This is a genomic window from Sulfitobacter aquimarinus (genome assembly GCF_040149565.1).
Lineage (GTDB): Bacteria > Pseudomonadota > Alphaproteobacteria > Rhodobacterales > Rhodobacteraceae > Sulfitobacter > Sulfitobacter aquimarinus.
The window spans coordinates 113,368-171,038 of sequence record NZ_JBEFLO010000006.1 but is presented as its reverse complement, the minus strand read 5'-3'; the positions used below and the strand labels follow the sequence as shown (position 1 = coordinate 171,038).

The 57,671-nt window shown below is 58.0% G+C and carries 49 protein-coding genes, 1 tRNA gene and 1 pseudogene (2 of these 51 only partly in view); 32 read left to right on the top strand and 19 right to left on the bottom strand.

Translation table 11 applies throughout. The annotated features are described in order from the left end of the window. On the top strand, positions 1-253 hold the 3' end of the coding sequence (locus ABMC88_RS12855; RefSeq protein WP_349577297.1) for an HD domain-containing protein. The gene continues 335 nt to the left of window position 1, outside the view; 253 of the gene's 588 nt are visible here — the last part of the coding sequence; its start codon lies off the left edge, out of view; its stop codon occupies positions 251-253. 81 nt (positions 254-334) lie between these two features. Further along, the gene (locus ABMC88_RS12850) at positions 335-1,549 is read left to right on the top strand and encodes an NADP-dependent isocitrate dehydrogenase (RefSeq protein ID WP_349577296.1); all 1,215 of its coding nucleotides are present in this window, start codon (positions 335-337) and stop codon (positions 1,547-1,549) included. 44 nt (positions 1,550-1,593) lie between these two features. Here ABMC88_RS12850 and ABMC88_RS12845 read toward each other — a convergent pair whose 3' ends face one another. Continuing rightward, positions 1,594-1,800 carry a DUF6356 family protein gene (locus ABMC88_RS12845; RefSeq protein ID WP_349577295.1) on the bottom strand — a complete coding sequence of 69 codons (207 nt, stop codon included), beginning with the start codon at positions 1,798-1,800 and terminating at the stop codon, positions 1,594-1,596. Between the two features lie 114 nt (positions 1,801-1,914). Between ABMC88_RS12845 and ABMC88_RS12840 the strand changes: the two genes are divergently transcribed. The 3 genes from ABMC88_RS12840 to typA all read left to right on the top strand — a co-directional run bounded on the left by ABMC88_RS12840 (position 1,915) and on the right by typA (position 4,653). Then, the gene (locus ABMC88_RS12840; RefSeq protein WP_349577294.1) at positions 1,915-2,373 is read left to right on the top strand and encodes an Lrp/AsnC family transcriptional regulator; all 459 of its coding nucleotides are present in this window, start codon (positions 1,915-1,917) and stop codon (positions 2,371-2,373) included. Positions 2,374-2,398: 25 nt separating this feature from the next. Then, a complete protein-coding gene (locus tag ABMC88_RS12835; protein ID WP_349577293.1) occupies positions 2,399-2,731 on the top strand; it encodes a DMT family transporter in 333 nt (110 codons plus the stop codon). A 104-nt stretch (positions 2,732-2,835) separates the two neighbouring features. Then, positions 2,836-4,653, top strand: coding sequence for a translational GTPase TypA (typA, locus tag ABMC88_RS12830; protein ID WP_349577292.1), 1,818 nt, complete (start codon positions 2,836-2,838; stop codon positions 4,651-4,653). A 133-nt stretch (positions 4,654-4,786) separates the two neighbouring features. Here typA and ABMC88_RS12825 read toward each other — a convergent pair whose 3' ends face one another. The 3 genes from ABMC88_RS12825 to recA all read right to left on the bottom strand — a co-directional run bounded on the left by ABMC88_RS12825 (position 4,787) and on the right by recA (position 8,932). Then, positions 4,787-5,074, bottom strand: coding sequence for a DUF1330 domain-containing protein (locus tag ABMC88_RS12825; RefSeq protein ID WP_349577291.1), 288 nt, complete (start codon positions 5,072-5,074; stop codon positions 4,787-4,789). A 3-nt stretch (positions 5,075-5,077) separates the two neighbouring features. Next, positions 5,078-7,732: an alanine--tRNA ligase gene (gene alaS, locus ABMC88_RS12820; protein ID WP_349577290.1), complete on the bottom strand. Its 2,655-nt coding sequence runs from the start codon at positions 7,730-7,732 to the stop codon at positions 5,078-5,080. A 138-nt stretch (positions 7,733-7,870) separates the two neighbouring features. Then, entirely contained in the window at positions 7,871-8,932 is a 1,062-nt protein-coding gene (gene recA, locus ABMC88_RS12815) for a recombinase RecA (protein ID WP_349577289.1), read from the bottom strand. 202 nt (positions 8,933-9,134) lie between these two features. Between recA and ABMC88_RS12810 the strand changes: the two genes are divergently transcribed. Further along, positions 9,135-9,734, top strand: coding sequence for a gamma-glutamyl kinase (locus tag ABMC88_RS12810; RefSeq protein ID WP_349577288.1), 600 nt, complete (start codon positions 9,135-9,137; stop codon positions 9,732-9,734). Here ABMC88_RS12810 and ABMC88_RS12805 read toward each other — a convergent pair. The 3 genes from ABMC88_RS12805 to guaB form a co-directional block, all read right to left on the bottom strand. Continuing rightward, the gene (locus tag ABMC88_RS12805) at positions 9,731-12,055 is read right to left on the bottom strand and encodes an ATP-binding protein (protein WP_349577287.1); all 2,325 of its coding nucleotides are present in this window, start codon (positions 12,053-12,055) and stop codon (positions 9,731-9,733) included. The genes ABMC88_RS12810 and ABMC88_RS12805 overlap by 4 nt on opposite strands. Before the next feature lie 130 nt (positions 12,056-12,185). Continuing rightward, entirely contained in the window at positions 12,186-13,349 is a 1,164-nt protein-coding gene (locus tag ABMC88_RS12800; protein WP_349577286.1) for an RsmB/NOP family class I SAM-dependent RNA methyltransferase, read from the bottom strand. A 3-nt stretch (positions 13,350-13,352) separates the two neighbouring features. Continuing rightward, positions 13,353-14,801, bottom strand: a complete 1,449-nt coding sequence (gene guaB, locus ABMC88_RS12795) for an IMP dehydrogenase (protein ID WP_349577285.1) — start codon at positions 14,799-14,801, stop codon at positions 13,353-13,355. A 127-nt stretch (positions 14,802-14,928) separates the two neighbouring features. Between guaB and speB the strand changes: the two genes are divergently transcribed. From speB to ABMC88_RS12770, 5 genes are all read left to right on the top strand, one after another. Further along, entirely contained in the window at positions 14,929-15,888 is a 960-nt protein-coding gene (gene speB, locus ABMC88_RS12790; RefSeq protein ID WP_349577284.1) for an agmatinase, read from the top strand. Positions 15,889-16,141: 253 nt separating this feature from the next. Beyond that, positions 16,142-16,540 (top strand): hypothetical protein, encoded by a 399-nt coding sequence (locus ABMC88_RS12785; protein WP_349577283.1) that lies wholly within the window; start codon positions 16,142-16,144, stop codon positions 16,538-16,540. Then, a complete protein-coding gene (locus ABMC88_RS12780; protein ID WP_349577282.1) occupies positions 16,534-17,040 on the top strand; it encodes a hypothetical protein in 507 nt (168 codons plus the stop codon). The genes ABMC88_RS12785 and ABMC88_RS12780 overlap by 7 nt, the downstream gene beginning before the upstream one ends. Positions 17,041-17,133: 93 nt before the next feature. Further along, positions 17,134-19,176, top strand: a complete 2,043-nt coding sequence (locus ABMC88_RS12775) for an ASKHA domain-containing protein (RefSeq protein ID WP_349577281.1) — start codon at positions 17,134-17,136, stop codon at positions 19,174-19,176. Positions 19,177-19,290: 114 nt separating this feature from the next. Beyond that, a tRNA-Gly gene (locus tag ABMC88_RS12770) sits at positions 19,291-19,364 on the top strand. 424 nt (positions 19,365-19,788) lie between these two features. Here ABMC88_RS12770 and ABMC88_RS12765 read toward each other — a convergent pair. The 4 genes and pseudogenes from ABMC88_RS12765 to ABMC88_RS12755 form a co-directional block, all read right to left on the bottom strand. Continuing rightward, positions 19,789-20,040: a hypothetical protein gene (locus ABMC88_RS12765; RefSeq protein ID WP_349577280.1), complete on the bottom strand. Its 252-nt coding sequence runs from the start codon at positions 20,038-20,040 to the stop codon at positions 19,789-19,791. Beyond that, positions 20,037-20,327: a hypothetical protein gene (locus ABMC88_RS12760; RefSeq protein WP_349577279.1), complete on the bottom strand. Its 291-nt coding sequence runs from the start codon at positions 20,325-20,327 to the stop codon at positions 20,037-20,039. Before ABMC88_RS12760 ends, ABMC88_RS12765 begins: the two co-directional genes overlap by 4 nt. Positions 20,328-20,766: 439 nt before the next feature. Next, positions 20,767-21,120 (bottom strand): annotated as a pseudogene (locus ABMC88_RS18545) (relaxase/mobilization nuclease domain-containing protein); the annotation flags it as partial. A 41-nt stretch (positions 21,121-21,161) separates the two neighbouring features. Beyond that, entirely contained in the window at positions 21,162-21,464 is a 303-nt protein-coding gene (locus ABMC88_RS12755) for a hypothetical protein (protein ID WP_349577278.1), read from the bottom strand. Positions 21,465-21,915: 451 nt separating this feature from the next. On the opposite strand from ABMC88_RS12755, the gene ABMC88_RS12750 reads away from it, so the two are divergent. The 5 genes from ABMC88_RS12750 to ABMC88_RS12730 all read left to right on the top strand — a co-directional run bounded on the left by ABMC88_RS12750 (position 21,916) and on the right by ABMC88_RS12730 (position 31,300). Beyond that, a complete protein-coding gene (locus ABMC88_RS12750; protein WP_349577277.1) occupies positions 21,916-24,309 on the top strand; it encodes a type I restriction-modification system subunit M in 2,394 nt (797 codons plus the stop codon). Beyond that, positions 24,306-25,631 carry a restriction endonuclease subunit S gene (locus ABMC88_RS12745; protein ID WP_349577276.1) on the top strand — a complete coding sequence of 442 codons (1,326 nt, stop codon included), beginning with the start codon at positions 24,306-24,308 and terminating at the stop codon, positions 25,629-25,631. Before ABMC88_RS12750 ends, ABMC88_RS12745 begins: the two co-directional genes overlap by 4 nt. A gap of 10 nt (positions 25,632-25,641) precedes the next feature. Further along, the gene (locus ABMC88_RS12740; protein ID WP_349577275.1) at positions 25,642-28,650 is read left to right on the top strand and encodes a type I restriction endonuclease subunit R; all 3,009 of its coding nucleotides are present in this window, start codon (positions 25,642-25,644) and stop codon (positions 28,648-28,650) included. A gap of 272 nt (positions 28,651-28,922) precedes the next feature. After that, entirely contained in the window at positions 28,923-30,458 is a 1,536-nt protein-coding gene (locus ABMC88_RS12735; RefSeq protein WP_349577274.1) for an AAA family ATPase, read from the top strand. Beyond that, positions 30,458-31,300 (top strand): HNH endonuclease, encoded by an 843-nt coding sequence (locus ABMC88_RS12730; protein ID WP_349577273.1) that lies wholly within the window; start codon positions 30,458-30,460, stop codon positions 31,298-31,300. The genes ABMC88_RS12735 and ABMC88_RS12730 overlap by 1 nt, the downstream gene beginning before the upstream one ends. Positions 31,301-31,641: 341 nt before the next feature. Here ABMC88_RS12730 and ABMC88_RS12725 read toward each other — a convergent pair whose 3' ends face one another. Then, positions 31,642-31,833: a ribbon-helix-helix protein, CopG family gene (locus ABMC88_RS12725; protein WP_349577272.1), complete on the bottom strand. Its 192-nt coding sequence runs from the start codon at positions 31,831-31,833 to the stop codon at positions 31,642-31,644. 105 nt (positions 31,834-31,938) lie between these two features. Between ABMC88_RS12725 and ABMC88_RS12720 the strand changes: the two genes are divergently transcribed. The 8 genes from ABMC88_RS12720 (at position 31,939) to ABMC88_RS12690 (ending at position 39,516) form a co-directional block, all read left to right on the top strand. Continuing rightward, the gene (locus ABMC88_RS12720) at positions 31,939-32,415 is read left to right on the top strand and encodes a hypothetical protein (protein ID WP_349577271.1); all 477 of its coding nucleotides are present in this window, start codon (positions 31,939-31,941) and stop codon (positions 32,413-32,415) included. A 74-nt stretch (positions 32,416-32,489) separates the two neighbouring features. Beyond that, positions 32,490-33,506, top strand: coding sequence for a hypothetical protein (locus tag ABMC88_RS12715; protein ID WP_349577270.1), 1,017 nt, complete (start codon positions 32,490-32,492; stop codon positions 33,504-33,506). 44 nt (positions 33,507-33,550) lie between these two features. Then, entirely contained in the window at positions 33,551-35,779 is a 2,229-nt protein-coding gene (locus ABMC88_RS12710; protein WP_349577269.1) for an AAA family ATPase, read from the top strand. A 365-nt stretch (positions 35,780-36,144) separates the two neighbouring features. Continuing rightward, positions 36,145-36,462, top strand: a complete 318-nt coding sequence (locus ABMC88_RS18540) for a helix-turn-helix transcriptional regulator (RefSeq protein ID WP_439655600.1) — start codon at positions 36,145-36,147, stop codon at positions 36,460-36,462. Continuing rightward, positions 36,351-36,905 carry a hypothetical protein gene (locus ABMC88_RS12705; RefSeq protein ID WP_349577268.1) on the top strand — a complete coding sequence of 185 codons (555 nt, stop codon included), beginning with the start codon at positions 36,351-36,353 and terminating at the stop codon, positions 36,903-36,905. Before ABMC88_RS18540 ends, ABMC88_RS12705 begins: the two co-directional genes overlap by 112 nt. After that, positions 36,905-37,417 carry a tyrosine-type recombinase/integrase gene (locus ABMC88_RS12700; RefSeq protein WP_349577267.1) on the top strand — a complete coding sequence of 171 codons (513 nt, stop codon included), beginning with the start codon at positions 36,905-36,907 and terminating at the stop codon, positions 37,415-37,417. The genes ABMC88_RS12705 and ABMC88_RS12700 overlap by 1 nt, the downstream gene beginning before the upstream one ends. A 233-nt stretch (positions 37,418-37,650) precedes the next feature. Further along, positions 37,651-38,142 (top strand): hypothetical protein, encoded by a 492-nt coding sequence (locus ABMC88_RS12695; RefSeq protein WP_349577266.1) that lies wholly within the window; start codon positions 37,651-37,653, stop codon positions 38,140-38,142. Between the two features lie 117 nt (positions 38,143-38,259). After that, the gene (locus ABMC88_RS12690; protein ID WP_349577265.1) at positions 38,260-39,516 is read left to right on the top strand and encodes a cation:proton antiporter; all 1,257 of its coding nucleotides are present in this window, start codon (positions 38,260-38,262) and stop codon (positions 39,514-39,516) included. Positions 39,517-39,605: 89 nt separating this feature from the next. On the opposite strand, the gene pgi is transcribed toward ABMC88_RS12690, so the two are convergent. Further along, positions 39,606-41,195 (bottom strand): glucose-6-phosphate isomerase, encoded by a 1,590-nt coding sequence (gene pgi, locus ABMC88_RS12685; protein WP_349577264.1) that lies wholly within the window; start codon positions 41,193-41,195, stop codon positions 39,606-39,608. Positions 41,196-41,214: 19 nt separating this feature from the next. Continuing rightward, on the bottom strand, positions 41,215-42,681 hold the full coding sequence (gene zwf / locus ABMC88_RS12680; protein ID WP_349577263.1) for a glucose-6-phosphate dehydrogenase: 1,467 nt from the start codon (positions 42,679-42,681) through the stop codon (positions 41,215-41,217). 234 nt (positions 42,682-42,915) lie between these two features. On the opposite strand from zwf, the gene ABMC88_RS12675 reads away from it, so the two are divergent. Continuing rightward, entirely contained in the window at positions 42,916-43,863 is a 948-nt protein-coding gene (locus tag ABMC88_RS12675; RefSeq protein WP_349577262.1) for a radical SAM protein, read from the top strand. A gap of 17 nt (positions 43,864-43,880) precedes the next feature. On the opposite strand, the gene ABMC88_RS12670 is transcribed toward ABMC88_RS12675, so the two are convergent. Then, positions 43,881-44,948, bottom strand: coding sequence for a DUF2855 family protein (locus ABMC88_RS12670; protein ID WP_349577261.1), 1,068 nt, complete (start codon positions 44,946-44,948; stop codon positions 43,881-43,883). 188 nt (positions 44,949-45,136) lie between these two features. Between ABMC88_RS12670 and gyrA the strand changes: the two genes are divergently transcribed. The 3 genes from gyrA to ABMC88_RS12655 all read left to right on the top strand — a co-directional run bounded on the left by gyrA (position 45,137) and on the right by ABMC88_RS12655 (position 50,202). After that, positions 45,137-47,893, top strand: coding sequence for a DNA gyrase subunit A (gyrA, locus tag ABMC88_RS12665; RefSeq protein ID WP_349577260.1), 2,757 nt, complete (start codon positions 45,137-45,139; stop codon positions 47,891-47,893). Positions 47,894-48,524: 631 nt separating this feature from the next. Then, the gene (locus ABMC88_RS12660) at positions 48,525-48,875 is read left to right on the top strand and encodes a DUF6614 family protein (RefSeq protein WP_349577344.1); all 351 of its coding nucleotides are present in this window, start codon (positions 48,525-48,527) and stop codon (positions 48,873-48,875) included. Positions 48,876-49,347: 472 nt separating this feature from the next. Then, on the top strand, positions 49,348-50,202 hold the full coding sequence (locus ABMC88_RS12655; protein ID WP_349577259.1) for a hypothetical protein: 855 nt from the start codon (positions 49,348-49,350) through the stop codon (positions 50,200-50,202). An 81-nt stretch (positions 50,203-50,283) separates the two neighbouring features. On the opposite strand, the gene ABMC88_RS12650 is transcribed toward ABMC88_RS12655, so the two are convergent. The 3 genes from ABMC88_RS12650 to ABMC88_RS12640 are packed head-to-tail and all read right to left on the bottom strand — an operon-like array spanning position 50,284 to position 53,708. Beyond that, complete coding sequence (locus ABMC88_RS12650) at positions 50,284-51,759, bottom strand: carboxypeptidase M32 (protein ID WP_349577258.1); 1,476 nt, start codon at positions 51,757-51,759, stop codon at positions 50,284-50,286. Further along, on the bottom strand, positions 51,756-52,907 hold the full coding sequence (gene ctaA / locus ABMC88_RS12645; RefSeq protein WP_349577257.1) for a heme A synthase: 1,152 nt from the start codon (positions 52,905-52,907) through the stop codon (positions 51,756-51,758). The genes ABMC88_RS12650 and ctaA overlap by 4 nt, the downstream gene beginning before the upstream one ends. A gap of 54 nt (positions 52,908-52,961) precedes the next feature. Continuing rightward, complete coding sequence (locus ABMC88_RS12640) at positions 52,962-53,708, bottom strand: RNA methyltransferase (protein WP_349577256.1); 747 nt, start codon at positions 53,706-53,708, stop codon at positions 52,962-52,964. A gap of 120 nt (positions 53,709-53,828) precedes the next feature. On the opposite strand from ABMC88_RS12640, the gene ABMC88_RS12635 reads away from it, so the two are divergent. Next, positions 53,829-54,452, top strand: coding sequence for a thiamine phosphate synthase (locus ABMC88_RS12635; RefSeq protein WP_349577255.1), 624 nt, complete (start codon positions 53,829-53,831; stop codon positions 54,450-54,452). Positions 54,453-54,455: 3 nt separating this feature from the next. Here the strand turns inward: ABMC88_RS12635 and ABMC88_RS12630 are convergent, their stop codons facing one another. Next, positions 54,456-55,625: a HupE/UreJ family protein gene (locus ABMC88_RS12630; protein WP_349577254.1), complete on the bottom strand. Its 1,170-nt coding sequence runs from the start codon at positions 55,623-55,625 to the stop codon at positions 54,456-54,458. On the opposite strand from ABMC88_RS12630, the gene ABMC88_RS12625 reads away from it, so the two are divergent. The 3 genes in view from ABMC88_RS12625 to ABMC88_RS12615 are tightly spaced (at most 50 nt apart) and all read left to right on the top strand, a layout consistent with a single transcriptional unit that may run on beyond the window. Beyond that, complete coding sequence (locus ABMC88_RS12625) at positions 55,624-56,439, top strand: DUF4198 domain-containing protein (protein WP_349577253.1); 816 nt, start codon at positions 55,624-55,626, stop codon at positions 56,437-56,439. The two genes, ABMC88_RS12630 and ABMC88_RS12625, sit on opposite strands and share 2 nt — an antisense overlap. Positions 56,440-56,489: 50 nt before the next feature. Then, positions 56,490-57,359, top strand: a complete 870-nt coding sequence (locus tag ABMC88_RS12620; protein WP_349577343.1) for a PfkB family carbohydrate kinase — start codon at positions 56,490-56,492, stop codon at positions 57,357-57,359. Then, positions 57,356-57,671: the 5' portion of a pseudouridine-5'-phosphate glycosidase gene (locus ABMC88_RS12615; protein WP_349577252.1), read on the top strand. The gene runs 602 nt beyond the window's last position; only the first 316 of its 918 coding nucleotides appear in the window; it begins with the start codon at positions 57,356-57,358; the stop codon falls past the right edge of the window. Before ABMC88_RS12620 ends, ABMC88_RS12615 begins: the two co-directional genes overlap by 4 nt.

The window sequence follows — 57,671 nt, the reverse complement described above, 5'->3', positions numbered from 1 at the left end:
CGACCTTCGCGCAATCTGGGAGGAGTTCGAAGCCGCGCAATCGCCCTCTGCCCGGTTCGCAAAATCGCTGGATCGCTTTCAGCCGCCGATGCAAAACCTGATGTCGGGCGGCGGCAGCTGGACCGACTATAACGTGAGCGAGGAAATGGTGGCCCAAAAAGTAGGCTCAAAAATCGCCATCGGCGCGCCCGCCCTGTGGGAATTTGCCCGCGCGAAAATCGCCGCCTTCTTCGCGACCATTCCCAAAGCATAAAACTGCGCAGGCATACTTCTTTTCCTGTAGGCACAAACAGGCTACACCACGCGCAACAACGCGTAGCCAAAAGGACGCCCCATGACCAAGATCAAGGTAGAAAACCCCATTGTCGAACTCGACGGTGACGAGATGACCCGCATCATGTGGGACTTCATCAAGAAAAAGCTGATCCTGCCCTATCTGGACGTAGACCTGAAATACTATGACCTTGGCATTCAGGCACGCGACGAGACAGACGACCAGATCACTATTGATTCCGCCGAAGCGATCAAGAAATACGGCGTGGGCGTGAAATGTGCCACCATCACACCCGATGAAGCGCGGGTTGAGGAATTCGGCCTGAAGAAAATGTGGCGCAGCCCCAACGGGACGATCCGCAACATTCTGGGCGGTGTGATTTTCCGCCAGCCCATTATTTGCAAAAACGTGCCGCGGCTTGTGCCGGGCTGGACCCAGCCGATCGTCGTGGGCCGTCACGCATTTGGCGACCAATACCGCGCCACCGATTTCAAATTCCCGGGTGCGGGCAAACTGACCATTAAATTCGTCGGCGAAGACGGCACCGAGATCGAGCATGAGGTCTTTGACGCGCCTGATTCCGGCGTGGTGATGGCGATGTATAACCTTGATAAGTCGATCATCGACTTCGCCCGCGCCTCGCTCAACTACGGGCTCAACATGGGCTGGCCTGTGTATCTGAGCACAAAGAACACGATCCTCAAACAATATGACGGGCGCTTCCTCGAAATCTTCCAGGAAATCTATGACACCGAATTCAAAGAGCAATTCGAGAAGGCAGGCATCACCTATCAGCACCGCTTGATCGACGATATGGTCGCCTGCGCGATGAAGTGGAACGGCGGTTATGTCTGGGCCTGCAAGAACTACGACGGCGATGTGCAGTCCGACACTGTGGCGCAGGGCTTTGGCTCGCTTGGCCTGATGACATCCGTTCTGATGACGCCCGATGGCAAAACCGTTGAGGCCGAGGCCGCGCATGGCACCGTCACGCGCCACTACCGCCAGCATCAGGCGGGCGAGGAAACCTCGACCAACTCCATCGCGTCGATCTATGCGTGGACAGGCGCGCTGAAACACCGCGGCAAGCTGGACGAGAACGCAAAGCTGACCGAATTCGCCGAAACGCTGGAGAAGGTTGTTGTGGGCACAGTCGAGGCGGGTCACATGACCAAAGACCTCGCGCTGTTGGTCGGGCCCGATCAGGGGTGGCTCACCACGATGGGCTTCCTTGAAAAAGTGGACGAGAACCTGAACAAGGCGCTCAAAGGATAAGGCAAAGGCCGCTCGGACACCCGAGCGGCCTTTTTTCTGCGGCGTCAGTGGCTGCGGTTGTGCATCCGTGCATGCAGATCGTTGATGATCGTGCTCGCTGTCTTTTCAAACAGGCACGGGATAACAGCGTGCACCAGTGCCGCGCCGCCCGCCAAAAACAGCTTGGCCGAAAACGCCCCCGCAAAACGCATATGCTGGAAAAATGTCTCGTCTACGGTGGCGGGATGGGCGAAAAAGATGCGGTTGATCATGGTGGCTCCGGTAAGGGGGATTTCCACGACTATGCCAGCCCCGCCCCGAGCAGACGTCCCAAATATCGGTAAATTCAGGTTGATGTCGGGACAATTTCCCGCGAAATTAGAGATATGGTAGAAATTGACACACTAGATCACAAAATCCTCGACCACTTGCAACGCGACGCGAGCCTGTCGCTGGACGCGCTTGGGGCGCAGGTGGGGCTGTCGCGCAATGCCTGCTGGCGCCGGATCAAGGCGTTGGAGGATGCGGGCATTATTACGGGCCGTGTCGCCACGCTGGATGCCGCACAGCTCGGCTTTGGGCTGACTGTGTTTATGCAACTGCGAACCAGCAGCCATACGGCCGACTGGCTGGCGAAATTCTCGGCCGCGACCAAGGCATTGCCGGAAATTCAGGGCGTCTACAGGATGAGCGGTGATTTGGACTATTTGATCCGCGCACGGGTTGCGGATATGGCGGGGTATGACGCACTCTATCAACGGCTGATCGCGCGGGTGCCGCTGTCCGACGTCTCTGCCAGCTTTGTTATGGAAGAAATCAAAGACACCCAGCGCCTGCCCCTTTGACCCCCACTATGAAAGGCCCTGCCCCATGCCCGTCTATCTGATCCTCGCCTTTGCGGTCGTGTTTGAAACCATCGGCACCTCTGCCCTCAAGGCAAGCGAGCAGTTCACCCGTCTGGGCCCGTCGATTGTTGTGGTGCTGGCCTACGGGGTCTCGTTTTACATGCTGTCGATCACCTTGCGCACGATCCCTGTGGGCATTGTCTACGCGCTGTGGAGCGGGCTTGGCATTATCAGCATCTCGGTCATTGGCTTTCTCGTCTTTGGCCAGCGGCTCGATTTGCCCGCCATTGCAGGGCTTTCGCTGATTGTTTGCGGGATTGCGGTAATCCATCTATTTTCGTCCGCTTCGCCGCATTAAGGGCAACATTACCGCCTGTGTTTACCGCTGTGGGGTTTTTCGCTGGCCTTTGCTGCAGATGCACGGTAGAGCGCGATCAACTCCCTGAGACAAGGTAATCCCACATGGAACTGCGCAATATCGCAATCATCGCCCACGTTGACCACGGCAAGACGACGCTGGTGGACGAACTTTTGAAACAATCCGGTACATACCGCGAAAACCAGGCCACCACTGAGCGCGCCATGGACAGCAACGATCTGGAGCGCGAGCGGGGCATCACGATCTTTGCCAAGCCGACCTCCGTTGAGTGGAAAGGCACCCGCATCAACATCGTGGACACGCCGGGCCACGCCGATTTCGGCGGCGAGGTAGAGCGTATCCTGTCGATGGTCGACGGTGTTGTGCTGCTGGTAGACGCGGCCGAAGGCCCGATGCCCCAAACCAAATTTGTGACCTCCAAGGCGCTTGGCCTTGGTCTGCGTCCCATCGTTGTTGTGAACAAGGTCGACAAACCGGATGGGGAGCCTGACCGCGCGCTCGACGAATGTTTCGATCTGTTTGCGAACCTCGACGCCACGGACGAACAGCTTGATTTCCCAACCATGTATGCCTCCGGCCGCTCTGGCTGGGCCGATCATACGCTGGACGGCAAACGTGACGGTCTGGACGCGCTGTTTGACCTGATCCTTGACCACGTGCCTGCGCCTGCGCAGATCGAAAACAAGGACCAGCCGTTTTCCATGCTGGCCACGACATTGGGCGGTGACCCCTTCCTTGGCCGTCTTCTCACAGGCCGTGTTGAATCCGGCACACTGAAAGCGGGCCAGACGATCAAAGCCATGTCGCGTGACGGCACATTGATCGAAAACTTCCGCTGCACCAAAATTCTCGCCTTCCGCGGGTTGGAGCAAACGGCGATTGATATGGCCGAAGCGGGCGACATCGTCTCGATCGCGGGCATGACCAAAGCGACCGTGGCCGACACGCTGGCAGATCCATCCGTGACGGATGCGATCCCTGCCCAGCCAATTGACCCGCCCACGATCACCGTGACCTTTGGTATTAACGACAGCCCGCTGGCGGGCCGTGACGGTAAAAAAGTACAAAGCCGCGTCATCCGTGAGCGTCTGCACAAAGAAGCCGAATCCAACGTGGCGATCAAAATCTCGGACACGCCCGGCGGCGATGCGTTCGAGGTTGCAGGCCGCGGCGAATTGCAGATGGGTGTTTTGATCGAAAACATGCGCCGTGAGGGTTTCGAGCTGTCGATCTCGCGCCCGCAGGTTCTGTTTCAGGAAATCGACGGTGTGCGTTGTGAGCCCATCGAAGAAGCCACCATTGACGTGGACGATGAATACTCGGGCGCTGTGATCGAAAAGCTGACCGGCGTGCGCAAGGGTGAGCTGGTCGAGATGAAGCCGGCAGGTGCTGGCAAGACCCGCATCGTGGCCCATGTGCCGTCGCGCGGTCTGATCGGTTATCACGGTGAATTCCTGACCGACACACGCGGCACAGGCGTTATCAACCGTGTGTTCCACGAATGGGCACCGCATAAAGGCAAGATCCCGGGCCGTCGCGCAGGTGTGCTGATCTCGATGGAGAATGGCACATCGGTGGCCTTCGCCCTATGGAACCTCGAAGAGCGTGGCAAGATGATGATTGGCGCGCAGGCAGATGTCTACACCGGCATGATCATCGGTGAGCACAGCCGCGAGAACGATCTGGAAGTGAACCCGTTGAAGGGTAAGAAGCTGACCAACGTGCGGGCCTCGGGCACGGATGAAGCGGTCCGCCTGACCACGCCGATCACGCTGAGCCTTGAAGAAGCGATTGCCTATATCGACGACGACGAATTGGTGGAAGTGACGCCAAATGCGATCCGTCTGCGCAAGCGCTATCTGGACCCGCATGAGCGTAAGCGGATGGCCAAATCTGCGTGATCTTATATCGGCATAAATGAAAAAGGCGCTCCGGATCGGGGCGCCTTTTTTGGTTGGAGGGGGTGTTTAGGGCTTTGCCCCCCTTGGCGCTAGCGCCAAATCTCCCTGAGGATTTAGAGCCAGAAAAAATTGGCTATTCGGTGGTTTCCACAATCATCAGTTCACGCTCGGACGCGTCTTTGGCGAATGCGAGGGCGGCTTGGTAGGCCTCGGAGCGGTAGCAGGCCTCTGCTGTCTCGACATCGGGGAAGCGGGCAACGACATTGCGAGGGCGCTCTTTGCCCTCAAGTTGCACAAAACGGCCGCCGCGGGCGATGAAGGTGCCGCCGTGTTCCGCGATGGCGGTTGTCGCCCCTGCTGCGTATTTTTTATAGGCTTCTTCGTCGGTTACCGTGACATGGGCGATCCAGAGTGCGGGCATGGGTTATCCTTTCAGGACAGTTGTTGCAGCAGCGATTGCGGCTTCGGCGTTGTCTGCAGAGGGACTGCCGCCTTGGGCCATGTCGGGGCGGCCACCGCCGCCTTTGCCGCCAAGCTCGGCCACGGCGGCGCGCAGGATGTCGACCGCCGACAGATTGGCGATGAGATCATCGGTAACGCCTGCGGCGACTGCCGCTTTGCCACCAGTATCGGCGATAAGCAGGACCGCGCCTGATTTGAGGCGGGTCTTATGTTCGTCGATCAACGCGGGCAGGTCTTTGCCGGTGATCCCTGTCAGGACTTGGGCGTGGAAGGCGATGCCGTTGATCTCTTGTGCTTCGGGGGCGTTGCTACCGCCTGACATGGCCAACTCGCGGCGCAACTGTGCGACTTCGTTGGCGAGGCTGCGCCGTTCGTCCAGCAGGGCACGCACGCGCTCGGGGACCGACGTGGCGGGGCTTTTGAGCTCGGTCGCGGTTTTCGTCAGCAAGGCATCTTGGGCCCGCAGGTGGGACAGGGCCGCCTCACCGGTGAGTGCCTCGATCCGGCGCACGCCCGCGCTGCTGGCGCTGTCGCCGAGCATGACAAACGCGCCGATGTCGCCCGTGCGGGCCACATGGGTGCCGCCGCAAAGCTCTAACGAATAGGTGGTGCCATCTGTGCCTTTGCCCGACCCGTCTTGGGTGCCCATCGAGACGACGCGCACCTCGTCGCCGTATTTCTCGCCGAACAGTGCCTGTGCGCCCAAAGCGCGAGCGTCATCGGGGGTCATGATACGTGTCTCGACTGTGCTGTTCTGGCGGACGTAGGCGTTCACCTCCGCTTCGACGCGGGCCATGTCCTGCGCGCTGATCGCCTCGTTGTGGCTGAAATCAAAGCGCAGGCGGTCTGCCGCGTTGAGCGAGCCGCGCTGCGCGACGTGATCGCCAAGCGCGTGGCGCAGTGCCTCGTGCAACAAGTGCGTGGCCGAGTGGTTGGCCCGAATGGCAGAGCGGCGCGTGGCATCAACCTCAAGAACCGCGTCTTGGCCATTGTAAATGCTGCCTTTTTCCACTTCGGCGAAGTGGATGAATACGCCAGCGGCCTTGCGGGTGTCTGTGACCCGAGCGGTGCCTGTGGTCGTGGTGATCACGCCAGTGTCGCCCAACTGCCCGCCGCTTTCTGCATAGAATGGCGTTTGGTTCAGCGCGATTTGCACAGTTTGACCAGCCTCTGCGGTATCAGTGGTTTTCCCGTCCTGTACCAATGCGGCGATCTTGCCCTCGGCTGTCTCCGTCTCGTAGCCGAGGAAATCTGTCACGCCCGCCTTGTCCGCCACGTCGAACCAGACGGTCGCATCCGCAGCCTCGCCCGAGCCGGACCACGCCGCGCGGGCCTTGGCTTTTTGCGCGGCCATCGCATCATCAAAGCCGTCGGTGTCTACCGCACGGCCTTTTTCGCGAAGCGCGTCCTGCGTCAGGTCGAGCGGGAAGCCGTATGTGTCGTAAAGTTTGAACGCCGACGCACCCGACAGGTTTGCGCCTTCGGGCAGGCCGCTCAGCTCATCGTCAAGCAGTTTCAAGCCGCGATCAAGGGTCTGGCGAAAGCGTGTTTCCTCTTGCAGCAGTGTTTGCTCGATCATTGTCTGCGCCTGCCCCAGTTCAGGATAGGCTTGGCCCATCTGGGCGACCAAAGCCGGCACAAGGCGGTGCATCAACGGGTCGGCAGCGCCAAGCAAATGCGCATGACGCATGGCGCGGCGCATGATCCGGCGCAGGACGTACCCGCGGCCATCGTTGCTGGGCATCACGCCATCCGCCATCAAGAACGAGGTCGAGCGCAGGTGGTCCGCGATCACGCGGTGGTGCGTCTTGCCGGGGCCATCGGGGTCGCTGCTGGTTGCATTGGCCGACGCCTCGATCAGGCTGCGCATGAGGTCGGTCGAGTAATTGTCGTTGGTGCCTTGCAGCAAGGCGGCGACGCGTTCGATCCCCATGCCCGTGTCGATAGATTTGTTCGGCAGGTCGCGGCGGGTGCCGTCCTCGAACTGCTCGTATTGCATGAACACAAGGTTCCAGATCTCGACAAAACGGTCGCCGTCTTCCTCGGGCGAGCCGGGAGGGCCGCCCCAGATGTGATCGCCGTGGTCATAAAAAATCTCGGTGCAGGGGCCGCACGGGCCAGTGGGACCAGCGGACCAAAAGTTATCATCCGTGGCGATACGGATGATCCGGTCATCGCTGAGGCCTGCGTGTTTTTTCCAGATTTCAACCGCTTCATCGTCGGTATGATAGACCGTGACCAACAGCTTTGAGGCATCAATGCCAAAGCCTTTGGTCAGCAAATCCCACGCCAGCGGAATGGCTTCTTCTTTGAAATAATCACCAAAACTGAAGTTGCCCAACATTTCGAAAAACGTGTGGTGGCGGGCGGTGTAGCCTACGTTATCCAGATCGTTGTGCTTGCCCCCTGCCCGCACGCATTTCTGCGCGGTGGTCGCACGGGAATAATCACGCGTTTCGACGCCCGTAAACAGGTTCTTGAACTGGACCATCCCCGCCGCTGTGAACATCAGCGTCGGATCATTGCGCGGTACCAGCGGGCTGGACGGAACGATCGCGTGACCGTGATCTCCATAATAATTCAGGAAGGTCGAGCGTATTTCGTTGAGCGTTTGCATGATGTCCGTCCTTTAGCCACGCAGATTGGTATCATGTGAGATAACGCTGGCATGGGGGCCTGTCCACAGCCGCCATTGAAAAAAGGGCGCGGGCCTTGCGGCGCGCACCCTTTTCATTCTGTTTTCCGCGATCCGGGCTTAGTCGTCGAGAATATCTTCGTTCTCGGAGCCATCGAAATCAAGGCCGTTGGCGGCACGGATTTTATCTTCGATATCTCTCGCCATGGCTTCGTTTTCGCGCAGGTAGTTCTTGGCATTCTCACGCCCCTGCCCGATCCGCTCGTCCCCGTAAGAGAACCAGCTACCGGATTTATCGACGATGCCCGCCTTCACGCCCATGTCCAACAGCTCCCCCATCTTGGAGATGCCTTCGCCGTACATGATGTCAAACTCGACCACTTTGAACGGGGCCGCGACCTTGTTCTTGACGATCTTGACCTTGGTTTGGTTGCCCACAACCTCGTCACGGTCCTTGAGCGACCCGATGCGGCGGATATCCAGACGCACAGAGGAATAGAATTTCAGCGCGTTACCGCCGGTCGTCGTCTCGGGAGAGCCGAACATAACGCCGATCTTCATGCGGATCTGGTTGATGAAGATGACCATACAGTTGGATTTCGAAATGGAGCCGGTCAGCTTGCGCATCGCTTTGCTCATCAACCGCGCCTGAACACCGACCGAGCTGTCGCCCATCTCGCCCTCTAGCTCTGATTTCGGGGTCAGTGCGGCAACCGAGTCCACGATCACCATGTTCACAGCACCCGACCGCACCAGCGTGTCCGTGATTTCCAGCGCCTGCTCGCCCGTGTCCGGCTGCGAGATCAGCAGCTCGTCAATGTCAACGCCCAGCTTGCGGGCGTATTGCGGATCAAGCGCGTGCTCGGCATCGACAAACGCACAGACGCCACCGGCCTTTTGCTGCTCTGCCACACAGTGCAGCGTCAGCGTGGTTTTACCCGAGGATTCAGGGCCGTAAATCTCGATGATGCGGCCCATTGGCAAGCCGCCAATTCCCAGCGCGATGTCCAGACCAAGCGACCCTGTCGAAGAGGCTTTGATATCTTGTATCGCCCCTTCCGAGCCCAGCTTCATAATCGAGCCTTTGCCAAACTGCCGCTCGATCTGCGCCAGTGCGCTATCAAGCGCTTTTTGTTTGTCTGCTGATTTCTTATCCATAGTCAAAAGATCTGCCGTTGCCATTTGGGTTCGTCCCTTACTGTCACAGGCGGGCGGTGGCGGCAATCGCCCCCGTTCCCGATGTTTCATGTTCTATTAATGTTCTTATGCGGACAAAAGTGGAACATTTCAATCAAATTATTCTTATCCCATCTTTGCGCCTGAAAGGTTAAGAAGTTGTTTATGATCGGGACAGTCGGTAAGATACCCGTAACAGGAGGCCTATATGCTTGTTTTCTTTAAAGAACGTCTTGCGTTTTTGTCGATGCCGAAGACCGGCACGACGGCCTATCAAACGGCATTGGCGCCGCGCGCCGATTTGGTCATCACCGATCCGCCGCTTTTGAAACATGCGCCTGTTTATCGCTACAACCGATTCATCCGTCCGATGTTCTTTAACGTCTGCGATGCCGAGATGGAGTTGATGGCCGTAATGCGAGAGCCCGTGAGCTGGTTGAGCAGTTGGTATCGCTACCGACAGCGTCCGTTTATGAAAGATAAACCCAACAACACACACGGCATCAGTTTTGATGACTTCGTTCTGGCCTATATGAAGGGCAAACGTCCCGGATTTGCCGAGGTGGGCAATCAGCTCAAATTTCTCGAGCGCCAGCCGAACGGGACGGGAATCACCCACCTGTTCGCCTATGAAGACCAGCCCCGATTGCGGCGCTTCCTTGAGGATCGTTTGGCGGTAAAGCTCGATCTCGCGCGCGAGAATGTCTCGCCAGAGCTGCCTGCCGAATTATCGGCAGATGTGGAAACGCGGTTTCGCCGCAAATTCGCCGAGGACTTCGCCCTCTACGACAGTATCGCCAAAGGCTAATGCAGCTGCTTGTTCACCGTGTCCGTCAGATCGCTGAGCGAGAAGGGTTTGGGCAGGAAAACCGAATTCGGGATCTTCTTTTGCGCCTCGCCCAGACTGTCCTCGGTATAGCCTGACACAAAGACAACCCGCACGCCCGGCCGATCCTTGAGCGCCTCGCGCACCCAGCTGGGACCGTCCATTCCGGGCATGACCACATCGGTGACAAACACGTCAATCTTCAACGTCTCATCCTCAAGTGTTTCAAGCGCGGCTTCCGCATTCTCGGCCTCCAGCACCGTGTATCCGCGCAGCCGCAAGGCGCGGCTGGCAAAGGCGCGCACGGGGGCTTCGTCCTCTACCAGAAGGATCACGCCCCCCGTGGGCGTCGTGCCCGCAATCTCCACCGGAGCGGCAACCTTGGGAGCGGCTTCTTCGGGCACTGCGGTCAGCGCGGGGAAATAGAGGGTGAAACAGGTGCCGACCCCTTCGGTGCTATCGATAAAGATGTAGCCGCCCGTCTGTTTGATAATGCCGTAAGCCGTGGACAGCCCAAGGCCTGTCCCCTCGCCCGTTCGCTTTGTTGTAAAGAACGGCTCAAAAACCTTTTGCAGTTTGTCCTGCGGGATCCCCTTGCCATCATCGCTGACCTTGATCGTGATATAGTTCCCCTCGGGCATAGTCACCTGATCGCGGGTAAGCGGTTCTGTCAGGGTCACGCCTTCGGTTACAATGCGGATTTCGCCTCCCGACGGCATGGCATCGCGGGCGTTGACCACAAGGTTCATCAGGACCTGCTCCAGCTGGCGTTTATCCGCACGGATCGGGTGCAACACGGGATCGTGGCTTAGCGTGAGGGTCACTTTCTCGCCCACAAGACGGTTGAGCAGATGGGTCAGGTCCGCAAGCGTGTCGCGCATGTCCAACGTCTCGGGCCGCAACGTCTGTTTGCGCGAGAAGGCCAGCAGTTGCCCGACAAGAGCCGCCGCACGGTTGGCGTTCTGGTTGATCTGGACCAGATCGCTATAGTCGCTATCGCCTTGGTCATGGCGCAACAGCAACAGATCGCAATGGCCCGAGATTGCGGTCAACAAATTGTTGAAATCATGGGCAACACCCCCCGCGAGTTGCCCGATTGCTTGCATTTTCTGGCTTTGCACGAACTGCGCTTCCAGCGATTTCAGCTCTGTCGCGTCATGCAACACAGCAACCAGCGCAGGCACGCCATCTTCTTCGATCCGGTTCAAAGTCACCTGCACAAAGGCTTCGCGGTCCCCGCGGGTCAGCCGCAGAAACTCTGACTTCTGCACAAGCCGCCCCGCCAACGTGTCCTCCAACCAGTCCGAGATCGAGCGGCCAAGCCCCTCCATCAAACCGGACAGATGGGTGCCCTCGCGCAAGGCGACGCCAATCAGCTTTGAGGCGCGAATGTTATAGGCTTGCACCGTGCCGTCCGGCGCGATTTTGACCATGGGGATCGGCATGTCCTGAAAAACCTGCCAATCGGGGTCTTGTTGTGCGCCATTTGCACCATCAGCGGGCGGCGGCAGCAGATAGATCGCACGGCGCCCCGCCCCCGCATCCGTTTGGGCAATCATTGCAGGTTTATTACCCGACGTGGTCGCAATGTTCATCACCGTGCCGGGGGCCACCAACTGATCGGGAAAGATCGTATCCAGTGACTTGCCCCGCGCCCCGACAAATTGCCGTGCGGCGTGGTTCATGGACAAAATCGCGCCACTGCGGCCGACCATCAACATGGGCAAAATACGGCTGTCCGACGGCAGATTTCCTGTCGCTTGCACATTCACAGGTTCAACCCGCCACGCAAATCCGTTCTGCCCGATTGCGTGGACGGCAAGCAGCAGCTGACCACTGTTGCTTACGATCTCTTCACGCGCAGAGCCCGTTGCCTCGGCACGCGATTGCAGACGAAACAAGATCGGGCCAGGGTTGCCCATCCGCTCTGTCAACATGGCGGCAAGGGTTGCCTCCTCCCGCGTGCCAAAAGCACGGTCGGCAGCCGCATTTGCGAATGTAATGCGCCCGTCACTGCCTGTGATGAAACTGGGGGCGCTGTCGTTCAGAATGAAATGCGCGACCGAGTTGTGCAGCTGGTCGCGGGCCATGAAAAGACCGCAACGCAAAATGGCCAAAACGACCACAACGCATATCAATGTCGCGGCACCGGTTCCTGCCGCCTGCCGCGCGAGCCCGTCCAGCATGAAGACAGCGCCTGCACCCAAAACAACCGCTAACCCCGCCAGAATACCAAGGCGCTGCGGCGAAAGCTCGGCCAACCTTTGTCCGAAAGACAGACGATTGTGCTGATGGTGCTGCATATGACCCTTCCCAGAAAACGACGATTTCGCCCGTACGAATCGTGAGTTTACTCTTGGCCCGAAGGGTTAACCGACCATTAACCGAGATGCGAAAGACGCACCAAACTCCCGCCACGGTTGAGTGTGGCGATTATTGCCGCAGCGTCAAGTGAGCAACGAAAAAACCGTCACCCAGATCGCTCACATCAAAGGTCTTTTGCCAATCGCAGGTCCAGGCAGGATGGCGGGCGAGAAATGCCTCGATCCGGGCTGCGTTCTCGTCTTGCAGGATCGAACATGTGGCATAGGCCAAGGTGCCGCCCTGCGCGACAAGCTCTGCTGCCTCATCAAGAATTCGGTCTTGCAGCGCAGTGGTTTGGGCAAGCTGTTCAGGCGTCAAACGCCATTTCGCTTCGGGAGCGCGCCGCCACGAGCCGCTGCCCGAACAGGGCGCATCCACCAGCACCAGATCATAGGGGCCGCTGCGGGCCAGCTCGCTCGTGGTCAGCTGCGTAATTTCCGCCTCTGCACGGGCGGCACGCAGTGGCAGGTCGCGCATCCGCGCAGGCTCGGCGTCATGGGCGAAGATCGCGTCGGCCCCGCGTGCGGCAAGGGCCAGCGCCTTGCCACCGCCGCCTGCGCAATAATCCAGCACGCGAGACGCAGCGGGCAAGCCGTCCACAATCGCCTGGCTGCTGGCGTCCTGCAACTCGACATAGCCTTCCAGATAGGCGGCTGCGTTGCGGATTTTGCGGGGCCCTTCGGTCACGGTCAGCGCGGTCGGGCTAAGCGGGTTTGGCACCGTCTGTACGCCCACCTCTGACAACATTAAAACTACATCAGAAACATTTGTTTTTGCGGTATTTACCCGCAACGTGACAGGCGCACGCGATTGCAGAAGATGCGCGGTTTCTTCTGCCTTGTCCCCAAGGCTGTTGCGGAAGCTTTCAGCCAGCCAATCGGGCAGGTTCATCGCATCATCTGCGGGAACAGCACCCTCGGGCGCAGTCACCTCATACTCCATCAAAGGCTGCGGCGCGTGGCCTTCGCCCGTGAACAGGGTTGCAGGATCCACACCTTGCGCCCGCAACAGTCCGATCATCAGCCCGCGCCCTGTCCCGGCCCCGCCCAGCCACGCGGCACTGCGCTTCTGGCGCAGCACATCAAAGACATAGTCACGGATCGCGGCACGGTCCTTGGAGCCGGCAAATCGGTTGGCGCGGCCCCAACGGGTCAGAACCTGCTCGGCGGGCGTGCCGTCGCCGACCATATCAAGTATTTCGATGGCCGCTGCCACCCGTGCCGCTGGGGTCATGGTCTAGCCGATCCGGTAGTTGGGGGATTCGCGCGTGATCTGCACGTCATGCACATGGCTTTCCTTCAGCCCCGCGCCTGTGATCTTCACGAAGCTACAGTTTTTGCGCATCTCGTCCACGGTGGCGCAGCCGGTATAGCCCATGGCCGCCCGCAGCCCGCCCACCATCTGGTGCACAACCGTTGCGGCAGAGCCCTTATAAGCCACCTGCCCCTCGATCCCTTCGGGCACCAGCTTGTCACTGGCCGCGTCTTTCTGGAAATACCTGTCGGCCGAGCCGCTGGCCATTGCGCCAAGCGATCCCATGCCACGATAGCTTTTGAAGCTACGGCCTTGGTAGAGGATGACTTCACCGGGCGACTCGTCGGTGCCCGCAATCATCGAGCCAACCATCGCGCAGGAGGCCCCCGCCGCGATAGCCTTGGCAAAATCGCCCGAGAACTTGATCCCGCCATCGGCAATAACAGGCGTGTCGCCTGCGGCCTTCGCGCAATCCATAATCGCGGTCAGCTGCGGCACCCCCACGCCCGCCACCATCCGCGTGGTACAGATCGAGCCTGGCCCGATACCGACCTTCACCGCATCCGCGCCCGCGCCGATCAGCGCGCGTGTCGCATCGCCCGTGGCCACGTTGCCTGCGACGACCTGCACGTCGTTGCTTAGCTTCTTTGCCCGCTCGACCGCGATGGCAACCCCTTCGGAGTGGCCGTGCGCCGTGTCGATCACGATCATATCCACGCCAGCCTCAACCAGCGCCTGCGAGCGTTCAAACCCTGCATCGCCCGTGGTGGTCGCCGCCGCCACGCGCAAACGGCCGAGGTCGTCCTTGCACGCGGTGGGGTTCAGCACGGCTTGTTCCGTGTCCTTGAGGGTCAAAAGCCCCGTCAGTTTGCCCTGCCCGTCCGTCACCAACAGCTTTTCGATGCGGCGCGCTTTCATCAGGCTGATCGCCTCGTCACGGTCGGCGGGCTCTTGCAGGATGGCAAGGTTGTCCGTGCTCATCATCAGATGCACAGGCGTGTCGTCGGCCGTGGCAAAGCGCATGTCGCGGTTGGTTACAATGCCCACAACGCGGCCCGTGTCATCAACCACGGGGAACCCCGTCACACGGTAGCGTTCTTGCAGCGCCTTGGCATCTGCCAGCGTCTGATTGGCCGTGAGAGTGATCGGGTTATAGACGATCCCGCTCTCGAACCGCTTCACGCGACGGACCTCGCGGGCCTGCTCTTCTGTGGTCAGGTTGCGGTGGATCACGCCCATCCCGCCCGCCTGCGCCATGGCAATCGCCATGCGCGCCTCCGTCACCGTATCCATCGCCGAGCTGAGCAGCGGGATGTTCAACGCAATCGACTTTGTCACGCGCGTGCGGGTATCTGCAGTGGATGGCAGGACCGAGGATGCGGCTGGAACCAGCAACACATCATCAAATGTCAGGGCCTCACGAATCTCCATAAAAACCTCCAAGGGGTATGGCATCAGTTGGCACGGCCATATCTCATGGATTTACCCGATTGGAAAGGTGTTCTCTTGCAATCGGTGCAGCCTTGTCCAAAGCTGCGTGCGAACACAAGGAGGCAGCATGGCGAAACACGGATATGAGGGCGGCAGGCTGGACCTGCCTTTCGTTGGTATTTCAACCTTCGGCAAACGCCCCTATGAGGGCGACTGGGCGAAACTCGACGCCGATGTGGCAATCCTTGGCGCGCCATTTGACGCAGGCACACAGTACCGCAGCGGCGCACGCTTTGGCCCGCGCGGCGTGCGCGAGGCATCGACCCTGTTCAGCTTTGGCCACGCTGGCGCCTACGACCACGAAGACGATACAACCTACCTGCCCGGTGACGTGAACATTGTCGACATGGGCGACGCCGACATCATCCACACCGATACCGAGGCCAGCCACGCCAATATCGAAGCAGGCGTGCGTGCCGCCCTCGACGCCGCCGCCCTGCCCGTGGTGATCGGTGGCGATCATTCGATCAACATCCCCTGCATCCGCGCCTTTGATGACCAAGGCGACATCCACATCCTGCAAATCGACGCGCATCTGGATTTCGTCGATGTCCGCCACGGCGTGCGCCACGGTCACGGCAATCCCATGCGCCGCGCCGCCGAGCATGATTATGTAACTGGCCTTACCCAAGTGGGCATCCGCAACGTCAGCTCCACCGCCAAAGAAGGCTACGCCGACGCCCGCGCCATGGGCAGCGACATCATCAGCGTGCGCCAAGCCCGCAAGATGGGCACCGCAGGCGTCATGTCCCATATCCCCGATGGCGCACGCGTCTATGTCACCCTCGATATCGACGCTTTCTGCCCCTCCATCGCACCGGGCACAGGCACGCCATCGCACGGCGGCTTTCTCTACTACGAAGTGCTGGAACTGCTCAAATCCGTGGCCGAGCGTCACGAGGTCGTCGGCATGGACCTCGTCGAAGTCGCCCCCGACTATGACCCCACAGGCTCCACCCAAATCCTTGCCGCACAAATCCTGCTCAACTTCCTCGGCTTAATCTTTCACGCCCGCCAACAGCTCTAACACGACCGCCTATTTTTTCTGACCCTATATCCTCGGGGGAAATTGGCGCCTTGCGCCAAGGGGGCTGCCCCCCAAACCTCCCTGAAATGACGCAACTGCCCATGATTATGGCGTGTCCACACATCCCACCTTGCCCCTCACCGCAAGATCAACAGGTGTTTCGCAGGCCAAACCCATATTGAAATTTTCGGGTTTTCATTCCCATGCGCTACAGGCAAGGTGCGCGCATAAATTGTCTCAAAAGGTCAGCTCCATGCGTTTTATCCTCTCCTCTCTCGTTTGCGCTCTTGCATTGTCCGCCTGTGGCGGCCCATCCCAAACACCAGAGCAGCGCGCCCAATCCGCAGCCAACAAAGCCGCCACAGCGCAAGCTGTCAAAAACGCAAAAACCGCCAGCGTGAACGGCAAAGCCTTCCGCGTGGCAGAGCGCCGCGACAAAGGCTATGCGCTGGTTGAACTGCAAGGCAGTGCCGCCCCCTATACCGCCCTCGAGGTCGAGCGGGCAGCAGCCTCTGCCACTGGCTGCGGAGCGACGTTTGAGCCCGGCATTCTGGCCTTTGTGGGCGGCGATGTGCGCAAAGCCGATCTGGGCGCGTTGCGCAAGAAAGTCTCGGGCAATTTCAACGGTTGGCGCGTGAACCTCAAATGCTGATGCTGCGGGCACGGCTGGCGGGTGCGGCGCTTTGTGCTGTACTGGCCGGCTGTGCGCCCTCTGCGCAGACGGACGTGCAAACAGCGATTGCCGAAGTGAGCAGCCGCAGCGTGCAAATCCCAGACTACCCCCAAGCGAACCGCACCTATCTGTCGTTCTCTGGCGCGCACGGGTTTCAGGTCACGTATCTGGCCGCGGGCGGTGCATCGCATCTGTGGTATCCCGGCAATCAGCAGGCGCTGAAGGGCGCGTACAAGCGCGACACGATTGGCGGGCGCGACGCAATGTGCTGGCGGTACGGAGCGCAGACCTACAACCCCGTGACCAAGCAAGGCGGCGGGAAATTCGCCTGCCAGTCGATGGAGCTCACGCGAAAAACGGTCGTGGCGCAGCTGCGCGGCGATCCCTTCAGGCTGGCCACCGGCAAACTACCCTACCGCCTTGCCCGCTGCACCGCGCCGCGCGAATTCAGCTTTGACCGCGCCAGGTTTAGCTGTTGATGGCGCGATTGAGCGTTGAGATGACGCAGGCTTGCACGCACCCCGCGCTTTGTCCCATAAGCTGAGGTAATCCATAGCCAAAGGCGCACCCAGATGAGCGACGATCCCCTTGTCATCTTCACCCCCTCCGGCAAACGCGGACGATTCCCCGTGGGCACGCCTGTCCTGACGGCAGCACGCCAACTGGGGGTCGATCTGGATTCCGTCTGTGGGGGGCGCGGCATCTGCTCGAAATGCCAGATCACACCAGGCTACGGCGAGTTCTCCAAACACGGCGTCACGGTCGAGGCCGACGCCCTGTCGGAGTGGAACAAGGTCGAGGCACGCTACGACGAGAAACGCGGGTTGAAACAAGGCCGCCGCTTGGGCTGTCAGGCCACCGTCCTCAAAGACGTCATCATCGACGTGCCCGCGGAATCCCAAGTCCACAAACAGGTCGTGCGCAAACGCGCCGAGGTGCGTGACATCACGCTCAACCCCTCGACCAAGCTTTACTACGTTGTGGTAGAAGAGCCCGACATGCATGACCCTTCCGGCGATCTGGAGCGGTTGCAAAAGGCGCTGCTGGAGCAATGGGAGCTGGACGAGGTCCGCGCCGATCTGCACATCCTGCATGTGATGCAAACGGTCCTGCGCAAAGGCAATTGGAAAGTCACCGTCGCCGTGCATCTGGGCGACGACGAGAACAAGCCGCGCATCATGCACATCTGGCCGGGCTTTTACGATGGCACGATTTACGGCGTGGCCGTCGACCTTGGCTCAACCACCATCGCGGCGCATCTGTGCGACCTGCAAACCGGCGAAGTCGTCACCTCCTCTGGCGTGATGAATCCGCAAATCCGCTTTGGCGAGGATCTGATGAGCCGCGTCAGCTATTCCATGATGAACGCACGCGGGGCCGAGGAGATGACGCTTGCGGTGCGCGAAGGGATGAACGCGCTGTTCACGCAGCTTGCCTCGGAGGCGCAGATCGACAAGCAACTGATCGTGGATGCCGTTTTTGTCTGCAATCCGGTCATGCACCACCTCTTCCTTGGCATTGATCCATTCGAGCTGGGCCAAGCACCCTTTGCCCTTGCCACCTCCAACGCCATGCGCCTGCGGGGGCGCGATCTGGACCTCAACATTCACGAGAGCGCGCGCGTCTATATGCTGCCCTGCATCGCGGGCCATGTGGGCGCGGATGCCGCCGCCGTGGCCCTGTCCGAGCATCCCGATACCTCCGACGATCTGGTGCTGATTGTGGATGTGGGCACCAACGCGGAAATTCTGCTGGGCAACCGCGAAAAGGTCCTCGCCTGCTCCTCGCCCACGGGCCCTGCGTTCGAGGGCGCGCAAATCAGCAGCGGCCAGCGCGCCGCCCCCGGCGCGATTGAGCGGGTCGAGATTGATCCCGTCACCAAATTGCCGCGCTTTCGCGTGATCGGCAGTGACATCTGGTCCGACGAAGAAGGCTTTGATGCGGCGATTGCGCAGACTGGTGTCACAGGCATCTGCGGCTCTGGCATCATCGAGATGGTGGCCGAGATGCGCATGCACGGCATCGTTGACGCGCCGGGCCTGATCGGGACCGCCGAACAGACAGGCAGTGCGGCGGTTTTTGCCGACGGGCGCACCAACAGCTATCTGGTCTATGACGGCACCGATGACGGCGGCCCCAAGATCACCGTAACCAACCGCGACATCCGCGAAATCCAGATGGCCAAGGCAGCACTCTATTCCGGTGCGCGTTTGCTAATGGACAAGTTCGAGGTCGACGCGGTGGACCGTGTCGTGCTGGCCGGTGCCTTTGGCGCGCATATCTCGTCCAAACACGCGATGGTGCTGGGCATGATCCCTGACGCCCCGCTGGACAAAGTCACCTCGGCGGGCAACGCTGCGGGCACGGGGGCGCGCATCGCGCTCTTGAACCGTGAGGCACGCTCCGAGATCGAGGAAACCGTGCGCAACATCCACAAGATCGAAACCGCGATCGAGCCGCGCTTCCAAGAGCATTTCGTGAACGCTTCGGCCATGCCCAACGCGGTCGAGCCCTTCCCGATCCTGAATTCGATTGTCACCCTGCCGACACAGACATTCAACACAGGCGGCGGCGATGGTGGCAGCGGCGGAAGACGGCGACGCACGCGTGGGTAGCGCTGGCCGCTAAGCGGAAGACCCCGCTGCGGGCGCGGTGCAGGATTTGTCACATTCGCCCCGCGCTGCCGTCTTGACCTCACCATCTGTCTGGCTTAGTCACCCCGTAGGCGCGCGGGTATGGTGAAAAGGTATCACGGCAGCTTCCCAAGCTTTAGTTACGAGTTCGATTCTCGTTACCCGCTCCAGCCAAACTCTTCAAAATATTCATATAAATAAATGAGTTACCCACAGCGCTGTGTGAAACCTCCGCACGAAGCGTATTTAAAAAATAGGAAAATTCGGGAACGTCTGGGGCATTTTGGGTGCTAGACCCCCAGACTTTTCCCCAGACCTCACTCAAGGGATAAGAGCCCCCTGGTATCGGCACCTTTCCCTCATAAAATACAACAAAACAACATTTTACTACACCTTCCAGCATTGAAGGGTACTGCAACCTCATCGTTATTGTCAGTCCGTGCCTCTTTATGGGATTGTTCGCGGCTGTTTAGCTCGGGGGCCCCGATTGCGTGCCCCAAATGTCCATATTCAACCCACATGGTACCTTAGCAGGTAGACATGACAGTTATCGCAAAAGCATCGCTACAGCCGCAATCTTTGCCAACGAATTGGTCAAAATGAATCAAAGTCGATTTCTTCAGTACTGCAGTCAGGTGACGGCACATCCCAGTTAAAGTGCTCCTGAAAGCGGCTTGCCAAGGTATACCAACGCCCATCCCATTCCTGCCCAGCAGGATTGATAGTAAGCTGCACAAGGTCAAATTGGCCCTCACGTCCCATGTCGTCCTTCAACAAGATTGAGGAATAGTCCGGACTGAATTTCTGTGTGGCTTTCAGGCCCGCTTCTTTGGCCAGCCTTTTCAATCTGAAAAACCAGATGCCTCGCCCGGCGTCGCCACCTCCGTAAGAATTTTCAGGTAGGCCATCATCTCTGTCAACTGCCCATTGAGGTGTGCCAACTGACGCTCCTGCCGGTCGCCCTTCTCGATGAGGCTCTGGAGGAGATTGAACAGGCGGTCCGCGAAATCGAGGTCCTTCTCCTGTGCTTCCGGATCGAGAAGCGCCAGGATTGGCAGCAGCTTCTGGATATCTTCCCGTGTCAGATCCAGTTTTTCGTGGGTGATTTTGTGGTTTGAGTTCATTTCGGTCATCGTCGCATCCTTCAGTAGATGAAAATTCCGGGAGCGGTATACTCCCGATGTGCTGTCTTACATGCCGCAAGAAGAGCACCGTTCTTGCAAGCCGGAGCCGCGTAGCGAACACCAGCCTTCGCAGGATGTTCTTAGAGGAGAATGCTGGGCCCGCGTCTCGTGGATTGATCCGGCGTCCTGTCTGGAAGTTCTTGGGGATCAAATAGCTGGCATTTTGCGCGCAGATATCAATCTGCCATGGCGACTCAATCCTGCGCAGTCCCCGGTTCAGCATATCGAGAGTTTCGGGACGGAACCGGCCCATCACCGCATTCAGGTCCGTCGCAAATTGAAAAGCAGCGTGGTTCTTTCGCTGCCTTCGCTTTGGTATCGGCATTACAAGGCACATTTCCGGATCAGGCATCCAGTCTGGTTCAGGCAGGCTGAGCCGATGACACAAGTCACGCGCCAGCTTTTTTGTGAAGGCAACGGAGGTCGCAACATCGAGGGAGCGGCCTGTAAAGGTCTGACGAGCCGCAATGATGTGTACATGGTCGCAGTTTGTCTGCTCACCACCCCATACGACCCACGGCACCAAGTCTGGTGGTAGCCCGCTTTCTCTCAAGACATGCCGCACGACCTCATGCCACTGCTCCTCGCTCAGCTGAATTCCAGCCGGCAGCGACAGCGTAAAATGAACCAGCCCATCGCCTTTTGGTTCTTCGAAACGAGCGAAAAACTTGATCAAGGCTTTGGTGTTCGTTTCTAGAATACTGCCGCTCAGCACATGACCGGTCTTGGACGGATAGTACATCAATGGATCGGCCTTTGAAAGAAATGTTGCGTGCCGCCACATCAATCAGACCCTTGGATCAGGGCAGTCATCGCTTCCCGGACATCGCGTGACATCCTCTTAATCTGACGAGGCTTCAACAGGTGGAGGCGCCCGGTGTCTGCACGCATCAGTTGATGGAGCGAATAGGCCATATGTGACAGCTGAATGAACACATCATCAGGTGTGTGCTGACCGTATTCCGCTGCGGCATGGCTGAGAAATTTTGCACGGGTCGCGAAGCCATATTGCTTCATCTTGGCATCGATGGACGCGAATTCTTCGGCGCTTGCGCGATATGTGTAGCGTGTATTGTTATTGCTCATGATCTCACCTTAATTTGTAAAATCAGAATACAAGGCTTGAAGCCGAATTGCTGTTTTTATCAAAATCACCCGTGCTTCGAAATTCTTCAAAAGCGGCGAAAACATATGCGATAAAGGGGTTTCAGTCCGTCGGTGAGGTTTCAAGAAATATGTCGATAGCAAGAATCCGTCGCTTCCGACCGTTTCACACCATATTCTATTTGGCGGATAGAAAATGACGTCACGCTTTAGGTTCTCATGATCAGCAAAACCGAATATCGCCTGAAATCCGCACGACTGCGCCCTTGGACCAGCATCGCCGCGCCCCAAAAACTTGATCGTTTAACAATTAGCATCAAGCAGGCCATGATATCCTACTCCGCCTTGAGCAATCCCAGAACCCCCTCTAAGGTCGTACGAAACAAAATATAGCTTTCATAATAAGCGTATAGCCCTGAGGAATATTCGAGCCGTGAACCAGACCTCCCACAACCGCCTTGTCTCCTTCATCTGGTCCATCGCGGATGACTGCCTGCGGGACGTCTATGTCCGCGGCAAGTACCGTGATGTGATCCTGCCGATGGTGGTCTTACGCCGTCTGGATACATTGCTGGAGCCGACAAAAGACGCGGTGCTGGAGGAGGTCCGCTTTCAACGAGAGGATATGAAATCCACTGAGCTGGATGATGCGCCCCTGATCGATGCCTCGGGGTACGTCTTCTATAACACAAGCAAGTGGACCCTGAAAAAGCTCCAGTCCACCGCGACCAACAACCAGCAGATCATGCTTGGCAATATCGAGGAATACCTCGACGGGTTCTCGGACAACGTGAAAGAGATCGTTCGCCGTTTCAAACTGCTTGAACAGATGCAGCATATGGCGAACAAAGATGTCCTGCTGAACGTGATCGAGAAATTTGTCTCGCCCTACATCAACCTGACGCCGAACGAGATTGAAGACCCAGATGGCAACGCCCTGCCCGCCCTGTCCAACCTTGGCATGGGCTACGTCTTTGAGGAACTGATCCGCAAGTTCAACGAAGAGAACAACGAGGAGGCAGGTGAGCATTTCACCCCGCGCGAGGTAATCCACCTGATGACGCATCTGATGTTCGACCCGATCAAGGACCGCCTGCCCCCGATCATGACCATCTATGATCCCGCCTGCGGCTCGGGCGGTATGCTGACGGAGGCGCAGAATTTCATCAAAGACCCCGACGGCCTGATCGCCGCGTCCGGTGATGTTTACCTCTATGGTAAAGAGATCAACGACGAAACATATGCGATCTGCAAATCCGACATGATGATCAAGGGCAACAACCCCGAGAACATCAAAGTCGGCTCCACGCTGTCCGTTGATGAGTTTTCCGGACAACGTTTTGACTTCATGCTGTCCAACCCGCCTTACGGCAAAAGCTGGTCGTCAGAGCTCAAGTACATCAAGGACGGCAAAGACGTCATCGACAGCCGCTTTCAGGTTGAACTGAGCGATTACTGGGGCAAGACGGAAACCGTCGATGCCACGCCGCGCTCCTCTGATGGGCAGCTGCTGTTCCTGATGGAGATGGTCGGCAAAATGAAATCGACCACGGCCAGCGCCATCGGGTCGCGCATCGCCTCGGTGCATAACGGCTCCAGCCTGTTCACAGGCGACGCGGGCAGCGGGGAGAGCAACATCCGCCGCTATGTGATCGAGAATGACATGCTCGACACCATCATCCAGCTTCCGAATAACCTCTTCTATAACACGGGCATCACCACCTACATCTGGCTACTCAGCAACGCCAAGCCTGAGGCACGCAGGGGCCGTGTCCAACTGATCGACGGGAACCTGCTGTTCCGTAAGCTGCGCAAGAACCTTGGCGACAAGAACTGCGAATTTGCACCTGAGCATATCGAGGCGATTACACAGGCCTACCTGAACTTCTCCCCCGTTGAACGTGAGATTGACCAGAACAACGATCCCGTCGGCATTGCCGTACAGATATTCGAAAATGAGGATTTCGGCTATCACAAGGTCACAATTGAGCGGCCAGACCGCCGCCGTGCGCAGTTCAGTGCGGAGCGCCTTGCGCCTTTGCGCTTTGACAAAGGGCTGCGGAAACCGATGGAATATATCTGGGGTGAATATGGTGACCGTGTTTATGAGAGCGGGGTTCTGAAATCACAGACCAAGGCGATCCTGGCGTGGTGTGAAGAACAGGACATCACCCTGAATGCCAAACAGCGCACCAAGCTGACAGATACCAAGATGTGGACGGCCCTGCGCGACCTGATGAACACGGGGCTTACCCTGATGGAGGATATCGGGACGCAGGAGACGGCAGACTTCAACACCTTCCGCGATGCGGTGACAGCGGTGATCAAGGCGCGCAAGATCAAGGTGTCGGCGACCGAGAAGAACGCGATCCTGAACGCGGTCAGCTGGTATGACGCAAAGGCTGAAAAGGTCAAAGGCAAGACGCATAAATTTAAGGGGGACGCGCTGGACGATCTGACCACCCGTTTGGGATGTGATGCGGGCGATCTGGCTGATTTCGGGTATTACCTGCAAAAAGATGGCAGCTATCTGACCTACGAGAGCAACTCGGACCTGCGCGACAGTGAATCCGTCCCGCTTAAAGACAGCATTCACCGCTATTTCCGTGCCGAGGTGCAGCCGCATGTGAACGAGGCATGGATCAATCTCGAGAGCGTCAAGATCGGCTATGAGATCAGCTTTAACAAATACTTCTATCGGCACAAACCACTGCGTGGGTTGGATGAAGTGACAGAGGATATTCTGAAATTGGAGGAAAAGGCCGACGGATTGATGTCGGATATTCTGGGCGTGAAGATCGAGACCAAGCTGGAGCCCGCAGAATGAGTTTGGCCTCCTTCGCAAAGCATGACAGCTACAAGGATAGTGGCGTCGGATGGATTGGTGACGTTCCCGAGCATTGGGAAATGCGCGCAAATAAGCACCTCTTCCAGCTGGAGAAACGCACAGTCGGGAAACGCTCTTCCGAATTTGATCTTTTGTCACTTACACTTCGTGGTCTGATCAAGCGTGATATGGAAAACCCCGAAGGAAAGTTCCCAGCGGAATTTGACACCTATCAAGAAGTTTTACCTGGCGACTTTGTATTTTGCCTCTTCGATGTGGAAGAGACACCGAGAACCGTTGGTCTATCGTCTTTTGCCGGAATGATTACTGGTGCTTACACGGTGTACCGACCTCTTGGCGGATCAGATCCAAAATTTCTGTATTACTTTTATCTGAATGCGGACACCGATAAGAAAATGCGGGGCCTTTATAAAGGTTTGCGCAACACCATCCCAAAGGATGCATTTGCAACCTTCAAAACGCCTCTACCACCCCTCCGAGAACAAGGCGCCATTGCATCGTTCCTCGACGACAAATGCAAAAAGATTGATGAGGCGGTGCGGATCAAGGAGGCGCAGATAGCGCTTTTGCGCGAGCGGCGGCAGATCCTGATCCAAGAGGCCGTCACCCGCGGCCTCAACCCCGACGCCCCGATGAAAGACAGCGGCATCGACTGGTTCGGCCAAATCCCCGCGCACTGGAAGACACTCAATTTTAGATATTTGATTGATACACTGACTGATTTTACGGCAAACGGTTCCTTCGCGGACCTTGCAAAGAATGTAACCTATTTGGATATTCCTGATTACTCACGCTTGATACGACTTACAGATTTGCGGAGGAGCATGACGAACAAAGGAGTTTTCCTGAGCAAGGCATCGCATTTCTTTCTAAAGAAGTCCGAACTGTTTGGGGGCGAGCTTCTAATGGCAAATGTAGGAGCATACGCTGGGTTCTCTTGCGTAATGCCAAAAACTGAATACCCAGCATCTTTAGGGCCAAACATGCTTTTGATGCGGCTAAAGTGCGAAGCGTCTGTGGACTATATTACGCTGCTCCTAAATTCTCCGGCATACTGGGGCTATCTAAGAACTGCTGCGCAGTCATCAGCTCAACCCAAGCTGAACAAAGAAAATGTCAGGGCCATTCCAATAGTGTTGCCTCCTAAAGATGAGCAGGACACGATCACGGCGTATTTGAAATGCGAATATGAGAGATTTGATGCAGCAATAGCCCTAAAACAAGACCAGATCACCGCGCTCAAAGAATACAAAACCAGCCTGATCAACGCGGCCGTCACCGGCAAAATCAAAGTCACTTAAGGGGTCCGTCATGGTCAGCAACACACGCGAAATCGCATTGGAACAGGCCATTGAACGCCATTTGGCGGGCGCCAGTACCGAAGAACGTAACGCAGGCACCATCCCAACAGGCCCCTACCGCATCGGCAACCCGTCAGACTTTGATGCCGCCCACGCGCTCGACACCGCTCTCTTCTGGGAATTCCTTGAGACAACCCAAGGCAAACAGCTCGAAAAACTGAAAACCCGCAATCCGTCTGATTGGCAGGCCAAAATCCTCGGCCAGTTCGACAAACTGGTAAAACGCCACGGCATCCTCCACATCCTGAAAAAGGGCCTCGCCGTTGATGACGCCGTCCTGACCTGCATGTACCCTGCCCCGCTCGCCAGTTCGGCGCAAAAGGTCCACGACAACTTTGCCGCCAATATCTGGAGCGTGACACGGCAGGTCCGCTATAGCCTCGCCAACCCCGCCGAAGAGGTGGATATGGCGCTGTTCCTCAACGGTCTGCCGCTGGTCACGATCGAGCTGAAGAACGCATGGACCGGCCAGACCGCCCGTTTTCACGGACAAAAGCAATACCGCGACCGCGACGCCACCCAACCCCTGATGCAGTTCGGCCGCGCGCTGGTGCATATGGCGGTGGACACCGACGAGGTGTTCATGGCGACCAAGCTGACCGGTGCCTCCACATGGTTCCTGCCGTTCAACAAGGGCCACAACGAAGGCCAAGGCAATCCGCCCAACCCCGATGGCCATAAGACCGCCTACCTGTGGGAAGAGGTATTCGCCACCACCAGCCTGTCCGGCATCATCCAGCACTTTGTCCTGCTGGAAGGGAAAAAGAACGACCCGCTGGCGAAAAAGACGATGATCTTCCCGCGCTATCAACAGCTCGACGTGGTGCGCAAAGTTCTGGCCCACACCAGCGCACATGGCGTCGGCCACAGTTACCTAATCCAGCACTCCGCAGGGTCGGGCAAGTCAAACTCCATCACATGGGCAGCCTATCAGCTGATCGAGAGTTACCCCGAAACGCTTGATATCCCCGGTGCCAAAGCGCTGGATGCGCCGCTGTTCGACAGCGTGATCGTGGTGACAGACCGCCGCCTGCTGGACAAACAACTGCGCGACAACATCCGCAACTTCTCAGAGGTGAAGAACATCGTCGCCCCTGCCCTGCGATCCTCTGATCTGAAAGCTGCGCTGGAAAACGGTAAGAAGATCATCATCACCACGATCCAGAAGTTCCCGTTCATCATCGAAGGCATTGCCGATCTGAGCGAGAACCGCTTTGCTGTGATCATTGATGAGGCGCACAGCGGTCAAAGCGGTCAGGCCAGCGACACGATGAACCGTGCCATGGGTGGTAACGCTGATGCCGAGACGGAGGATGCACAGGACGCTATCGTTGCCGCGATGCAGTCGCGCAAAATGCGTGGCAACGCCTCCTACTTCGCCTTTACTGCCACACCGAAGAACACGACATTGGAGAAGTTCGGCACAAAGCAGCCAGACGGCAGTTTCCGGCCATTCCACCTCTACAGTATGAAGCAGGCCATCGAAGAAGGCTTTATCCTCAACGTGCTGGCTAATTACACCACGTACAAAAGCTACTACGAAATCCAGAAGTCGATTGAGGACAACCCGCTGTTCGATACGGCAAAGGCCCAGAAAAAGCTGCGCGCCTATGTCGAGCGGAGCCAGCAAACGATCAACACGAAAGCCGAGATCATGCTGGACCACTTTATCCCGCAGGTCGTGACCGCCAAAAAGCTGCGCAGCAAAGGCAAGGGGATGATTGTCACGCAGGATATCGAAATGGCGATCCGGTATTATAATGCTGTGATGGCCCTGCTCGAGAAACGCGGAAACCCCTTCAAAGTAGCGATTGCCTTCTCCGGCGAGAAGAAGGTTGACGGGAACACATACACTGAAACAGAAATGAACGGCTTTCCCGAAGACAAGACCCGCGAGAAATTTGACGACGACGAATACCGTCTGCTGATCGTTGCGAACAAATACCTGACCGGCTTCGATCAACCCAAGCTCTGTGCGATGTACATCGATAAGAAGTTGCAACATGTTCTGGCGGTTCAGGCACTGTCTCGTCTCAATAGATCGTCATCAAAGCTTAACAAGCGCACTGAAGACTTGTTCGTGCTCGATTTTTTCAATTCGGCCGATGATATCAAAACAGCGTTTGACCCGTTCTACACGGTCACCACGCTGTCAGAGGCGACTGACGTAAACATGCTCCACGACCTCTTGGCGCATCTCGATAGCGTAGGTGTCTATGAGGCTGCAGAGATCGAAGCGTTCATCGTGAGATACTTCGCTGGCGAAGACGCACAAGCCCTGAGCCCGTTGATCGACGTTGCCGCTGACCGTTTCAACACCGAGCTTAATCTTGAAGACGAGGATAAAATCGACTTCAAAATCAAGGCTAAGCAGTTCGTCAAAATATACGGTCAGATGGCTTCAATCATGCCATTTGAGGTTCTGGCATGGGAAAAGCTATTCTGGTTCCTGAAATTCCTTGTTCCAAAGCTGAAGATCAAGGACCCAAATGCAGATGCGCTGGACGCCTTGTTGGATGCAGTTGATTTATCGTCCTACGGGCTTGAGCGTACGAAGTTAAACCAGGCAATTGGACTGGATGATGCATTAACTGAACTCGACCCGCAGAACCCAAACCCGCGTGGCTACCGTGAAGGTGAAGTTCAAGAGGACCCACTTGAGGAGATCATACGAAACTTTAATGACCGTTGGTTCCAAGGATGGAGTGCTACCCCTGAGGAAAAGCGGGTAAAGTTCGTGAACATCGTCGAGAGCATAAAAACGCATCCTGATTATGGGACGAAATACAAAGAAAATTTCGATCCCCATACGAAGGAAATTGCGTTCGAAAAGATATTCCAAGAGGTTATGCTCCAACGTCGAAAAGATGAGATGGAACTTTATAGACTCTGGGCGTCAGATCCGTCATTCAAAGCAGCGTTCACAGAAGATGCCAAGCGCGTACTGAAGTCGAATTAATCCATTATCACGCTTGCTTCCGGCCCTCTTTAGACATTCGCTGGATGGGCCATCGCTGTGGTGCAGTCTTCCCGAAGCCGAGATTAGGTGACCTCGCGTGTTCCCAGCAGGTTCTTCGATGTGGTGTCCCAGACTTCTCATGAAGAACAGCCGAACATGCTGGAAACAATGTATTTCATGCTATATGGATTGCGACAAGCAGTGGTGATATCTTCGGCCGTCTATTGCTTTGAACTCATTTGATAGCACCACCGGTAGCATACGAGACAGCGATGAATTTCACAGTCATTTCATATACAGATCGCAGAAAACGTTACAAACGGCTGACGGGTGTATCCGAAGCATTTCTGATACGCGACAACTGGGACGATTATGGGTTAAAGACCAGTTTTGCCCTCGTCTATTTTGACGACGAAGGCGAGCGATATGAGCTCGGTCAGGTTAAAATCATGCTGGCTGGTATGCTGACCGGTTACGTCGCTATCGACGATGAATTCGAAGCCTTGGGACCAGGTTATGGCTCGCTCGGACAGGACCAGAGCTTTTACGAAACCCTGCTTGAATTGAGCGAGCCGGTTCGCGTTGCGATCCTCGGCGCGCTGCGTGACGTAGTGTGGGACGAGGCAATCCGTGCGGAGTTACAGAATGATGATGCCTACGACACGTCGCTCACTCGGTCAGTCGGCGATGCCCGTTTCAACAAGCTTCGATCGATTATCCAAGAGCAGTCCGCTCTTACTGCTTTTAACTTTGTCTACCGATTTCCGAATATTGGAGATAAGGTAGTCGTCCAGGTCGATCCTGACAGTATTCCACCAAGCAATATCCACGTCGTAATTGGACGTAACGGCGTCGGCAAAACTACTCTGCTGACGTCGATCAGTGCGCTGCTTCGCAATGGGAAGGACAAACGCCTTGGGGCATTGAAGTTCGAAGAGAACCCAGACGCAGCGCCCAAGGATCAATTTGCAAATTTGATCACCGTAGCGTTCAGCGCATTTGATAATTTTGATCCGCCGCCTCGATCGGCGAGCGGGAAATTGCGTAGCCGTAAGGCCGGAACGCGGAGCGGCATCGACTACACCTATGTTGGATTAAAAAAGCGCCTTCGAGTCGGCGACGAACGTGCAACGGGCAATAAAAGTGAAGCTGACCTCCAGAAGGACTTTGTCGAAAGCACGCTCCAATGTCTTCGCAGTGCCAGTCGCCCGAGATGGCAGGAAGCAATGCGTATTCTAGAGGCTGACCCGCTGTTTGCTGGGTTGGGCCTATCGCTTCTCGCCGATCTGGATGCCGAGACAGTCGAGAACCGAGCTGGGGAGATCTTTGATACCGCGAGTTCAGGGCACAAGGTTGTCCTGTTAACACTGACGCGGCTTGCCGAACTTGTCAGCGAACGCACGCTGGTCCTTATTGATGAACCTGAAGCTCATCTGCATCCTCCGCTGGTCATGGCGCTGGTCCGCGCCATCTCAAATCTGCTCGCGCAGCGGAACGGCGTTGCGATCCTTGCAACCCACTCGCCGGTGGTCGTACAGGAAGTGCCGGCAAGCTGCGTCACGCTCCTGTTCCGGGCGGGGGATGAAGTGCGGGCCGAGCGTCCAGAGATCGAGACCTTTGCTGAAAACCTTGGCACGCTAACCCGCGAAATTTTTAGGGTGGAAGTGACCGAGAGCGGCCATCATGCGGTGATTACCGACGTGGCGCAAACCGCTGAAACTTTCGACGATCTCTTGGAGACGTTTAGCGATCAGATCGGTGCTGAAGGCCGAGCATTGGCGCGTGCGATACTGCGAGCCGCCAACTGATGCTTGCAGTTGACCGACCAGACGAGGACGCTGGCGCCGTCTTTGGTGCCTGCGCGACACGCACGCGGGATGTCAATTTGAGGGCGGCTCTATTGGACCAGCGTCCGTATGTCGAGGCTCGCACGGCCTTGTATCTCGAGCACGCCAACCTTGGTATGCTGGTCGACCTCGCACCCGAAGAACCAGTCGACATAGATCCAGCGGAACTGAGTGGCCTCTACGGTCGTGTCTTGGTGAAGGGCGGCGAAAGACCACTTTATCTAAGGCTCAGAGGAGGATCACGTTTCAACCGCTGCCCCACGTGCGGCCAACGTGACGTGAAAACACTCGATCATTATCTGCCAAAGGATCAGTATCCTGAGCTTTCCGTGTTTCCGGCGAACCTCGTTCCATCCTGCTTCGAGTGCAATCACGCGAAGCTGACCTATCGCGCTGAGGAACGAGCCGAAGAGCTTTTTCATCCTTATTATGATGACTGGAGCGGTTTTAGACTGCTAAGCGCCACAATCGACGTCGGTGCGGGCGTGAACACCAGCTTTGCAATCAGAAGCCCTAACGGCGTCGAAATTGAAACGATCGAGCGCGCTCGGCATCATTTCTCACAACTTGGGCTCGCCGCGCTATATGAGCAGCATGCTGCGATCGAACTTGTTGAGCGGAAGCCTATCTTCCAGTCGATCTTCGCATCTGACGGCTTAGAGGGCTTGCGTGACGAACTCGCCTTCGAAGCCCGCAGCCGGCGTAGAGCAAACATCAATAGCTGGCAATCCACACTATACCGAGCGCTTTCGCGTAGTGGCGAGTTCTGCGCTGGTGGTTTCGAACAGATTGAAGATCCCTAAGCACTTCCTTATGTGTGTTTTAATTCCGGTATATTCCTTTCCCGCACCAGACTTTGGCGATACGCGCCGCGAACGACAGTTTCCCGCCTCCTGAGCAGGTCAACCGCGGTTCAGCAGGGTCATCCTGGCAGAATGTCCGCTTCCGCGATTTGACAGTTATAACAGATAAGGTCTGCTCTCCGCCCACCTTACCGAATGCTGATTGCTTAAGGTTATAAAGTTTGCAACTGCAGCGAATGGCGAAAGATCCCTCATAGGCGGCGGGGTACGCCGAAGACCTCCTTCTGATCAATAATTATCCGTCGGTCAGAAGCCACTTCTTATGAGCCACAATAACTCGATCACTCAACCTTCTTCGGGCTCTCTTCAGCATGCCGGTCTAACCAATCATCAATCATCCTCCGGATCATCTCCGGTCTGCTGGGCAGATCATCCTCTGATTTGCGAGCGGCATCTATCGCTTCAATGGTCTCGACCAGCAGTCTAACAGTGACTTGCTCGGTATTTTTTGATGGACGGCCAATTTTTTTCATAACACCAGTTGACTTTTTAAATTTATAAAGTTATAAATAATGTGTGAGAGACGGAGGTGCAACTCCCTCTCCCACACTCATCACCACGATCCTTAGGAGATCATCATGACTATCCACACGATTACCACGCCCGGAGCGCATTCCGCCACCCCCTCCCCGTTTTCTCTCAAAGCTTTCGAAGAGGTGCTGCTTCACATGGAGCGCACCATCGAGCTTGATCAGAACGTGAAGCACATGCCGCATCACGACTACTATGCTGTCGAGAGCGCGGGTGAAGCAACGGCTGACGCTTGGGTTGCGACCGAAGCGTCGGCCTTTGCGTTTTTGCGAGCGCATGCAGGTGCCACTGCTGTTCCCGTGCTTGTCGAGACGGTGAAAGACCTTGTATCGCTGCTCGACATCGAGACAGGCGACCACCCCACGCTGAGTGAGACGATGGAAGCTGCAATGACCCGTCGCGCATCTGCGTCCCGTGGCACGAACCTGCGCAATCTGTTGGACCGGGCGCTTCCTCTGTTGTTCGGCATCGCGTCTATGCAGGCCGCGTTTTTCGAGCGTGATCACTGCCAGCAAGTCGCTTGATCCCACTCTATCGGACCGCGCTACGCGCGGTCCGGCCCGTCCCTCTGTCACATAACATATAGGAGCGCCTCATCATGATGCTGCCCCCCGTCACCCCTATGCCTGCAGAGCACACAACCACCAACGCCGCACTGTTTCCTGACCATGTCCGGCTTTCACGCTCCGCGACCCCGACTTACGCCCCTTTCGTCGGAACAGTCCCTGCAAAATGGCGGAAGGCCGCGCGCAAAAAGGGCTTCACCATCGTTGGTCGCGTCAAAGACCGACTGCATGTTGCACTGCTCTGCCATGAGTGCGGTTGCACCCATGCAAAACGGGTCAATGTCGTTCTCGGGCATAGCCCCGAATGCCCCCATTGCATCAAACACCAGCGCATCGAGCATGCACGAACTGTAGGTGCAGTTCTTTTGGGGCGTGACCCTAAGCACCGCCATTATGGGTTTTACCAGCTCTCGTGTGGGCATCAGGTGCGGCGTCAATTTCACCGTGTAAAACGCGCGGCTGACGGAGGGCATGCTCTCGGCTGTGAGACATGCCGCGAAGAGCGCTATCGCGCGCAGGCGCAAAAATACGGCTGGACCCTGTTGGGACCCGCCTCCAACGGTAAATCAGGATATCGCAGCTATCGGCACACTTGCGGCCAGACGCAGAATATCATGGTCGGCAACATGCTCTGGAACGATTGCGCATGTTCAGGCTGCAGCCTCGGCAGAACGGCGCAGCCTTCTCACATCTATCTTTTTCGGATTGATCTTCCCGGACAAACCGTCCTCAAGCTCGGCTATAGCGCGCGTCCAGCAAAGCGCCTCCGGCACCAGCTGGGCATTGACAAATCCATCACCACGGAGGTGCTGCGTGTCGTGAACTTTCCAACCGGACACGAGGCCCGGGCCGAGGAAGAACGCGCTCACAGAACGTTGGCCACGCAGTTTCCGGACAAGGTTGTGGCCAAGTCAGAGTATGGCGACGCCATCAACATCACGCGCGAAATCTATCGGCCCGAGGCCGCCTCAATCATCCACCGCCTCCTCGACGAGATCGAAACGCGCTTTCCCGACACCAACAGTCAGGTTCCAGACATCGCTGCCTGATCTTTCTTCTATCCCCTTATTCATTGAACAAAAGGAGCATGCCAATGCCCGACCATTCCACCGTTCGCGACAGCGCAACTCCCGCCTTCACCCTCGAGCTTACGCAGGATGTCCTCCGGCGCATCTATGTCGAGAGTCATCGGCGGGCCAACACCCCTGTCCGGTTTGCACCTTCGAAGCACCCATTCGATGATGACACTGACGACGACTTGATGGATTTTCCGGACACGCCCGAGGACGTCCCCACCCAGCCCTCATACCAGGCCACAGCCGCGGACAATCTCCGTCCAGAAGAGATCGTTGAGGTGCAGGCGAGCGGCATTGATCCATATGCCACGGCAGCCGATGGCACTACCCGTCTCCGGCAGGCAAAGCTGCCACTGACCCGTTTGATCTTTGCCGCACGCTTTGCAGCAATCTTCAATACGCCAGAGATGGCACAGTCCCTTGCCTCCCCTCAAGCTGTGACACTGCTGGCAATTCCCGACGATGCAGAGCGCGAGCTCTTCTTCAATATGTTCCCAGACATCTTGGAACAAACCGCACAGGCCCTTGATGATGCAGGCATCCACTTACATGGCATCGCCGTTGCGGAGTTTCCGAATGTTCAGGCCGCGTCAAGCAGTCGTGGTCGCAAAGACTACAACGACAAGGTTGACCGGCTTATCGCCGAAGGCAAAAGCGTGATCGTTGTCGCCAGAACGCGCGATGATCTGCCGCCCAGCGGTAAGTTGCTCTGCACCCGCACCGTGACCCTCCCTCGGATCACGAGTGATATGATCCTCGAAATCTTGCGGCAGACCCACTCCGTCACTGGAAAATTGTCAGAGGACACCATTCGTGACCGCCTCCCCAATGATCTGGCGCTCCAAGGCCTGCCTATGCCACTGTTCAAATCTGCGTTTTCAGAGCAGACGACACTGTTGGTTGCAGCGCGCCTTCGCGCTTTGACCAGTCGCCTTGACACAGGCAAAGGTAAAAGCGACCCGACTTTAGATGCAATCCATCTTCCGCCCCGCGCGCAGCACGACATGAAGCATCTCCTTGGCGATGTTACACAGTGGCGGGCGGGCCATTTGCCGTGGTCGGAAGTGACGTCGTCTGTGCTCCTCTACGGACCTCCCGGAACCGGCAAAACACTTCTTGCACAAGCCTTCGCTGGCTCCGCGGGCATTCCACTCATCGCCACCAGCTACGGCATCTGCCAAAAAGCCGGTCATCAGGGGGACTTTCTGCGGACGTTGTCCGAGAGCGTGGAAAAGGCGATCGCATGTGCCCCCTGCGTTTTCTTCATCGATGAGCTGGACTCATTTTCCAAACGTTCCGTCTCCCACCGCAACTCCGGCTATGTTGCCGCCATCGTCAACGCCCTGCTTGAGCACCTGACCAAGCTCAATGACACTGCGGGTGTCATCGTTCTGGGAGCAACAAATCTGCCAGAGAACGTGGACCCTGCAATCATCCGCCCAGGGCGCTTTGATCGGCATACGGAGCTGGAGAACCCAAACCGCGCAGGCATCAAACGGATCTTCGAGATTGAGTTGGGCGCAAATGCTCAGGATCTCGATCTCGCAACTGTCGCCGACCGTCTTCTTGGTATGTCAGGCGCGCAGGTCGCGGCCGTCGTCCGCGACGCACGGGGACAGGCGCGTCATGCCAAAACGACACTTGGCAACCAGCACCTCAGAGCCGCTGTCGATCACGTCGCACCAGAGGGCCGGCAGGAAGATATCCACCGCATCGCGATCCACGAGGCCGGCCATGCCGTGGTAGCACACATTCTTGGCCTGCCCCTGCCCGACATGGTGCGCATCACGGCCCGTGGTGGGGCCTACCTCGGCAAAATGCCTTTCGCCGCAACGAAGAAAGTCGTCTGTGACCAGATCGCCGTTACACTCGCGGGCAGAGCCGCCGAAGCTATACTTCTCGGCTCAGTCTCAAACGGCGCAGAAAACGACTTGGAGCAGGCGACCGAGCTTGCGTTCAAAGCGAGATATTCATGGGGTCTTTACGGGAGCAACCTGCTCTCCCTCAGCTCCGTAAAGCTCACTCAACTGGATCCCCTTGCCCCCCTCGGATCAGTCGTGAATTCGGATATTAAAGGACACTATCTGCGTGTGAAGGAGATCGTTGAGGACAACGCAAACCTGATCAAGCATGTCGCAAACATGCTTCTGGAACAGCGTGAAATGGATGGGCAAGCTCTGAAAGGGGCCCTTAGCAACCACCTCACTATAGCCGAAAGACAACCAGCATCAGCTGCAACTGGTTAAGCTAAGGCTTAGGAGGCTACCGTGTCAGCAGACGGGTTCATTCCAGCATTTCGAAGGTCACGAATGAACCCGCTATTGAGCCTCGTATATCTCGGCCAGATTGTTTTATGCGGCGATACAGGCTTTGCCCAAAATACCCGAAATATTATTTCTCATATAAATTACAATTAGTTACCAAGCGCTCATAAATAGCCTTTTCGGCCGTTTATTGGAACAACATTGCGATTTTTCTCGGTAGGTTCCGCGCCACTGAGTATGTTGAATTCCGAGATCTGGGGGGATCACCGCCAACCAAAACAAGAAACCAGAAACACAATGGCAACAAAAGTAAACGTAGGTCACCCAACTCCCAAGACCATTGCGGGATGCCTGAGCCTTGCTGCATCCCAGCGAGGGGCGGACGGCTAATGAATCGCCTTTTATCTCCTCAGGAGGCTGCGGACAGGTTGGGTATTTGCACCAAGACCCTGCGTGAGTGCCGCTCGCTGGGCCTCAAATGCGTGCGCGTGACACGCAACGCCATCAAATACCGATCAGATCACATCGAGGACTACATAAAGGACCGTACTGAATGCCATTCAGAACAAAGAAAACCCGCGTCTATCAATACGACATCATCGTCAAAGGTTATCGCTTTCGAGGATCTTGTGGCACCGAAGACTATGAAGAAGCGAAAGCCGTAGAGGCCCAAATTAGAGCAGATGCAAAGGCTCGAAGAACGGCTGGTGGTTCGTATACTCTGGCAGAAGTACTTGGCACCTATCACAGGGACAAGATGATCGGTACGCCCTCGGAAAGTACCAACGCAGGCCAATGTCGCGCAATCCTAAAACATATGGATGGAAAACAGAAAATCGAGCTGATGACAGATGCAGATATCCTGACTTACGTCGCCAAAGACCGGACGACCTGCAAAAACGCGACTGTGAACCGTCGTTTGCAAATGTTGGGACGCGCAATCCGCCATATCGGCAAATTTTACAAAGCCGAAATTCCGACACTCGAACTGAAAGCTGCCGAAACAAAAGAACCGCGCGAAATTGTGCGTGAACTATCTCTTGATGAGCAGGAAAGACTTTTCATGCCTTGCCTCAGGAGTATCACCCACTCGTCAGCTTTGCACTGATGACAGGCGCGCGGGTTGCTACTATCACAAATTTGCGCTGGTCCGACATCGACCTCGTAAACGGTGAAATGACGTTTCGACTCAAAGGGGACGAGTTGATGACATTTCCGATCAACCGAGAGGTAGCTGCACTCCTTTCCGCTCTGCCCCGCTCGACTGTCTTGCGCTACCGCGGGCATGTTTTCACCCGCCTGAATAAGCAAACCTTGAATCGCCAACCGATTGACCCGCACGGCGGCATTATGCCTACCGCATTCCGCAAAGCTCTATTTGATGCTGGGGTTGAGGATTTTCGGTTTCATGATCTAAGACACACTTTCGCTACCCGACTGCTTCGTAAGACGCAGAACATAAAGCTTGTGTCAAAGCTACTTGGCCATTCCAGCATCGAGACGACAACCAAATACGCCCATGTCTTGGTCGATGATCTGCGCGATGCTTTGGACGGATATTCAGTGCTTGGAGATGGCCCGAAAGTTACCGCTCCCCAGAATAAACCCCAGAGCAGATAATTAATAACTACAAAAACAATAGGTTAAACTCTAACCCCCAATGCTTCCCAAGCTTTAGTTACGAGTTCGATTCTCGTTACCCGCTCCAGCAAACACCCTAGTTAGATGAAATTAGCTAGATGTGTGTTCAAGAGACCTCATTTCCTTTGAAGACGTAATTAGACACTCCTTATACGGGTATTTTCAGGTAACATTGAAAGGCATTTCAACTTCACCCGGAAGGAATAAGTTACATGAAATTTTTTGCTTGCCTGTTATCGACTTCATTACTCCTCTTCGTGGGGCAACAACTCCACGCAGAACAAGCAATCGTGCTTGACCAGCCTGACGCGCCGATCTCCATTTCAAGATACGTTAATCGATACAAAACCCCTGCACGCGTGGGCGATGGTACGGTGATGCATAGTGTAGATGTGAAAAACGTATCAAACCAAAACATTGATGCTTTTGGGGTCGGGTTCTACATCTTTGATTCATTTAATCGGGACATGGGCCGTCCCTTCATTGGCTATTCCATGACACCCATTACCTCTAATTCAGACGGTAGTGCACGCTTTGAACAACGCCCCCGTTCGGCATTCTTATTCGAAAGAAATGGCCAGGGTATTTCATACATTGCAATTGTGCGATTGGCCGACGGCTCTATCTGGAAGGCTGACAATGACAACATCGCAAGACAGATTGAGGACTTCGAACTCTTGATAACGGGCGATGCGGTGGACTGACCAGCCCATTAGGCAAAAGACCAAACCCGCGCTGATGAATTGGTGCAGCTTACCTGCATCATTGCGCCGCCCCGCGCATCATGCGACCAACATATACCTGTATGTTGGAGCGTGCCCATGAGTTTTCTACAAATCACCTCACTTTTGATCGTCCTTGCGGGTGCGTTCGGGGCGATCAACCATTTGTTTTTACGCCTGCCTGCGGCGATCGGTATCCTTGTGGTGTCGTTGCTGGCCTCATTCGGGTTGCTGGGGCTTGATATGGTGCTGCCTGATTTGGGCATCGCCGATACGGTCCGCGGGATCGTCAACGGCATCGATTTCTCCGAAGCTTTGCTGGAAGGCATGTTGGGGCTTTTGCTGTTTGCGGGCGCCTTGCATGTGAAGCTGGCTGATTTGCGGGCACAGTGGCGGGTGGTGTTTTTGATGGCCACGCTGGGGATCGGGCTGTCCACTGTGATCGTGGGTGTCGGCTTTTCCTGGATCACGGGGATGCCTTTGATGGTAGCGCTGGTGTTCGGGGCGCTGATCTCTCCTACTGATCCTGTTGCGGTGTTGGGGGTGTTGCGTCAGGCGGAGCTGCCCAAGACGCTGGAGACGCAGATCGCGGGTGAGAGCCTGTTCAACGACGGCGTCGGCTATGTGGTGTTTTTGGTGCTTGTGGGATTGGCCTTTCCGCTGGGCGACGCCCATGGCGCGCACGGTGATCCGTTGACGGGGGCTGCGATACTTTTCTTTCAGGAAGCCATTGGCGGGGCGGTTCTGGGGATCGTGCTGGGCTGGCTCACCTTCCGCGTGATGCGGCGGATTGATGATTACCCGCTGGAAGTGCTTCTGACGCTGGGCTTGGCCTTCGGCGGCTACGAGCTGGCCGTCTGGCTGCATGTCTCGGCGCCGATTATGGCGGTCTGTGCGGGGTTGCTGATTGGCGATGTGGGCACGGCCAAGGGGATGTCAGAGCAGACGCGGACCTATGTTGCGGGCTTTTGGGAATTGATTGACGAGATTTTGAACGCGGTGCTGTTTCTGCTCATCGGGTTCGAGGTCTTTGCGATTGCGTTTAACGATGATGTATTGCTGACCGCAGCGGCCGCGATTGCACTGGCCTTGGTGGCGCGGTTTGTGGCGGTCTATGTGCCGATCACCTTGCTACGCCCTTTCCGAAGTTTCAATGCGGGGGTTGTGCCGATCATGACATGGGGCGGGTTGAAGGGCGGAATTTCGGTCGCCCTTGCCCTGTCGCTGCCTGAGGGCGAGTGGAAGCCGCTGATTTTGACCTGTACCTATGTCGTGGTGATTTTCTCGATCATCGTGCAGGGATTGACCGTGGCGCGGTTGGCGGGACGGGTTGGGCGGACGCCTGATTTGTTGTGATGTGTTTGGGGCTGGCCTGTTGAGGGGGCCAGCCCCCATTGGCCTTGGGCCAATCCTTCCGGAGGAATTAAGGCCAGCGAAAATAGGGCCTAGTCGCGGTGTTGGTGGATGTAGCTGACCAATGCGGCGGTTGAGGGGTCTTGGTTGCTTGGGTCTTCTGTGCCCTCGACGACAGGTTGCAGCGATGTCGCGAGTTCTTTGCCAAGCTCCACCCCCCATTGGTCAAACGATATGATGTCGAGGATAATGCCTTCGACAAAAACGCGGTGTTCATAAAGCGCGATGATCTGGCCCAAGGTGAAGGGGTCGAGTTTGGGGTAAAGCAAGGTTGTTGACGGGCGATTGCCGGGAAAGACGCGGTGGCGGGCCTGACGGTCAAGCTCTGCTCCGGTGAAGCCTTTGGCGGCGGCGATTTCGCGGGCCGCGTCAAGCGAGCGGCCTTTCATCAGGGCTTGGGACTGGGCGAGGCAATTGGCGACCAGCAGCTGGTGATGGTGGGCGAGGTCAGGCTCGTGACCATTTGCGGCAAGCAGAAATTCGCAGGGAATGACGCGGGTGCCTTGGTGGATGAGCTGGTAAAAGGCGTGCTGGCCGTTGGTGCCTGCGGCGCCCCAGACCACGGGGCCTGTATGGCGCAGGCTGTTTGCGCCGCTGCGCTGCACACCTTTGCCGTTTGATTCCATCTCCAGCTGTTGCAGATAGCTGGGCAGCATACCAAGGCGTTCGTCATAGGGCAGCACGGCGCGGGTGGCATGATCGCAGATCTGGTTGTGCCAGATGCCCGTCAGGGCCAGCAGAACGGGCAGGTTTTCATGCACTTCAGCCGCACAAAAGTGGCGATCCATGTCTTGGGCACCGCGCAGGAAAGCGTCAAAGGCTTGCGGCCCTATGGCGATCATCAGCGACAGGCCAATCGGACCCCAGACAGAGTAGCGCCCGCCGACCCAGTCCTCGAACCCGAAAACGCGGGACGCGTCGATGCCGAAGTCTGCGGTTTTATCCTCTGACGTGCTGAGCGCTGCGAACTGGCGCGTAGGGTCGCCTCCGTGCTCGCGCATCCATGCCCGTGCGGTGCGGGCGTTTGTCATTGTCTCGATCGTGGTGAAGGTTTTGGAGGCGACGATCACCAGCGTTGTCTTTGCATCAAGGCCGCGCAATTTGTCCGAGATGTCAGCGCCATCGACATTCGAGACGAAGTGGCAGCGCGGACCGTCGTGGTAGGGGCTGAGCGCCTGTACCGCCATAGCCGGCCCCAGATCAGAGCCACCGATGCCGATGTTGACCACGTCGGTGTAGCCCGCGCTGCGGACATCATGGGCAAAATTACGCATTCTGGCCAGTGTGGCCAGCACTTCGGGCATGACATCGACGCCGTCGACCATCACCGGACCACCATCCAGATTGCGCAGGGCGGTGTGCAGGACGGCACGGTCTTCGGTCTCGTTTATGCGGGCACCGCTGAACATGGCGTCACGGCGCCCCGCCACATCGGAGTCGCGGGCAAGTGCCAGCAGCGTGTCGCGGGTGGCACTGTCGATGTTGGTCTTCGAGTAATCGAACACCATGTCCCCTGCCCGTGCGGTAAAATCAGCCGCGCGGTCCGACCCGTCGAACAATTCAGTGATCGCGCGGTCCTTGGTGGCGTCATACTGCTGGGCGAGTGTGGTCCAATGGGTCATTGTGATCTGCCAGTTTGCGTTAAGTTACAGGGCGCCATGCGCGGCCTTCGCGGCGCAAAAGCTCGGTCGCGTCGGTGGGGCCGTCGCTGCCAAAGTCATAGGGTTTCGGCACGTCATTGCGCGCTTGCCAGCCTTCGATGATAGGATCGGTCCATGCCCACGCCGCCTCGACCTCGTCGCCGCGCATGAACAGGGTCTGGTTGCCGCGGATCACATCCATGATCAAACGCTCGTAGGCGTCGACCTGCTCGACCTCGTCTTCCTTCAGCGCCTCGGCAAAGGACATGTCCAGCGGCACGTCGATCAGGCGCATGCCCCCGGGGCCTGGTTCTTTGATGGTCACGCCGAGGGTGATGCCCTCATCGGGTTGCAGGCGGATCGACAGGACATTGCGGTGGCGGCCTGCGTCCTCGCCGAAAATGCTGTGGGGCGTGTCTTTGAACACCACTGTGATCTCGGAAGCGCGGGCAGCAAGGCATTTGCCAGTGCGCAGGTAGAACGGCGTGCCCGCCCACCGCCAATTGCTGATCTCGGCCCGCAGCGCCACAAAGGATTCCGTGCGCGAGCGCGGGTTGTCCACCGCAGTGCGATATCCGGGGTTCGCGGCCTCGTTGCATGGCTCTGCCTGATATTGCCCGCGCACGATGTGGTGGCTGGCCACGGGATCAAGCGCGCGAATGACCTTGAGCTTTTCATCGCGCACTGCATCGGGGGAAAACCGCGCAGGCGGCTCCATCGCGATGAGGCACAAGAGCTGCATCAGGTGGTTTTGCACCATGTCGCGCATCGCGCCCGACTTGTCGTAGTATTCGCCCCTGCCCCCGACACCTACAGTCTCGGCCACGGTGATCTGGATGTGGTCGACATACTGGCTATTCCACAGCGGCTCGAACAACATATTCCCAAAGCGGACCGCCATGAGGTTCTGCACCGTTTCTTTCCCAAGGTAATGATCGATGCGGTAAATCTGGTCTTCGTTGAAATAGGTCGCCAGCGTTGCGTTCAGCGCCTTAGCCGTCGCCAGATCGCGGCCAAAGGGTTTTTCAACCACAATGCGCGCATCCACATCCGCCATGCCCCATTTTTGCAACCGCTCAGCGATGTCGCCAAAAAGCGCGGGTGCGACCGAGAAATAATATGCTTCTACCCGCGTGGTGCCTGCCATCATGGCTTGCAGTTCTTTCCAGCCCTGATCGCCGCGTGCATCAATGGTGACGTATTCAAGCTGTGCCAGAAACCCGTCAAGCTGTTCGTCGCTATGCGCACTGTCGCCGCCAAATTCCGCAATCGCCTCGCGGATCATCTGGCGATAGCCCTGCGCATCCAGGTCACTGCGTGCCGCACCGATTATACGCGCTTCTTGCGGCATCTGCTCTGCGCAATAGCGTCGGAACAGGCCCGGCAAAATCTTGCGCCGGGCCAGATCGCCAGTGCCGCCGAAGATGACCAGATCAAACAGATCAACGGGAATGACGCGTGAAACCATGATATGATCCTTCTTCAACCAGCGCCCGACCAGCGCGACATGCGGTATGCGACTGCCCGCAGTTAGATAGCGATGCGCCCGTCGTGTCGAGCGCCCCTCAAAATGTTAGCGCAAACATACTCGATAATATTATCTTCACAAGAGCGTGGTGAGATTGAAATCCACTTTTCTTGCGGCGAAGGATGGCTTAGCCCTTCTGAAAAGAGCGGTGGTTCAAGCGAAAAGGTGTATGCGGTGAAAGACAGTGTTGTAGCCAATGAGGGCAAATTCAGCAATCCGGCAACCACCGCCAAGGGGGAGCCGCGCGCGACTGTCGCGCTCAGCAATCCGCAGACGCTGTGGTTCAATACAGGCACCTTGTGCAATATCGAATGCGTGAATTGCTATATCCTCAGCAGCCCGACTAATGATGCATTGGTCTATATCACAGCGGATGAGGTGTCGGACTATCTTGACCAGCTTGAGACCCGCAACTGGGGCGTGCGCGAGATCGCCTTTACCGGCGGTGAGCCGTTTATGAACCCGCAGATGATCGAAATCACCGAGGCGTCCTTGGCCCGCGGCTACGAGGTGCTGATCCTGACCAACGCCATGCTGCCGATGATGCGCAAAAAGATGCGCGAAGGGTTGCTGCGGTTGCAAGCCGCCTACCCTGACAAGTTGACGCTGCGGATTTCCGTCGATCACTACCGCGCCGATCTGCATGACGCAGAACGCGGCAAAGGCGCGTTGGACAAAACGATCACAGGAATGAAATGGCTGTCGGAGAACGGGTTCCGCATGGCCGTGGCCGGACGCTCGGTGTTTGAGGACAGCGACGCGGACAGCCGCGCAGGCTATGGCGCGTTCTTTGCCGAACACGGGTTCGACATCGACGCCTATGACCCTGCGATGACCGTGCTGTTTCCGGAAATGGACGAAACCGTAGAAGTGCCCGAAATTACAACCGCTTGCTGGGGGATCCTCGACAAATCGCCCGATGCGATCATGTGCGCCTCGTCGCGGATGGTGGTCAAACGGCGCGGCGCGGACAAGCCCGCCGTGCTGGCCTGCACCTTGCTGCCCTATTCGCCCGAATTCGAGTTGGGCGAGACGCTGGAGGAAGCCGAGCGCGATGTCGCGCTCAACCACCCCCATTGCGCCAAGTTCTGTGTGCTGGGCGGGGCAAGCTGTTCAGCCTAAGCGCCGCCCACAAAGCCTTATTTCAAATCAATAATATGACCTTCGCGGGGGTTGGCACTGCCATCCGCCAGCGCGCCATAGACTGCTGCCGCCTCGCCGATCCCGTCGTGGACTTTGACGTCCAGCCAGCTGCCCGCATCTGCGGCAAGCCGCTTCCACGCGGCGGTGATCTGTTTCTCGATCACACCCGGCCCCCATTCGCCGCGCCGTTTTTCGATCTGCGCGGGCGCAAAGAAGAACTCGGGCTTCACGCCCTCCACTTTGCTTTGGGGCGCGAACTGGTCCCAATGGCTGATCCCCACGGCAGAGGAATGTTTAAGCGCGTCTCCCAAGGTGCTGTGAACATTGGCTTTCACCTCGGCGTTGCCAGACATATCCACGTAGACAGAGGGCTGCACGGGCAGCTCTGAGACCGCATCATAGGTCAACACCGTATCGCAGGCCCCCAAACCTTCGACAAAGGCACGGTTTCGCTCGGACGTGAGGCCGACGATCTTGTAGGTGCGGTCCTCTTTCTCGGCCAGATATTTGCACAGGCCAAGGCCCGTTTTGGACGAGGCAGAGCCGATGATGATCTGGTCCGCGCCAAAGCAGTCATTGTCCATCAGCCAATCAAACAACAGATATGACGTGGCCAGCAGCGGTTGCAGCAAGGCCCGCATGTGATCGTCAGCGGCCGCGCCCGCCCGCACGGGCGTATACCGGTTATAGACGGGCGGCAGTTTGGCACGGTGATCGACAGCGTCCACAAAGCCGCCATGGCCATCTGCCGCTGGGGTAATGACCAATTCCTCAGCCAGCGGATAAAAACCGTAGAGCCGCGTGCCAACGCTCAGCTCGGGGCTGTCGCTTTCGACCACTTGCGCCGTGCCCCAGACGGGCACCAGCCCCTGCCCCTCAATCCCTGTGGGAAAGAAATGCCAATAGCCGATGGCAAAGCCTGATGCCGCATAGGTCACGTTATTGGCCGTCAGCGCAAAGCTGTCGATCTTCAGCCGCGCCTGCCCCGCCTCCAGCGCTGCGGGGGCGACATCCTCCAGCTGCGTTTTAGTGATAGTCTTGTGATCGGTGAGCAAGCGTTGCATATGCGCGGTCCTTTAAGTTCGGTATCGGGTCACCCTACCGCGCAGAACGCCTTTGGGCAGTGTAACGTGACGTCAGAGCGCCGCCGCACAAGATGCTGCATGGGGCGCAATATGATTGCACCTTATATAGCCTTCGCGCTATAGATGGTGGCAGCATACAAGACACATCAGCCAAGCTGGGACAGACTTTGACCGACACGCCGGAAACACCCGAGAACGAAGACGAAAACCGCGCTGAGCGCCCCGTGTATGAGGGGCCATCTGTGACCATCGAACACGAGATGCGCACCAGCTATCTTGACTATGCGATGTCGGTGATTGTCTCGCGTGCGATCCCCGATCTGCGCGATGGTCTGAAACCCGTGCACCGCCGCATTCTGTTCGCCATGCACGAGACGGGCAATACCGCCGACAAATCCTACCGCAAATCCGCCCGTCCCGTGGGCGATGTGATGGGCCAGTACCACCCCCACGGCGATAGCGCGATTTATGACGCGCTGGTGCGTATGGCGCAGGATTTCTCGATGTCGCTGCCATTGCTCGACGGGCAAGGCAACTTTGGCTCGATGGACGGCGATAACGCCGCGGCCATGCGCTATACCGAGGTGCGGATGGACAAGCCCGCCGCCTTCCTTTTGGCTGACATCGACAAAGACACCGTTGATTTCCAAGACAATTATGACGGCAAACAGCAAGAGCCAAGCGTTCTGCCCGCCCGTTTCCCGAACATGCTGGTCAATGGTGCGGGCGGTATTGCCGTCGGCATGGCGACCAACATCCCGCCGCACAACCTTGGTGAAGTGATCGACGCCTGTCTTGCGCTTATTGAAGAGCCTGACCTGACCTCCGAGCAATTGATCGACTATGTCCCCGGTCCCGATTTCCCGACGGGTGGCATCATGCTGGGCCGCTCTGGCGCGCGCAAAGCATACCTTGAGGGGCGCGGCTCGGTCATTGTGCGCTCAAAGACGCGGATTGAGGAAATCCGCAAGGACCGCTGGGCCATTGTCATCGACGAAATCCCCTATCAGGTGAACAAAGCCTCGATGATCGAAAAAATCGCCGAGGCCGCCCGCGACAAGAAGATCGAAGGCATCGCCCACGTGCAGGACGAATCCGACCGCAACGGCGTGCGGGTTGTGGTTGAGCTGAAGCGCGACGCAACGGCCGAGGTGGTGATGAACCAGCTCTTCCGCTTTACGCCAATGCAGACCTATTTCGGCTGTAACATGCTGGCGCTGAACGGTGGCCGCCCAGAGACGCTGACCCTGCGCCGCTTCCTGACCTCTTTCCTCGACTTCCGCGAGGATGTCGTGGCCCGCCGCACGGCCTATCTGCTGCGCAAAGCACGCGAGCGTAGCCACATCCTGTGCGGTCTGGCAGTGGCCGTCACCAACATCGACGAGATTGTCGCCACCATCCGCGCCTCTGCCGATGCCGCCGAAGCGCGTGAAAAACTGATGACCCGCCGCTGGCCAGCGGAGAGCATCCTCGAATATATCGCGCTGATCGACGACCCCACGCATACCGCCAATGACGACGGCACCTATAACCTGAGTGAGACCCAAGCGCGCGCCATTCTGGAACTGCGCCTGCAACGCCTGACTCAGATCGGCGTGAAAGAAGTAACGGACGAGCTGGAAGAACTGGCCAAGAAGATCAAGGAATACCTGGAAATTCTCGGCTCGCGCGATCGTATCATGGGCATCATCCGCGACGAGCTCGCCGAGGTAAAAGAGCTATTCGCCATCCCCCGCCGCACCGAGATTGTCGACTGGTCCGGTGACATGGACGACGAAGACCTGATCGAGCGCGAGGATATGGTCGTGACCGTCACCTCAGGCGGTTATATCAAACGCACGCCGCTCGCCGATTTCCGCAGCCAGCGGCGCGGCGGCAAGGGCGTGTCGGGCATGGCGACCAAAGAAGAGGATGTGGTTACCACGCTCTTCGTGGCCAACACCCACACGCAACTGCTTTTCTTTACGACCGACGGCATGGTTTACAAGCTCAAGACATGGCGTCTGCCGCAGGGGGGACGGACCTCCAAGGGCAAGGCGATTGTCAACATTCTGCCGATCCCTGCCGGCGTTTCCATCGCCGCTATTATGCCCGTTGATCGGGATGAGAAAGAATGGGACGACTTGCAGGTTGTATTCGCCACCTCGGCAGGCACCGTGCGGCGCAACAAGCTGTCCGATTTCACCAACGTCATGCGCAACGGCAAGATCGCGATGAAGTTCGAGGACGAGCATGAGGGCACAACCCTGATCAACGCCCGCATCGCCAGCCATGACGATGATGTCATGCTGACCACCAATTCGGGCCGCGCCATCCGCTTCCGTGCCACGGACGTGCGGGTGTTCAACAGCCGCAATTCGGTTGGTGTACGCGGGATCAAACTGGGTAACGATGACAAGGTCGTCTCCATGTCGATCATCCGCCACTTCGACGCCTCCTCCGAGGAACGCACAGCCTACCTCAAAATGCGCCGCGCAATGGCGGGTCTGGCTGACGATGCCGAGGCGGACGAAGAAGACGCGCCAGCCGATCCGAACTTCTCGAACGACCGCTACGTCGAGATGTCGGCCGCCGAGAACCTGATCCTCACGATTACCGCAGGCGGCGCAGGCAAGCTCAGCTCCAGCCACGACTACCCGCTGCGCGGACGTGGTGGCCAAGGCGTGGCAGCATGGACCAAAGGCATGCCACTCGGCGATATCGTCGCCTCCTTCCCCGTCGAAATGGACGACCAGATCATGCTTGCCACCTCCAAGGGCCAGTCGATCCGCGTTCCGGTTGAGGGGATCTCCTTCCGCTCACGCTCGGCTGGTGGTGTGAAAGTGTTCAACACCGGCAAGAATGAGGAAGTCGTGTCAGTCGCATGGATCGCGGATCAAGGCGATGAGGATGAAGGGGATAGCGGCGCGGCAGGGTCAGAATAGGCTGGGCAATCGAGAAGCACAAAGTAGCAGACGAATGCTTGATGTCTTGCGCTAACCCCACGGCACATCCTGAAGCCAGATCATGCGCTAGGGTATCCGCAAATGCACGACGCTTTTACGGATACCTTTCCGGGCTATGGCGATTTTTCGGCTGACACATTCTGTGTCGGCATGGAAGAAACTGGAGGCACCAGTCTCGACGCAGTGCGGGCCCGCATTGAGACATGGGCAGCCCGAGGCAGACACATCCTCGAGGATAGCGCCGCTTATCACAGCGCAATCGGCGCTCACGACTTGATGACCGCCCCTATCAATAAGGCACAGCGGGGCGCGGGATTGGCTCATGCGGGCGCATCTCAAATCCCGAGGTATGCAAAACGACGTAGCGATGTCAGAACAGTTGCAAGGAACCACATGGCTCCGCCACGGGTGCACGACCTGCGCAATAGAGCTGTTGCCTCATCCCGCGCGCTTGGCCCCTGACCTGCGCAGGATAACCCCGCTTAAGTGGTGCGCATGGGTATGCGCCATCGAAGGGTTCACATCACAGTCTGGAAGTTTTCCAAGGCAGGCTTAACCCTTGTGTAACTCCTTTCGGGTCATTCTGCGTCAGGCATTTCGCGAGGACATGATGAACCTGTACCACTGCATGATCGATCTGAAACAGGACGCAAAGGCGCTTGGATTTTCTGCCGCGCTGGACAACTGGATGACCCATCTACAGGATCAGGGCGCCATCGGGAACTGGCGGTTGCTGCGGCGCAAGCTCAACCTCGCGTCGGATCGGCACACTGATTTCCTGCTGGAGGTCGAGGTGGCTGACATGGCGCAACTGGATCAGGCCTTTCGCCTGACAGGGGGCCACGGTGAGGAGGTTGAACGCCTGCACCGCGCCGTGCACGACCTGATCGCGCAAAGCCACATCGGGCTCTACCGCCCCTTCCCCGACCCCGAGCGATCAGAGCGTATGGCGCTGATCTAAGGGCCTGTCCTGCCCGGTTTCTTCGGGCAGGTATGTGTTCGGCGCCCATAGCAATTGACTGGACATTCGGCCTTACGGTGAGCCGCAGCGGTTGCCAAAACATCGTTGCCACAAATTAAATCAGGTCCAGCGTCCATTATGGGGACCAAGCTGCCGTTCCCGAGGGCTGTGCAAAGGCGGCTTTGGAAAAGTTTTCGTGATAAAGAAGGCTGTGGTTCGACCAATTTGCCCTTAAGATGCATGGATCAGACAACGGGAAGTCGTGAGGAACACCATGTTTATATTCATTTTCGTTGGATTTTGTCTCGGCTTTTTCCTGTCCTTACGTTTTGTCTGACGGCCACAGCGGGCGCTGATCTGGGGTGCGGTTCTGGGTGTTGTGCCTCTTGCGCTGATGTTCGGGCCGGGTGGTGCGCCTGTTCACGGCATCGGTTCGCCGCTAAACTTCGCTTTCTTCGCGTTGGGTCCGCTTATGCTGATCCCGTTTTTGGCCAGCGGCGCAGCGCTTGGCGTGGCAGGCGCGGCGGCTGTGCTGTGGACCGGGAAAGGGCGTGCACATTGGGTCGGTCTGGTATTGGGGGCCGTGATCATCGGGATGGTCGCCGTGCTGACCCTGTTGCCTGTCGCGCAGCGTGAGATGACCAAGCGCCAACTTACCAATAACCGTGGTGCCCGTGGCGACGCTATCATCCGTGCGGATTTCGAGGGCACGCTGGCAGGACATCAAGTGGCCTTTCCAGCCAGTCCACGCCTGCATCTGTCAGACGATTGCGCTCCGGGTATTCACGGTGGGCTCTTTGGGTGTTCGACCAATCTAGCCAATCCCGTAACCCTCCTAACCAGGCCAGATGAAACGCTTCTTCATGAACGCAGTGATCCTATTGGTTTTCGCACCATCAGTGTCGCAGCGGTGGAGCCGGATTGCACATTGGGAAATTTTTGCCTGACACAGGAGAAAATTGACCGATGGTGCGACGAAATTCGCCCTGACGAAGCAGCTGGTATCTGGTGTCGCGACGGGCCGCCGATGCGATTTTCTTTGCGGACCACTGTGACGCAGAACCCTTCGTATCGCGATGAACCGGAACTGGCCGTGCGTTTCACGAAGACGCCGCTCGGCCGCGGGCAAATCGCTTGTTTCTACAGTCCTGATATGACCGAAACGGACAGGCAAGGCGCAAGCTGCACACTAACCTTCGACATAGCAGATGGGGTCAAGGCGTCTTTGTCATTGCGCCGAACACAGATCACATCCGATGATCCGGCGCTGAGCGAAACGATCAAACTGATACCCGAGTATTGGGCGGCGTTGGCGGCAGGCCAATAGCAATCCTTCGCTCCATCAGCAGCAATCAAGCCCCCGATTGACAATCACCTTTACCTCAACGCGCACCTTGGCCGCCCAGACTCAAATCCCGTAAATCGCGCTGAACTTCTCAGTCAGATAGCCCAGCAAAGGCCCCTCGCTTGGCGCTTGTCCCGAGGCACGTTCAATCACGTCGCGCGGGGCATAAAGCCCACCGTGGGTTTGCACATGCGTGCCCAGCCAATCGGTCGCAGGCGATGTGTCGCCTTTGGCAAGGGAGGCATCCAGATCGGGGAGCGCTGCGCGCATCGCTTCATTCAGGCAGCCCGCATAGACGTTGCCCAATGAGTAGGTCGGGAAGTAGCCAAACAGGCCCACAGACCAATGCACATCTTGCAGCACCCCGTTTGACGGCTTGTCGACGGCGTAGCCGAAGTCCGCCTCGAAACGGTCGTTCCACGCGGCCTCAAGATCGCTGACTTGCAGATCGCCCGACATCAGCGCCCGCTCCAGATCGAACCGCAGCAGGACGTGGAGGTTATATTGCAGCTCGTCCGCTTCGGTGCGGATATAGCCGTCGTTCACGCGGTTCACAGCGCCATAGAAGGCGTCTTCATCCGCAATCCCGAAATCGCCGAAGGCGTCTTTCATCTGGCCGAACAGCCAGCCGGTGAAGGCGCGGCTGCGGCCGATCTGGTTTTCGTAGATGCGGCTTTGGCTTTCGTGCACGCCCATGCTGACCCCGCGCCCCAAGGGCGTCAGCAAATAGGCAGTGTCGATATTTTGCTCGTACGCAGCGTGGCCGACCTCGTGGATGGTGGAGTAAAAGCAGTTGAAGGGATCGGCCTCATTCGTGCGGGTGGTGATGCGCACGTCGAGGCCGGAACCGCTTGAGAAAGGATGCACCGCCTTGTCCACACGCCCCCGCGCCATGTCATAACCGAAGGCGCGTGCCAGTTGCCGCGTCAGCTTCATCTGCGCGCCTTCGTCAAAGGTGCCTTCCAGCTTGGCCGGTGCTTGCGCCTCGCGCACGGCCGCCCGCAATTCGGACAACACGGGGCGCATCGCGCCGAACATCGCCTCCAGATCCGCACCCGTGGTGCCGGGCTCGTAGTCCTCCAGCATTGCGTCATAGACATCGCCGCCCGCAGCGAGTGCCTGCCCCTCTTCGCGTTTGAGCATGATGACCTCGGCCAAGGTCGGTGCGAAGGCTTTGAAATCATCGGCGGCCCGCGCCTCGGCCCAGATGCCTTGGGCGGCTGAGGTCAGCTTCGCGAGCTTTGTCGCGAGGGCTGCTGGCACCTTGCTGGTCCGCTCGAAACTGCGGCGGATCTCGCGGACTTGGGCGGCGGCCACAGGGTCCAAAGTGCCCGCGTCAATCGCGGCAAGCCAATCGGCCACACGCGGGTCGGTGCGGCGCGCATGCAGCATGCTTTCCATCGCGGCCATTTCCTCGGCCCGTTGGGGGGCGGCGCCGCGGGGCATCATGGTTTCCTGATCCCAGCCCAAGCGGCCTGCCACCTGCCCCAGTGCCTGCGTCTGTTTGGTGAATTCCATCAGGTCATCATATGCGGTCATGCGGTGGCTCCTCTGAGCGATGTTGCAACGGGGTAAAGCGACAGGTGACGTGCGCGCAAGATCAGGACCCAGCACAGCACCGCCAGCCCTTGGTGCATCAGGGCGACGGGCAAGACGGCCTCGTAAAGGACGGTTGTAACGCCCAGCACGATTTGCAGGCTGATTGCAGCAAAGGCGGCGTTAAAGGCAAATTGCGTCTTGGGATGGGCCGATGTGCGCCCGCGCAGCCAGACGACGACTGCAAAGGCAAACAGCACATAGCCCGTCATGCGGTGGATAAACTGCACCAGACCGGGGTTTTCGATGAAATTGGTCCAGAACGGCTCCAACACAAAGGCCTGAGGCGGGAAAAACCGCCCCGCCATTAGCGGCCAGTCGGTATAGGTACGGCCCGCGTCGATGCCTGCAACCAGCGCGCCGATGAGGATTTGCAAGAAGGTAAAATGCAGCAATCCGGTGCTGAGACCATAAAGCTTGCTCTCTTTGGCGCGGCGGGCCTGCATCAGGTCCCGCTCGGGGCGGCCAAGGCTGAGCGCGTACCATGTGATAAAGCCAAGGATGACAAAAGCCAGCCCCAGATGCGTCGCAAGACGGGTCGAGACAACATCGGTTGTGGCCGTGCCGGAGGTCACGCCCGAGGACACCATCCACCAGCCAATCGTCCCCTGAAGCCCGCCGAGCCCCCCCAGCAGCAGCAACCGCGGGGTCCAGCCCGTGGGGATTTGTTTGCGGATGAAGAACCACATAAAGCCGATAAACCAGACCAGCCCGATCACGCGGCCCAGTTGGCGGTGGCCCCACTCCCACCAGTAGATCACTTTGAAATCCCCCAGCGTCATCCAGCTGTTTTGCAAGCGAAACTCGTCAATCTCTTGGTACTTCGCAAATTCCAACGCCCAGTCGGCCGCATTCAGCGGTGGCAGCGCACCCGTCAGGGGCCGCCATTCGGTGATGCTCAGCCCGCTGTCGGTCAGCCGCGTGGCCCCGCCCACGAGGATCATCACGAACACCAGCGCAAACAGCACAAACAGCCATGCGCGGATCGCCAAGCGGGCGCCACCACGCCCTGCGTCGATCACACCCGTTGCGGCGACAGGTTTGGGCGTATCCGCACCCACTTCCTCGAATAATTTGCGTTTCGTGGCCATGGTTTTCTCCATCATTGCTCAAGGCTCAGAGGTAGTCGCTTCGCCGCAGGGCGTCTAGCCGCGTTCCTTCCATCGGACCATCTGCCGCAATGTGCCGTGCAGCATCTGCACATCTGCACGGGTCAGCGGCAGGCGGCTCCACATATTGCGCAGGTTTACCTTCATCGAGGTGGCCTTGTGCTCGGGGAAAAAGAACCCCGCCTCCTCCAGCCGGTCCTCGTAGTGTTTGGCCAGATGTTCGATTTCCGAGTTCTGCGCCCAGTCGGTGCCTGCCATTTCCTGCGCCACGGGGGCCTGTTCACTGGTGGTGCGCATCCATTCATAGCCCATCAACAACACGCATTGCGCAAGGTTGAGCGAGGCAAACGCAGGGTTCACGGGCACCGAGACTATCGCATTGGCACGTGCGATGTCGTCATTCTCCAGCCCTGCGCGTTCAGGTCCGAACAGCACGGCGACCCGTTCGCCCGCGGCAATCTTTTCGGCGGCCAGTTTCATCGCGGCCTCTGGCGTGAATACAGGTTTCGTCAGGTCGCGGTCGCGTGCCGTGGTCGCAAAGACAAAGCTGCTATCGGCCACCGCGTGCGGCAAATCGGGCGAGACGACAGCCGCGTCCAGCACCCGCCCCGCGCCCGAGGCCATCGCCACAGCCGCAGGATTGGGCCAGCCGTCACGCGGGGCAACGACGCGCATGCGTTCCAGCCCGAAATTCAACATGGCACGGGCGGCAGCGCCGATATTCTCGCCCATCTGCGGGCGCACAAGGACAAAGCTGGGGGCGGTGGGGTTTTCAATACTCATGTTCGCCTCATACCCCGCGCACGCCCCCTTGCCAATATGGGCCAAGCGGCCTGATAACAGTTTCCATCCCCTGCGCGAATGGTCTAGGAACACGCGCAACGCATCCAAAGGACGTATCCCATGCAAGACGCCCCCGAACAGCCGCAACTCTACCTCGTCACCCCTACCGTGTTGGAGCCTGCGACATTCGCCGACACACTGGCCGCCGTGCTGGACGCGCAAGAGACAGCCTGCGTGCGACTTGCCCTTGCAACCAAGGACGAGGGCGACCTGTCGCGTGCCGCCGACACGCTGCGTGTGGTCACCGATGCCCGCGATGTGGCTCTGGTGATTTCAGAGCATACGCTGCTGGCCGAGCGGTTGGGCCTTGACGGTGTGCATCTGGCCGATGCGGCGCGCTCCGTGCGCCATGCCCGCAAAACCCTTGGCCCCGATGCCATTGTGGGCTGTCACTGCGCAGGCTCGCGCCACGACGGGATGAGCGCGGGCGAAGCGGGCGCTGACTATGTCTCGTTCGGACCCGTCCAGCCCACCGCCCTCTATGACGGTGAAATCGCCGAGGCCGATCTGTTCCAGTGGTGGTCCGAAGTGATCGAAGTGCCCTGCGTTGCCGAAGGCCAACTGGATGCCGCGATGATCGCAGCCCTTGCCCCCGTGACTGACTTCTTCGCCATCGGAGACGAGATCTGGGGCAGCGACGATCCCGCCGCCGCCCTCAAATCGCTTTGGTCACATATAGGCTAAGGCCTAAAGCAGCGTCCGCTCGATCACCCAGTAGATGCCAATGATCGCGATCAGCAGCGATCCTGTGACAGAGACGGCGCGGAACATGACGGGGTATTCCGTCACCAGTTCCTCGTCGCCGTCCAGCGATGCGCGGCGGGCGGCCAATACGGCCAGCCAGATCAGGATGAACGCAAGCGCAATCACGGTCAGCTGACCGACCTCGACGCCGATGTTGAACCCGATGAGGGCCGGTACAAACTGGTCCTCAGGCAGACCAAAGTCGCCCAGCACCGAGGCGAACCCAAGCCCGTGCAACAGACCGAATCCAAAGATCACCGCAGGCCGCCATTTCGTCAGGCCACGCGCAAAGATATTCTCGACCGCGACATAGACGATAGAGGCGGCGATCAGCGGCTCGACAATGCTGCCGGGCACATTGACCAGCCCCATAGCGCCCAATGCCAGCGTGACGGTATGCGCCAGCGTGAAGGCCGAAACCTGCCAGATCAACGGCGTCAGACGGGTCGATAAAAAGAACAGCCCCAGCACAAACAGGATATGATCCAGACCCTTGGGCAGGATGTGGTCAAACCCCACCGGGATATAGCTGACAAAGCTTTGCCACGCAGTGGCCCGATCGCCCCCTTGCAGCATGATCGCAGGGCTGGACGTGCCGCCGCGCACAAGCCCCGTGAAGGGCGCATCAACGCCTTGTTGGCGCACCACCATGTCACCGCCCGCTTGCGGCCATGCCACTGTGACTGCGCCGCCCGTAGGAGCAGCCGCCTGCAACACCCATTCCGCAACACGCGGCAGTTCGGGGTCCACTCCCTCTGGCACCGTGATCGAGACGCTTTGCAATTCCAGCGGCGTGCCATCAATGCTCAGCACCGGCAGCGCGTTCCATGTGGCGAGCAAATCCGGGGCACGCGCGGCCAGATCGGCGGCAGGCAGAGCCCGCAGTGTATCGTATTCATTCGCTTGTGGCGCGTCGTTCGTGTCCTCGACCGTGTCCAGATCGACACCGGCCAAGAAGGCCTCAAGGTTGATTTGCAGCGCGAGTTCGGCGCGTCCATCGGCCACCGTAAGGTCCGCAATCGTCGGCACAATTTCGTGTGCGCGCAACGGGCCGCTTGACAATAGCAGCACCAGTGCCAGCTTTGTCAGGAGCCATAAGGAAAGTCGTATCATGTCGTTTATCCGTCCCATCAGTATTATTTGCGCAGCTTTGCTATATGCGCCTGCCGCTTATGCCCATGAATACTGGATTGAACCACAGGAGTTTCAAGTAGAAAACGACGCACCTGTCGTGGCTAACCTGATGAATGGCCAACTATTTAGCGGGTCCAGACAGTCTTTCTTTGACACAAGTAATACCCGCTTTGAGGTGGTGATGGGCGATGACGTGACCGCGATCACGGGCCGCATGGGCGACCGCCCCGCGATCCAGCTGCCAAGCACGGGGCGCGACGGTCTTATGATCCTCGCACACGAGGCCGCGCCCTCGAAACTCACCTACCGTGAATGGGCCAAGTTCATCAAATTCGTGGAGCATAAGGATTTTCGCGATGCTGTCTCTACGCACGAAGCCCGCGGCTGGCCCAAGGAGAATTTCAAGGAAACCTACACCCGCCACTCCAAATCCCTGATCGCTGTAGGCCACGGCGAAGGGGCGGACCGTGCCTTGGGTCTGGCGACCGAATTTGTCGCGCTTGAGAACCCCTATCTGCCTGAATTTGACGGCACGTTGGACGTTGCCTTGACCTACAACAACGCCCCCCGTGCGGATGCGCAAATCGAGGTCTATGCCCGCGATGCAGACGGCACTGTGACCGTGACCATCACCCGCACCGACGATGAAGGCCACGCAGCGATTCCCGTGGCGGCGGGGTTCGACTATCTGCTGGATGCGGTCGTCTTGCGCCCTGTCGACGGCGCAGCAGAGGGCGCGCCCGTGTGGGAGACGCTCTGGGCCTCGATGACATTTGCGGTGCCTGCGCGTTAAACGGCTGCAAACCACTTGCACGCGCACCTGCGGCGGGTCAAAAGGCGGGCATGACACAAACGCCTGACATCTTATGCATCGGATCGGTCCTGTGGGACGTGATCGGCCGCCACAGCGGCGCAATGGGCACGGGCGACGATAGACCCGGCCGCATCACCCTCCTGCCCGGGGGGGTGGCGCTCAACATCGCGATGGCGCTGCGGCGCTTTGGCCTGACGCCCGCGTTGCTCAGCGCGGTGGGGCGTGATGCCCAAGGCGAAGCATTGATGCAAGCCTGCGACGCCCGCGGGTTGCTGACCCATCTGATCACCCGCACCGATCTGCCGACCGACCAGTATATGGCGATCGAGGCTGACAGCGGCCTGATCGCCGCCATTGCCGATGCACATTCTCTGGAGGAAGTCGGCGCAGAGATCCTCAGCCCGCTTGGCGGCGTACCCTACGACGGTGCCGTGGCGCTGGACGGAAACCTGACCGAGGAACTACTGGCCCAGATCGCGCAAAGCGACCTGTTTGCGCAGGCAGACCTGCGGGTGGCCCCTGCATCCCCAGGCAAGGCATTGCGGTTGATGCCCTTTATCACGGCGTCTCGCGGCACGCTTTACGTGAACCTTGAAGAGGCGGGCCTTCTGTGTGGCGCGGCGTTCACAAATGCCGCCGATGCTGCCAGCGCATTGCTCGCCAAAGGTGCCGCCCGCGCCGTTGTGACCCACGGGGCCGCAGCTGCCTGCGTGGCAGACGGCCAAACCACAGTGACCCAAACCCCCGCCCCCGTGACCGTCACGCGCATCACAGGCGCGGGGGATACTTTTATGGCGGCCCATATCGCAGCAGAATTGCGCGGCATGCACGGCGCAGACGCGCTGGATGCCGCCCTTGTTGCAGCCGCACAATACGTAGCCGGAGAAACCACCATATGATCCCCCTCACCTATTCTGCCGAAGTCGCCCGCGCCCGCAAGGACGGCACCGCCATCGTGGCACTGGAAAGCACCATCATCACCCACGGTATGCCCTACCCGCAGAACGTCGAGGTCGCGCGTCTGGTCGAGGCGGACATCCGCGCCGCAGGGGCCGTGCCCGCGACCATCGCCGTGCTGGACGGGGCGCTGCACATCGGGCTGGACGATGACCAACTGACCAAACTGGCCCAATCCAAAGGCGTCGCCAAGCTGAGCCGCGCCGACATGGCCGCCTGCATCGCCACGGGTGGCACAGGCGCCACAACCGTGG

Excerpts from the sequence above, each read along its gene's own strand:
- ABMC88_RS12850 (WP_349577296.1), top strand. The coding sequence starts at position 335 with ATGACCAAGATCAAGGTAGAAAACCCCATTGTCGAACTCGACGGTGAC.
- ABMC88_RS12845 (WP_349577295.1), bottom strand. The coding sequence starts at position 1,800 with ATGATCAACCGCATCTTTTTCGCCCATCCCGCCACCGTAGACGAGACA.
- ABMC88_RS12840 (WP_349577294.1), top strand. The coding sequence starts at position 1,915 with ATGGTAGAAATTGACACACTAGATCACAAAATCCTCGACCACTTGCAA.
- ABMC88_RS12835 (WP_349577293.1), top strand. The coding sequence starts at position 2,399 with ATGCCCGTCTATCTGATCCTCGCCTTTGCGGTCGTGTTTGAAACCATC.
- typA (WP_349577292.1), top strand. The coding sequence starts at position 2,836 with ATGGAACTGCGCAATATCGCAATCATCGCCCACGTTGACCACGGCAAG.
- ABMC88_RS12825 (WP_349577291.1), bottom strand. The coding sequence starts at position 5,074 with ATGCCCGCACTCTGGATCGCCCATGTCACGGTAACCGACGAAGAAGCC.
- alaS (WP_349577290.1), bottom strand. The coding sequence starts at position 7,732 with ATGCAAACGCTCAACGAAATACGCTCGACCTTCCTGAATTATTATGGA.
- recA (WP_349577289.1), bottom strand. The coding sequence starts at position 8,932 with ATGGCAACGGCAGATCTTTTGACTATGGATAAGAAATCAGCAGACAAA.
- ABMC88_RS12810 (WP_349577288.1), top strand. The coding sequence starts at position 9,135 with ATGCTTGTTTTCTTTAAAGAACGTCTTGCGTTTTTGTCGATGCCGAAG.
- ABMC88_RS12805 (WP_349577287.1), bottom strand. The coding sequence starts at position 12,055 with ATGCAGCACCATCAGCACAATCGTCTGTCTTTCGGACAAAGGTTGGCC.
- ABMC88_RS12800 (WP_349577286.1), bottom strand. The coding sequence starts at position 13,349 with ATGACCCCAGCGGCACGGGTGGCAGCGGCCATCGAAATACTTGATATG.
- guaB (WP_349577285.1), bottom strand. The coding sequence starts at position 14,801 with ATGGAGATTCGTGAGGCCCTGACATTTGATGATGTGTTGCTGGTTCCA.
- speB (WP_349577284.1), top strand. The coding sequence starts at position 14,929 with ATGGCGAAACACGGATATGAGGGCGGCAGGCTGGACCTGCCTTTCGTT.
- ABMC88_RS12785 (WP_349577283.1), top strand. The coding sequence starts at position 16,142 with ATGCGTTTTATCCTCTCCTCTCTCGTTTGCGCTCTTGCATTGTCCGCC.
- ABMC88_RS12780 (WP_349577282.1), top strand. The coding sequence starts at position 16,534 with ATGCTGATGCTGCGGGCACGGCTGGCGGGTGCGGCGCTTTGTGCTGTA.
- ABMC88_RS12775 (WP_349577281.1), top strand. The coding sequence starts at position 17,134 with ATGAGCGACGATCCCCTTGTCATCTTCACCCCCTCCGGCAAACGCGGA.
- ABMC88_RS12760 (WP_349577279.1), bottom strand. The coding sequence starts at position 20,327 with ATGACCGAAATGAACTCAAACCACAAAATCACCCACGAAAAACTGGAT.
- ABMC88_RS12755 (WP_349577278.1), bottom strand. The coding sequence starts at position 21,464 with ATGAGCAATAACAATACACGCTACACATATCGCGCAAGCGCCGAAGAA.
- ABMC88_RS12745 (WP_349577276.1), top strand. The coding sequence starts at position 24,306 with ATGAGTTTGGCCTCCTTCGCAAAGCATGACAGCTACAAGGATAGTGGC.
- ABMC88_RS12740 (WP_349577275.1), top strand. The coding sequence starts at position 25,642 with ATGGTCAGCAACACACGCGAAATCGCATTGGAACAGGCCATTGAACGC.
- ABMC88_RS12735 (WP_349577274.1), top strand. The coding sequence starts at position 28,923 with ATGAATTTCACAGTCATTTCATATACAGATCGCAGAAAACGTTACAAA.
- ABMC88_RS12730 (WP_349577273.1), top strand. The coding sequence starts at position 30,458 with ATGCTTGCAGTTGACCGACCAGACGAGGACGCTGGCGCCGTCTTTGGT.
- ABMC88_RS12725 (WP_349577272.1), bottom strand. The coding sequence starts at position 31,833 with ATGAAAAAAATTGGCCGTCCATCAAAAAATACCGAGCAAGTCACTGTT.
- ABMC88_RS12720 (WP_349577271.1), top strand. The coding sequence starts at position 31,939 with ATGACTATCCACACGATTACCACGCCCGGAGCGCATTCCGCCACCCCC.
- ABMC88_RS12715 (WP_349577270.1), top strand. The coding sequence starts at position 32,490 with ATGATGCTGCCCCCCGTCACCCCTATGCCTGCAGAGCACACAACCACC.
- ABMC88_RS12710 (WP_349577269.1), top strand. The coding sequence starts at position 33,551 with ATGCCCGACCATTCCACCGTTCGCGACAGCGCAACTCCCGCCTTCACC.
- ABMC88_RS18540 (WP_439655600.1), top strand. The coding sequence starts at position 36,145 with ATGCCTGAGCCTTGCTGCATCCCAGCGAGGGGCGGACGGCTAATGAAT.
- ABMC88_RS12705 (WP_349577268.1), top strand. The coding sequence starts at position 36,351 with ATGCCATTCAGAACAAAGAAAACCCGCGTCTATCAATACGACATCATC.
- ABMC88_RS12700 (WP_349577267.1), top strand. The coding sequence starts at position 36,905 with ATGACAGGCGCGCGGGTTGCTACTATCACAAATTTGCGCTGGTCCGAC.
- ABMC88_RS12695 (WP_349577266.1), top strand. The coding sequence starts at position 37,651 with ATGAAATTTTTTGCTTGCCTGTTATCGACTTCATTACTCCTCTTCGTG.
- ABMC88_RS12690 (WP_349577265.1), top strand. The coding sequence starts at position 38,260 with ATGAGTTTTCTACAAATCACCTCACTTTTGATCGTCCTTGCGGGTGCG.
- pgi (WP_349577264.1), bottom strand. The coding sequence starts at position 41,195 with ATGACCCATTGGACCACACTCGCCCAGCAGTATGACGCCACCAAGGAC.
- zwf (WP_349577263.1), bottom strand. The coding sequence starts at position 42,681 with ATGGTTTCACGCGTCATTCCCGTTGATCTGTTTGATCTGGTCATCTTC.
- ABMC88_RS12670 (WP_349577261.1), bottom strand. The coding sequence starts at position 44,948 with ATGCAACGCTTGCTCACCGATCACAAGACTATCACTAAAACGCAGCTG.
- ABMC88_RS12660 (WP_349577344.1), top strand. The coding sequence starts at position 48,525 with ATGAACCTGTACCACTGCATGATCGATCTGAAACAGGACGCAAAGGCG.
- ABMC88_RS12655 (WP_349577259.1), top strand. The coding sequence starts at position 49,348 with ATGCTGATCCCGTTTTTGGCCAGCGGCGCAGCGCTTGGCGTGGCAGGC.
- ABMC88_RS12650 (WP_349577258.1), bottom strand. The coding sequence starts at position 51,759 with ATGACCGCATATGATGACCTGATGGAATTCACCAAACAGACGCAGGCA.
- ctaA (WP_349577257.1), bottom strand. The coding sequence starts at position 52,907 with ATGGCCACGAAACGCAAATTATTCGAGGAAGTGGGTGCGGATACGCCC.
- ABMC88_RS12640 (WP_349577256.1), bottom strand. The coding sequence starts at position 53,708 with ATGAGTATTGAAAACCCCACCGCCCCCAGCTTTGTCCTTGTGCGCCCG.
- ABMC88_RS12635 (WP_349577255.1), top strand. The coding sequence starts at position 53,829 with ATGCAAGACGCCCCCGAACAGCCGCAACTCTACCTCGTCACCCCTACC.
- ABMC88_RS12625 (WP_349577253.1), top strand. The coding sequence starts at position 55,624 with ATGTCGTTTATCCGTCCCATCAGTATTATTTGCGCAGCTTTGCTATAT.
- ABMC88_RS12630 (WP_349577254.1), bottom strand. The coding sequence starts at position 55,625 with ATGATACGACTTTCCTTATGGCTCCTGACAAAGCTGGCACTGGTGCTG.
- ABMC88_RS12620 (WP_349577343.1), top strand. The coding sequence starts at position 56,490 with ATGACACAAACGCCTGACATCTTATGCATCGGATCGGTCCTGTGGGAC.